The following is a 57,671-nucleotide window of genomic DNA, read 5'->3' on the forward strand; positions in this document are numbered from 1 at the left end:
GGGGCTTCGATGCGGTTTGCGTCCGACAAGACCCTGCCGACCAAAGCGGATCGCGCGCGGCTGTTGGGGCTGGCGACATCCATCCTTCTGGTGCGCGGCGGTGAACGCGTAGGTCTGACCGGCACCACCTTGCCGCCCCGGCGCGGCAATGCGCAGATCATCCGGCTGGCGCAGGCCTGGTCCGAGGATAATCAAGCGGATTACGCCCCGCCCGAACACCGCGCCATGATCCCTCATGCCCGCGCCGTGTTCATCTCGGATTTTCTGGGCCCTATGGATGAGGTTGAACTTGCCTTGACCAAAGCCGCCGACCGTGGCGTGCGCGGCGTGGTTCTGCAAGTGCTGGATCCGGGTGAGGAGTCGTTTCCCTATCGCGGGCGCACCATTTTCGAAAGCGTCGGAGGGTCTGTCCGACACGAAACGCTCAAGGCCGCCGAGCTGCGGGACCGTTATCTGGAACGCCTGGCGCATCGCAAGGACGCGCTGAGGCAACTGTGCCGAGCGACGGGCTGGCAACTGGGCCTGCACCACACGGGCGACAGCGCACAAGCGGCTCTGTTATGGCTTTATCGGGCCTTGGATGGGGGCACGCGATGACGGTTCTGGCGGGCATCGGCTTTACCGCGCCATGGGTGTTGCTGGGTCTTCTGACCCTGCCGATCCTGTGGCTGATCCTGCGCGCGGTTCCGCCGGCACCGATCCGCCGCTTGTTCCCGGCGGTCACGCTGCTGTTGGGCCTGAAAGATGACGAAAGCGTATCCGACCGCACCCCATGGTGGCTGCTGCTGCTGCGGATGCTGGCGGCGGCTGCGATCATCATCGGGCTGGCAGGGCCGGTTCTGAACCCGTCACGGGATGAAACCGGAACCGGGCCGCTGCTGCTGGTGCTGGACGCCAGTTGGGCCGGAGCCGCGCGCTGGCCGGCGACACTTGACCAAATCGACACGCAACTGTCGGAGGCCGGGCGCGCGGGCCGAACGGTTGCAATTTTGCGCCTGACAGAACCGGAAACACCGGTATTTCAGGCTGCGGAAGCGTGGCGCGGGCGTTTGCCTGGGCTGACCCCGAACCCCTGGCAGCCGAATGCGGATCAGGTTGCTCAGACCATTGCCGCGTTGAACGCCGTTGACGGCGGATTTGATACACATTGGTTCAGTGACAGGCTGGACTATGCAGACCACGCTGAACTGGTGTCCAGCCTTCAGGCGCGCGGAGATGTGACGGTCTATCAGGCGGCGTCCCGGCCCGTTGCGATTCGGCCTGCGGCCTATCAGGACGGGCTGATCCAATTGACCGTTCAGCGCGCGGGCTCCGGACCGGAAGACCGCGTGACGGTACTGGCGCAAGGCCGTGATCCGGCGGGTACGGCCCGGGTGCTGCATTCCGTTGAGCTGACCCTTGAAGCCGGCGAAACCACGGCGCAGGCCGATCTGGCGCTGCCGTCGGAATTGCGCGCCCGTATCACACGGTTTGAAATTCAGGGCCAAAGGTCCGCCGGGGCTGTGACTTTGACGGATGATAGTCTGCGCCGGCGCGAGGTTGCGCTGATTGCCGGAACCCGCAACCGTGAAGGGCTGGAGCTGTTGTCACCCCTGCATTACCTGACGCAGGTCCTGGTCCCGACCGCGGATTTTGTCGATGGCGGCCTGCTTGAGGTTCTGCCCGCCAACCCGGATGTGATCGTCCTGTCGGACGTGGCGCAGATGTCGGAGCCGGAAGAGGCCGCTTTGATCGAATGGGTCGAACAGGGCGGGCTTCTGCTGCGTTTTGCCGGTCCGCGCATGGCGGCCAGCGATCTGGGCAGGGACACCGAAGACACCCTGTTGCCGGCGCGGCTACGCAGCGGTGGACGATCCGTCGGCGGTGCGATGAGCTGGGGCGAAGCCAAGACGCTGGCGCCGTTCCCCGAAAGCTCTCCGTTTTTCGGCTTGGATATCCCAAAGGACGTGGTTGTATCGACCCAAGTCATGGCGCAACCAGACCCTAACTTGGCGGATCGCGTGATTGCTTCGCTGTCCGACGGAACTCCGTTGGTGACACGCAAGGCTTTGGGGCTTGGGCAGGTGGTGCTGTTTCACGTCACTGCGGATGCCGAATGGTCCACCCTGCCGTTGTCGGGCCTATTCGTCGAGATGCTGGATCGTTTGGCCGTGGCTTCGGCAGCCAAGTCGCGGCAAGAATCGCAACTGCAAGGCACCACGTGGGAGCCGGTTCAGATTATGGACGGGTTTGGCGCCCTGTCAGATGCCGGAACCCTGGCCGGTGTGGATGGCGTTCAGCTGATCTCGGGCCGGATCGGGCCAGATTTGCGTCCGGGTCTCTATGAAAGCGGCAAGCAGAAGCTGGCATTGAACGTGGTCTCGGAAGAAACCGAGCTGCGCCCGGTGACCTGGCCCGCCAATGTGCCGATCAAAGGGCAGGAGGTCAGCACGGAAACCCCGCTTGGTGGCCTGTTACTAAGCCTCGCACTGATCTTGCTGACGGTTGACGTGATTGCCTCGCTGGCCTTGTCGGGCAGGCTGGGTCTGGCGCGAACGGCGGCTGCCGCGATGGCCGCTTTTCTGCTGGTGCCGGACGTACAGGCGCAGACGCCCGAAGATACCGAATTTGCCCTTGCCGCAACGCACGAGCTTGTGCTGGCGCATGTGCTGACCGGTGAGGCGCAGGTGGACGATATTGCCGAGGCCGGATTGCGCGGCTTGGCGCAAACCCTGTTCTTTCGCACCTCTGTCGAACCGGCGGACCCAATCGGCGTTGATCTGGAACGAGACGAGCTGGCATTCTTTCCGCTTCTCTACTGGCCCATTACGCCGAACCAGCCGCAACCTTCGGCCGAGGCGTATATCAAACTGAACGCCTATTTGCGTTCGGGTGGGATGATCCTGTTTGATACGCGCGATGCGGATATTGCCGGTTTCGGCGCATCCAGTCCGAATGGCCGCAAGTTGCAGCAACTGGCCGGACCGCTGAATATCCCTGCATTAGAGCCGATTCCCCGCGATCACGTCCTGACCAGAACATTCTATTTGCTCCAGGATTTCCCGGGCCGCTATTCCGGCGCAGAAGTCTGGGTCGAAGCTGCACCCGGGGATGCAGAACAGATCGAAGGGATGCCTTTCCGAAACCTCAATGACAACGTGACACCGGTGGTTATCGGCGGCAATGACTGGGCCGGGGCCTGGGCCGTGGATCGCAACGGCCAGGCCCTTTTGCCTGTCGGTCGTGGGTATGCCGGGGAACGGCAACGCGAACTGGCCAATCGTTTTGGCGTCAATCTGGTGATGCACGTGCTGACCGGGAATTACAAATCCGATCAGGTCCACGTGCCCGCCCTTTTGGACAGGTTGGGACAATGACCGGAACCGTCATATTCGACCCTCTGATCCCGTGGCCGCTTTTGGCTGCTGTGGGGGCGATTGCCACTGTCGGAGTAGCTCTGGCCTTGTGGCGCGGTTTGTCGGGCTGGGCCCTGCGGGGATTGGCGGCCCTGGTTGTCGTCGCGGCACTGTCCGGTCCGGTCTATCAAGTCGAGGACCGCGCGCCGCTGACGGATATCGTTTTGATGATCGAGGATGAAAGCGCCAGCCAGACACTTTCGGACCGGGCCGAACAGACTGCGCAGGCCGCCGAAGATCTGGCCGCCGAGATCGAGGCGCGGGACAATACGGAACTGCGCCGCATTCGGGTCGGCGACGGTGACGGGGATGAGGGCACGCAGGTCATGGCCGCCCTGAATGAGGCCCTGGCCGAAGAACCGCGTGCGCGCATCGCAGGCATTCTGGTGATATCGGACGGGATCGTGCACGATGCCGATCAGGCCCCGGAATTGCCGGCGCCGATGCATCTGCTGCAAACCGGGCGTGCGGACGACTGGGATCGCCGGCTTATCGTCCGAAATGCGCCTGCTTTTGCCATCATCGGTGAATCGGTGACTTTGACCCTGCGCGTTGAAGACAGCGGAGCAGCCCCCGCGAGTGCCGCGACAGCGCCGTTGGAGATTTCCGTGGATGGTGGTGAGCCTCAGCAACTGAGTATTCCAATCGGTCGGGATGTCGAACTGCCTGTCACCCTGCCTCATGGCGGGCGCAACGTGATCCAGTTTTCCGTGCCCCTGGCCGAAGGCGAGTTGACCGACCGCAACAACACCGCGCTGATCCAGATGAACGGCGTTCGGGATCGCCTGCGCGTTCTGCTGGTCTCGGGTGAACCTCATCCGGGCGGGCGCACATGGCGCAACCTGCTGAAATCCGACAGCTCGGTCGATCTGGTGCATTTCACCATCCTGCGCCCGCCCGAGAAGCAAGACGGCGTGCCGGTGGACGAATTGTCTTTGATCGCCTTCCCGACCCGCGAGTTGTTTCTGGAAAAGATCAACGATTTCGATCTGATCATATTCGACCGCTACAAGCGGCGCGGCATCCTGCCTGCGATCTATCTGGACAACGTCACCAGTTATATCAATGACGGCGGCGCGGTTCTGATTGCGGCCGGTCCCGATTTCGCCGGAGCTGACAGCATATTCCGGTCGCCGCTGGCGCCGATCCTGCCGGCGCAACCTTCCGCGCGTGTCTTCGAGGAACGCTTTGTTCCGAAGGTCAGCGAGTTGGGTCAGCGCCACCCGGTGACTACAAACCTTGGCGATTCCGAGGATTGGGGGGCCTGGTTGCGCCAGATCGATGTGAACCATCGCTCGGGCGAGGTTCTGATGACGGGCATTGACGAACGCCCCCTGCTGGTTCTGGACCGAGTGGGAGAAGGGCGTGTTGCGATGCTGGCATCGGACCACGCCTGGCTGTGGAGCCGTGGCTTTGAAGGCGGCGGCCCGCAACTGGAGCTTTTGCGCAGGTTGGCCCATTGGATGATGAAGGAACCCGAACTCGAGGAGGAGGCGCTGTGGGCCGAAGCCAACGGCCAATCCATGCGCATCATTCGACAGACGCTTGGGGATGATGTGGGTCCGGTGACTGTGACGCGCCCGAACGGCGAAACGCTGGAAATCACCTTGCAAGAGGTCTCTCCGGGGCGGTTCGAAGCGCAATACTATGGGCCCGAAATTGGTCTTTACCGTTTGCAGGAAGGTGACCACATGGCCGTGATCGGGCTTGGTCCCGCCGCGCCGAAGGAGTTTGAACGCACCATCGCAACGGGGGATGTTCTTGAACCGGTTCTGGCCGGCATGCGGGGCGGCGTGATCCGGGTGGAAGATGGGTTGCCGTCGATCCGCAACGTGCGCGCCGGGCGCCCGGCGGCTGGTCGGGGCTGGATCGGTCTGACCCCGCGCGATGCCTACGAGACTCGTGATGTTACCCAGGCGGGTCTGCTGCCACCTTGGCTGGTATTGCTGTTGGCAGGAGGTTTCCTGTTGGGCGGTTGGCTGCGCGAGGGGCGGCGCTAATCGATCCTGATTGACGCCCTGTCGGATTGACCTTGCGCATCCACCACGACAAGTGAGGTGAAGCCGGTCCCCGGATTTGGGATTTCAAACTCTCGTCGCCGCTGCCCGGTCAGCACCGGCACGCCATCTGCCAGTACGGAAAACGGCCCGACGCCGCCACGCAGTTTGACCGTCAGAGGTGCTCCTGACGTCTCTAGCACGGCATTATCGGGCGGGAACAGCAGGTCCGGCGCGGAAGGATCATCCTTGAAAGCCGTCGTGCGGGGGCGAAATCGCTGCAACGGCTGAGGCAATTGGGCCGCGCCGACAAGCAAGGTCGAAGGCGGCGGTGGGCGCAGGGGCGTGAGGTCGGGTTTAAACAGGTTGAAAGCCTCGGCCAACAGGGGTGCGGCAAGGTCGCCCCCGAATGCACCGGGAACAGGCGTTCCATCGGCGCGGCCCAGCCAGACCCCTATGACGTGCTGCCCGTCAAAGCCGATGGCCCAGGCATCGCGGTGGCCATAAGACGTGCCGGTCTTGTAGGCCAGCGACCCTGTTGCACCGCCTGCCGGTGGCGCAAGCCCGGCCAGAATGTCCGAAACCTGCCATGCCGAGGTTTCCGACAGAACGCGCCGGGTGCGCTGGGCGTCTGCCAGAACGTCATGATGCAGGATCGGGCCTGTACCGCCAGCTGCCAGAGTGGTGTAAACCTGTACCAGATCGTGCAGGCTCAACCCCACGCCACCCAAAGAAATCGCCAATCCGGGTGTTGCGCCATTCAGACGTGGCTCTGACCCGGCCAACCGCAAAGCCGTCATCAACCGAGCGGGCCCCAGCTCATTCGTCAGGCGCACGACGGGGATGTTCAGCGACAGCTGTAGGGCGTCCCGCACCCGGACATCGCCACGGAAGGCGCCGTCGAAATTGCGCGGTGCGTATCGGCCAAACATCACGGGGCTGTCGCTGATCAGGGTCTCGGGATGGGCCAGCCCCTGATCGAAGGCCAGCCCGTAGACCAGAGGTTTCAGGGTCGATCCGGGTGACCGTACGGCCCGGGTCATATCCACGAACCCCTGACGGGCATCTTGGTACCCGGCAGATCCAACCGATGCCAGAACCTCGCCGCTGCGATGGTCGGCCACGATCAGAGCCCCGGAAACGCGTGGTCCGACGCGGGTGGCGGCCTGGGCCACCAAGGTTTCCAGCCGGGCCTGTAATCCGGCATCCAGCGTCAGATCGAAGGCCTGGATTGCGGGTGCTTGCAGCCTCACGCGGTCAGTCAGATGGGGTGCAAAGCGCGGAAACAGATTCATCCGATCCGGAAGGGTTTCGGTCATGGCCGCACGCGCTTGGGCATTGGTCAGGACGGTGTGGCGCACCAGCCTGTTCAGAACCCGGTCGCGGGCCTGTCGGGCAGCCTCTGGCTTGCGATCCGGGCGCCGGGCCTCGGGGGATTGCGGCAACGCAACCAACAGGGCGCTTTGTGCGGGGGTCAGCCGCGTGGCGTCCTTTCCAAACCACGCGCGGGCGCCGGCACGGAGCCCTTCCAGATTGCCACCATAGGGGGCATGGGTCAGATAAAGGTTCAGGATTTGCTGTTTGCTCAGACGCCGCTCCAACGCCAATGCGACTCTGATCTGGCGAAATTTCCCGCTCCAGCGCCCGGTTGGGCCATCTTCGATCAACCGCGCCACCTGCATGGTCAGGGTGGACCCGCCCGACACGTTACGCCCGTTCCACAGGCTTTGCCCGGCAGCCCGCAGCATCGCGATGAGGTCCACTCCGGCGTGGGTCCAGAACCGTTTATCCTCGTACCGGATCAGCATAGCGATGAAATCCGGGTCAACTGCGCCGGGCCGCAGCCTCCAGATGCCATCCTCGACTGGAAACGCCCGCAAAAGCTCGCCATTCCGGTCCCGCATCTCGACCGAAGTTTCAGCCAGAACGGAAGGCAGCGTTGTGGCATCGACCCAGCGGTCAACACCATCCCGTGCCAGTGCCGTCAGATAGAGTGCTCCGGCCAGCGCAAACAAGAGCTTCGTCCGCCTAGGCATGTCGACCGCCCAAACAAGGGTATGGCGCAAGGCCGGTCACTGGATCTCGACCTGTCCGGTAGATGTCCGCGCCCGGTTCCGCGGGCGGTACATGTCCTCGACCGAGGCCGCCGGATGATGGAAGACGCCAGGTTTCACGGCGCGCGCCACGTAGGCCAGCGTCACGGTTTCACGACCGGATAAATCAACGGCGGCCAGGAATCGGTCCGAGCGGAACTCGGTATGGGTGGCGTCGGACAGATCCAGCCAGTCCAGCGATCGGACATCGCCCGAGCGCAGCAGGCTTGGGTTATCAATCTCGATCCCGGCGGCCAGTGGATCGTTCACCATCAGCCGCGCGCCGCCGTTTTCGAACGGTGTTATTTGCAATACGGTGACGAACCGATCACCCACGGCAAAGCTGTCTGAATCGATCAGATCACCATCCATCGAGTAATACCGCCGTTCGATTGCATAGCCGGTGCCGCCTGCCTCGGGAGGAACCTCAGGGATGCCTGTGACCGTCAAGGTGATATCCGTCGCCTGATCGTCGGCGGCCGTGACGTTGATCTCGTCCGCCTGTCCGGATTGCAGAACTTTCACGAACGGACCGGGAACCGGCGCCCCGTTGACCATCAAGCCCGATCCCGTTGGGTCAGACACAAGCGCGTGCGCCGCCAGCAATGACCACGTGGCCTCCTGAGTGGACAGCGGCGTGCGGCCCGTGCTCACCCATTGGATCAAAGCATCGCGGTCAATCGCCTCGCTGCCCGCGTCCACTGCAAGGCTCAACAAGCCCGCTGCATCCCGAAGTTGGGTGCCGTAGTCAGCGCGCCAGACGTTCTGTTGCTGGTTCTGTTGCCGATCCAGCATCCGCGCGGCACGGTTGAACATCGCATCCGCGCGGGTCTGGTCGCCGTAAGAGGCCAGAGCTGCGCCCAATTGCGCCGCCGCCAGAGGGGTGTCGAAGGCATCCCCTTTGACATCCGCGTAATAGCGCAGATCGCCCATCGATGCCGCGCCTTCCCGCGCAAGAACCATCAGGGCATAGGCGATGTCCTGACCGCCTTCGTCGAAATCAGGCGCGTAATTGACCCTGTTCCGAAGATTGTCCATCGCCTGAGCAAACGCCCGGTCCGGCACGGGATGCCCCTGAATGCGGGCACGGGACAGGAAATCGGTCACATAGGCGTCCAGCCAGAAATCCCCGCTGTCTGCGCGCCACAGGCCAAAGGCGCCGTTTGCGGCCTGACGGGTCAGGATACTGCGGATCGAATCGGCGATGCGTTGATCCACAACCGGGCCATCCCCCAGCCCCGTGGCTTGCGCAACGGATGACAGGTACAGCAACGGCAGCGCTTTGCTGGTGATCTGTTCGGTGCAGCCATAGGGGTAATGGTTCAGCTGATCCAGCAGACCGGGCGTGTCGAATTTGGCCAACGCTCCGGCGGACAGGATGGCCTTGGCCGAACCCGGCTGGAACCCGTCAAACACATCCTGCGAAAACAGGAAGCTATCGCCTGCGCCCAAGGCAAAACGCCGCGTCTGTGCAATCACCGGATCATTGGCCCGCACCGGCATTCGCAGGGTTTGCGACAGGTCGCGCCCATCAGGTGTGGTGATCGATACGCTGATTTCAGGATCGCCGATGGCGCTGGCCGTGATCGGGATCTCGAAAACCGCCTTGCCACCGTCCTCCAGCACAAAGCCGGCCGGTGCCGCGCCCAGTTCCAAACCATCGGAGGCGGTCAGGCCAAGTGCCATTTCTCCGGATGTGCCATCCGCATGGACGATCTCAAGACGCATCCGGCTTTGATCGCCCGGGGCAAGGAAGCGCGGAAGGCTGGCAGTGACGACCACCGGGTCGCGGACGATCATTTCAGCTTCGGCCTGACCGACGGCTTTGCGCGACCACGCGACGGCCATCAGCCGGACGGTTCCGTTGAAGGCGGGAAGGGGAATGTCGATCTCAACCTCTCCATCCGCGCCGATCTCGACCGGGCCACTGAACACGGCCATCAGGTCTTGTGTCGGTGGCGGAGACTGGCGACGCATCCCGCTGTCATTGTCGCCGCCCGAGCGCACTGTGCCCATGGCTCCGTTCATGCCGTCGATTAGCCGCCCGTAGACATCCCGCAGATCAACACCCAGACGGCGCTGCCCGAAATAGTATCCTTGCGGGTCCGGGCTTTTGAACCCGGTGAGGTTCAGAATGCCCACGTCGACGGCGGCCAGCGTCAGCCAGACCGGTTCGTCGTCCACGGTATTTTCGACCCTGATACGGGCTTTTTGCGTCTGACGCGGTGCAGTGACCTCGGGCACATCGACAATTACGGAAAGTCTGCGGTCCCCTGGATCGATGCTGGCATGGGCCACGCCCATCGCCCGCGCGGGGTTCCGACCGGCTGCAACATCCATTGGGCGGATCACGGTTGCGGTGACATAAGCCCCGGCGCCCCAATCCTGGGTCACCTCAATAGGGATCAGAGTTTCCCCTTCGGGCACCTCCACGATCTGGCGATGGATCAGACGGTTCGAAAGGACTTCGATCTGAGCGACACCGGCCATGCGGGGCACGATCCGCAACTGCGCCGTATCCCCGATGCGATAACTGTCGCGATCCAACGACATTTCAAGCCGGTCCGGCGTGGTCGATGCATCGGCGGCCTGATACCAGTCCGCATAGAAATCGACGGCGGTTTCGGAATATGTTCCGTCAACTCGCTGCACCACCAGTTCATAGCGCCCCCATTCCACCGGTTGGGTCAGCATCAGAGGGTCAGAGGAGACGTCTACCTCGCCGGTGGCGACACGACTGCGGCGCGTTGTCGGTTCCCAGTTCCAGTCGCCGTGAAGCTGGTACCACTGATAGCGCGTTTCTATCTTGTTCAGCGTCCAGCGGAGACGCATAGGAATGGGCGTCAGCTCAGGAGACAGGCCAACGATCTCGAACGCAGCCTCGGTGCCTTCCGGGATGACTTCGTCGAACAGGGGTTTGACACCAATAACAGGGTGCGGCGGCAGGACGGGCGCGGTCAGGCGACGCTCGACCGGGCGGCCCGAGCCGTCGGCCAGCCGGGCGATGATTTCGGCCTCGATTGGCTTTCCTTCGGTCTCTAACACAGGGATTTTGACTGCTACGGTCGCGTGCCCCGTCGCGTCTGTGCGCATGTCTCCGAAATATGTGCTCCTGATCGAGGTTTCTGCATCATAGCGGCCAAAGCGATATCCGTCGTAGCCTGGGACCGTGTTCGCCGGGCGTGCGATGACCTGCCCGTCAATGCTCAGGTCCGACCCCGGCGCTCCAAACAGATAGCGCGCGTCGATCGCGAGCGGTGGACTGTCGCCGGGGCGCAAGGGTGCGTCGGGCAGGGTCAGTTCGAAATCGATACGCTCGGGCAGGAAATCCTCGACAAGAACGGTCTGACGCGCCAGCGCATCGCCCTTGGGATCGGATTTGATTTCAATCTTCCATGCGCCGCGCGGTACGTCTGCGGCCACGGGCAGGGCAAAGACATGGCCCCCGGCAACACCGCCATCCGAGACAGACCGGCGGTATTCCACCCCGTCCGGGCGATACAGGATCGCCGTCAGAGGCAGGCCCTCGATGGCCTGCGCCTTGCCATCGCGGGACAGGGCGGTGACATGGATTACTTCGCCGGCCCTATAGGCACCTCGGTCGGTGGTCAGAAAGACATCGACCGGCCCCGCCGGTGCGCGCCCTTCAACGCCGCGATCCGACAGGTCAAAGGCAGGATCGGTCAGCGAGAGAAAGCTGAAATCCCTATCATCGATTGCCGCCGTCACCAGAGCAGGCGCGCTGGCCCCTTTGCCGCGTGTCAGGCCCGGATCGAACCTAACATAGCCGGTTTCATCGGTCTGTGCCGATGCGATGACAGCATTCGCCCCTGAGACCAGCGAAACTTCGACACCCTCGCGCGGTGCCGCATCGCTTAGCCCGCGCACGGTCACGTGCAGCCCGTCAGTGCCCAAGGCGGTGCTGATCCCCAGATCAGAAAGCACAAACCATTGCGTTGCGCCGGGATCGTCATAGGGATCGGCCCCCGGAACCCGGGCGGTCAATGCATAGATACCCGCAGGTTGATCCGAGATCGCTTCAGCCATGGGAAGACGTGCCGTCATGGTTTGGTTCAACTGGTTTGAAACCTCGGCAGTACCCGTCCAGATGTCCTGGGCAATCTGGTCCGAGAATTCTTCCTCCTGCCATTCGCTGAGCGGGCGGCCGAAAAAGTCCTGTTGCACGGCCCGCAACAGGTTCCGGTCGCTGACCCGCCGCAGGGTCAGGTCAAGTTCGGTGACATTGACCGTTTCGACGGGCAAGGCCGCGTCGGCAGATTTCGGAAGGACATAGCTGCGCCCGGGAAACCGAACCGAAGGCGTCCGGTCGCGTACATAATGGGTCAGTTCGATGCTGCGATTCAGTGCTTCGCCCGAGGCGGCAGGCAAGCCTTCGCGCAATGTCAGGCGATAACGCTGGCCATGCGCGACCCCATCGACGCAAAGCTGGCTGTCCTCGGCCTGCACGACCAGCCCATCGGCGTCACGTTGAACGAAGGGATTATAGTCGACCCCGGCCTTGACCAGCGATTCCGAGAATTCGATACAGATCCTGGGTGTTGCCGCATCGCTTTCGACCGAGCTGTCGACCACGCGGAAACCGTATTTGCCGATCGCTTTGTCCAATGCGGACAGCACGTCTTCGCGCGGCTGCACTTGCTCGGCCAGCCGAAGAACGGGAATCATGTCGCGCCCGCGCTCAACCTCTTCCAGGGCTTCCGCAAGGGTCATCAGGGCAGCGATCTGGGTGCCGCGGGTTTCGGCGCGCAGATAGCCATTGATCGCCGCATTCAGCGCGCGGTTGCGCAGGTCGCGCCGCTCGTTCCAACCCGAAGGGTTCATGGCCAGCAGCAGGCGCGCATATTCCACCCAAAGATCCGCGCTGTCGCTGAGCGATACGGCGACACCGGTCCACTGCATCGCTTGTGCGACACTGCCCGCGTCGCGCGCCGCATCCAGTACGGCCCGCAGATCATACCCCCCTGCCGGGTGCAGGAATCCCAGATCACGGGCTTGTTTTCTTGCGTGCCCCAGATCGTCAGAACTCAGGACGCTCAGCGCTTGTGCGCGCGTTTTTCCCAAGGTTAGGGTCTGTTCGCTGCTTGGCACCTTTTGCGCGGACAATGCGCCTTGATACGCCTCTTGTCGGTTCACGCCACTTTTGGGAAAGCAGGCATCGGATCGAGTGTTGTAGGTGAACGCCGTACATTGCGCGTTGGCCGAGCAGGCCTGAATACAGGACTTCAGATCGGTGTCAAACAACGGATCCAGATCCGACCCGTAAAAATCCGTGTCCCGAGAGGTGACATAGCGGAACTCGGGCACCGCAATCTGCGCCAGAACGGCAGTGGGAAGGATCAGAAGGCAAATTGTGTAAGTTATTGAAATAAAAACAAAGCGGTGCATCGTGCTCTCCTCTTTGCGCTCAACCTTGCATGGCGCGCGCCTGTAGCGCAACGGCTTAAGTAGTTTTTCATTCTCTGTCGCGATGCTGAGATCCGAACGTCCCGGAATCGATCAAAATGAGTCTTGCAAACAAACTGGCACAGGAACGGCGTGCGCGTCTGGCAGCCGAACGAATGCTTGCCTTGAAACAGGCCGAACTTTCGGCCGCCAATCGCAAACTGGGCCAACACGCCATGGCGTTGACCAGGCGCATTGGTGAAACTCAGGCCGAAGTTGAAACTGTTCGCGGCGAAAACGAAAAGGTCAAATCCGATCTCACCGTCGCTCATGCCAAGATCGAGATTGCCGAACGCCGCCTCTGGCATTCGATCCAGACCATTCAAGACGGGTTTGCATTCTTTGACGGCGACAGCAGGCTCATCAGCGCAAACGCTGCATATCTCAGCGTGTTTGAAGGGCTGGATGAGGTGGTGCCAGGGATTTCCTACCAGCGCATTCTGCAATTGCTGACCACCGAAGGAATTGTCGATACCGGTGACGAAACTGCCGAGGAATGGCAGGCCAGAATGCAGGCACGCTGGAATCGGGCCAATCCACCTCCGATCGTCATGCAACTGTGGAACGGTCACTACATCCGCCTGATCGATCAGCGTGGCAGCGGCGGTGACGTGGTCAGCCTGGCGCTCAACATCACCGCCTCGGTCCGGCACGAAACAGAACTGAAGGCTGCCCGCGAACGGGCGGAAGCAGCCAACAGGGCCAAATCAGCCTTTCTCGCCAATATGAGCCATGAAATCCGCACGCCGATGAATGGTATCGTGGGTATGGCCGAACTGCTTGATGAATCTCCGCTGGACGAAGAACAGCGGCTCTATGTCAACACGATCCGCAATTCGGGTGAGGCATTGTTGGTCATCATCAACGACGTGCTTGATTACTCCAAGATCGAGGCAGACAAACTTGTTCTGCACCCTGAACCCTTCGATCTGGAGCGCTGCATTCTTGAAATCGCGATGCTGTTGCAGCCAAGCGTGCGTGACAAGGGGCTCACGTTGCTTGTGGATTACGACCTGTTCCTGCCCACCCTTTTCGTGGGCGATCCGGGCCGAATACGGCAGGTTCTGACCAATCTGGTCGGCAACGCAGTCAAATTCACCACGGAAGGGCATGTCCTGGTCCGTGTGACAGGCGTTCCGCATGCCCAGGCTCAGACATGCGACATCCATGTTGCCATCGAAGATACCGGCATCGGTATCGATGCGGACAAGATCAACCACGTTTTTGGTGAGTTCAATCAGGTCGAAGATGAACGCAATCGTCAATTTGAAGGTACCGGGTTGGGTCTTGCGATCACCAGGCGCCTGATCACCATGATGGGCGGTTCAGTCTGGGTCGAAAGCGAACCGGGTCGGGGATCCTGTTTCGGGTTCAGGGTGTCGCTGCCCACGGCAGAAGGCCCACAGCCCGAGCCTCCGAAACTGGCGGATTGCGTGAAACACGTCATGGTGGTCGAGGATCTGGCCGTAAACCGGGCCATTCTGGCGAAACAACTTGGCCGTTTGGGGGCCGAAGTGACGGTTTGCGCATCAGGGGCCGAGGCGCTGGCAGAAATGCATGACGCGATTGAACTTGTCCTGTGCGATCATGATCTGCCGGATATGGATGGCTTGGATCTTGCCGTCACCCTCAAAGACCGTGGGTGGGGCGACGCCTCGGTCATCGTGATGTCTGCAAATCCATCTCTGATCCACACGCACCCAGCCCGCGAACTGATCGACGGTGTGTTGCAGAAGCCGATCCCCAGGGCCGAGTTGTATTCCAGGCTCGTGGCTCTCAAGGACATCCCGCCGCCAGAACGTCGTTCGACGCAGCGAAAACCCGTCTCTGACGGCGAAGAAACCAAGGTCTTGGAATCAAGGCGCATGAAGGTACTTGCGGCCGAGGACAATCTTACCAACCAGCTGATCCTGAAAAAGATGGTCAAAGACCTGCATATAGATCTGCGATTTGCGTCCAATGGAATAGAAGCCGTCGAGATCTTTCAGGAATTTGACCCGGACTTGATCTTCATGGACATATCGATGCCAAAAATGGACGGCAAACAGGCCACTGCTGAAATCCGCAGGCTTGAGGTCGAAACAGGGCGTCATGTCCCGATCGTCGCCTTGACGGCTCATGCAATGGCCGGTGACGATCAGGGCATCCTGTCCGCGGGGTTGGATCACTACATGACGAAACCACTGCGCAAAAACCACATTCATCAAATGATCCTGCAAAACCAACCGGAGGGCGTAAGCGAAGTCATGGACAATCACCTCGCCCAGAAACATGCACCCATGTGTGACCGCAAACAGGATCCCACTTCATCTGGCTGAAAATATCCCGGGGAGCGCGAGGGGCTGGCCCCTCGCCCGGACCCACGGCCCAAAATCGTGGAAGGAAGTATCTATCAGGCTGTCAGGGTCTCAGGCCGAATAAGGTCGAACAAAGACAGGTTTATCCTTTTCCGACAGGTCAGCACGATACGCGTAACCGCCCGTATCGAAATCCAGCAGGGCATCGGGGTCGGTCAGGCGGTGCTGAATGACATATCGCGCCATTGCACCACGCGCCTTTTTGGCAAAGAAACTCACGATTTTCGGAGTGCCGTTTTTGTCTTCCATGAACACTGGCGAGATGACGCGCAATTTCAGCGCGTTCGGGTCCACGGCGCCGAAATACTCCTGACTGGCGCAGTTGATCAGAACGTCGCTGCCGATGATGTTGCCTTGTGCATTCAGAGCTTTGCTCAGCTGGTCGCGCCAAAACTCGTAAAGGTTTTTGCCGCGCCGTGTTTTCAGCTTGCTGCCCATCTCCAGCCTGTAGGGCTGTATCGCATCGAGTGGCCGCAAGACACCATAGAGACCTGATAGGATGCGCAGATGATCCTGTGCCCATGCCAGTTCGTCAGGATCGAGCGAAGCTGCTTCCAGACCCTGATAGGTGTCCCCCGCAAAGGCCAGCGCGGCAGGGCGCGTTGCATCAGCGTCTGGCATGTCGGAAAAAGCACGATAGCGATCGCGGTTCAGGCGCGCCAGATCATCGCTCAGACCCATCAGCTTTTTCAGATCGCCAAGGGTCAGATTGCGCGCGGTTTTGGACAGTCTGATCGCATCATCCTGAAAATCGGGCTGTGTGACTTCAACGTCCCGCTCTGTCCAGTCCAGCCGTTTGGCCGGGGAAATCACTACCAGCATACCTGCCCTCTTTCCTTACCTGTCCCGGCGTATCTAGCCCGCCTCACGCAGCACGTCCAGAAAGGCGGTGCCAAACCTTTCGTGACGCCGGTCGCCCAGCACCTGTTCAAGCCCGCGCAGGTCATCCGGGCGCATCTGTGCCACCTTTGCCAGTTGCGAGGCCGAGCAGGTCAGAGGCTTGTCTATCCCGTCGGGACCGCGGGACAATTGAGACTGTACTTCCAGCAAGCGGTCAAAGATGTCGCCCTGATCGCGACCGGCCAGCTTGCGGCGCGCCGGGTGCAACGCCTGGGCCTCGCCCGCGATCACTTCAAGGAAGGTGTCGCCATACCGTTCCAGCTTCTTGGCGCCGACGCCGCCAATCCGGGCCATCTCGTCCAGCGTCATGGGGCGCTTTTCCGCCATTTCGATCAGGGTGCGATCCGGAAAAATGACATAGGCCGGGACCCGGGCGGATTCTGCCAAAGCGCGTCTTTTGGCCTTGAGAGCCGACAGCAAGGGCGCATCTTCATCGGACACCATGGCTTTCACGGCGGGGCGACGGGTTGCCTTGCGCAGGGCGTCCTTGCGCAGATTGATCTTTGCCTCGCCCTTGAGAATAGGTTTGGCGGCCTCGGTCATGCGCAAGGCCCCGTGGCGTTCGGGGTCGGGGCGCACCAGATCGTGCCCCATCATCTGGCGGAATATCGCCTGCCATTGCGCGCGCGACCAGTCCTTGCCGATGCCCCAGGTGGACAGGCCATCATGACGACGGGCGCGGATCTTGTCGGTCTCGTTCCCCAGAAGGATGTCGATCAGATGACCGCTGCCAAACCATTCCTCGGTGCGAAGAATCGCGGACAAGGCCATTCGGACGGGTGTTGTTCCATCAAATACTTCGGGCGGTGTATCGCACAGGTCGCATTTGCCGCAGGGTGCGGCCTGTTCCCCGAAATAACCCAGCAGGGTCTGGCGGCGGCAGTGCAGCGCCTCGGCCAACCCCAGCAGCGCGTTCAACCGCGCATGATCCGCCATGCGGCGTTCGGGTGGCGCCAGCCCCTCGTCAATCTGGGATCGCCGCAAACGTATATCGTCGGGGCCGAACAGGGTCAGGGTCTCGGCCGGCCCGCCATCGCGGCCGGCGCGGCCGATCTCCTGGTAATAAGCCTCGATCGATTTCGGCAGGTCCGCATGGGCGACCCAGCGAATGTCGAGCTTGTCGATGCCCATGCCAAAAGCCACGGTGGCCACCACGATCAGCCCGTCCTCGCGCGCGAAACGGGTTTCGACGATGCGGCGGTCCTCGGCCTCCATCCCGCCGTGATAGTGGCAGGCGCTGTGGCCCTGTTCGCGCAGCGCCTGCGCCAGAACTTCGGTCTTGTTGCGGGTGCCGCAATAAATGATGCCCGACTGGCCTCGGCGGGCGTCCGCGAAATCCAGGATCTGCCTGCGCGGGCTGTCCTTGGCGGCAAAGGCCAGGTGGATATTCGGCCGGTCGAAGCCCCGCAGAAACTTGCGCGGGGGTGTGCCGTCGAACAGTTTCTCGACGATTTCGTCCTGGGTTTCCGCATCCGCCGTGGCGGTGAAGGCGGCCAAGGGCACGTTCAGCGCGCGCCGCAACTCTCCGATCCGTAAATAATCAGGGCGGAAATCATGGCCCCACTGGCTGACGCAATGGGCCTCGTCCACCGCGATCAGGCTGACATTGATCCGACGCAACACGCCCAGTGCCGACCCGGCGGCCAGCCGTTCGGGCGCCATGTAAAGCAGTTTCAGCCGCCCGGCTTCGAGCGCCGCCCACACGGCATCTGTTTCCTCGGGGGTGTTGCCCGAGGTCAGCGCGCCGGCTTCGACCCCGGCTTCTTGCAGCCCCCGCACCTGATCGCGCATCAGGGCGATCAGCGGCGAGATCACCACCGTGACCCCGTCGCGCAGCAGGGCAGGCAGTTGATAACACAGGGATTTGCCGCCGCCCGTGGGCATGATGGCCAGCACGTTCTGGCCGGCGGTTACGGCATCGACGATCTCTTCCTGCCCGGGGCGGAATTCATCAAATCCAAAGACATCTCGCAGCAGAGGCGCGGCGTCGAACATGTGCGTGGGTGCCCTGTTTCAAGATTTGACTGCTCTTGAAAGGACAATCACACAGTCGGAATCGGGGAACAAGAGGTCAGTAGAAATAGACCGCGTTGTTGATCAGGATGATCCGCAGCGCATAGACCCCGATCAGCACCACCAGCGGCGTCAGGTCCAGACCGCCCATGTTGGGCAGGATACGCCGGATCGGGCCATAAATAGGCTCTAAAAGGCGGTTCAGCCCGTACCAGATTTGCGCGACCAGTTGTTGGTGCAGGTTGAGCACCTGAAAGTTGATCAGCCAGCTCATGATCACATGGGCCAGGATGATGAACCAGACAATGTCCAGGATCAGCAGCAGGATTTGGATCAGCGACAGCATGGGTTCTCCGTATTCTAGTTGGCCGAGACCTAAGCACCATAGCGACAAAGAGCAAGTGTCTGGCACTCAACGCTTGCGATTTGAATTAAAGCCCAGTCATATAATCGCAACGATAAACAGGGGCAGAGATGGCAGAGATTTCCAAGCGCAGGCGCATCTGGGGCTGGTGGTTCTTTGACTGGGCCAGCCAGCCCTATCATACCCTTCTGGTCACCTTTGTCTTTGGCCCCTACTTCGCAGGCGTCGCCGCCGGGTATTTCACTACTGAAGGGCTGGATGCGCAGGCGGCTGCGGCGCGCGCGCAGACTGTTTGGGCGAACTGTCTGACGATCACTGGGTTGATCATCGCTTTTGGCGCGCCGCTGCTGGGGGCGATGGCGGATGTTTCGGGGCGGCGTATCCCGTGGATATTTGCCTTTTCGGTCATGTATGCGGTCGGGTCTGCGGCGCTTTGGTATACGATGCCCGATGGCTCGAACATGTGGCTGATGCTGTCGGCTTTTGGTTTCGGCTTCGTAGGTGCGGAATATGCGCTGATCTTCATCAACTCGCAGCTACCCGATCTGGGCGATGACAGCGAAGTGGGCGAGATCTCGGGCTCGGGCTTTGCCTTTGGCTATTTTGGAGGGCTGATTTCGCTGGCGATCATGCTGGCGCTGTTTGTGGAACAGCCAAACGGCAAAACCCTGATCGGCATGGTGCCCGCCTTTAGTCTGGATGCTGCCACCCGGGAAGGCACGCGTTTTGTCGGCCCATTTACGGCAATCTGGTTCATTCTGTTCATGGTGCCGTACTTCCTGTGGGTCCGCGATGATGCGGCGATAGACAGGAAAGGAAGCGTGGGAGAGGCGCTGCGCCTGTTGTCGAAATCAGTGTCTAACTTGCGCTATCGCGTCAGTCTGGCCAGTTACCTCGGTTCGTCCATGTTCTATCGCGACGCGCTGAACGGGCTGTACAGTTTTGGTGGTGTCTATGCGCGGCTGGTGTTGGAATGGGATCTGATCAAGATCGGAGTATTCGGGATCGTCAGCGTTCTCGCCTCGGCCGTTTTTGCGTGGATCGGGGGGAAGGCAGACAAGAAATACGGCCCGAAGCCGGTTATATTGGTGGCGATCTGGGTATTGATTTTTGTCTGCGTCACAGTGGTGTCGATGGACCGGACGCAGATCTACGGCATCGGCCTGCCTGACGGATCCAACCTGCCTGACCTCGTCTTCTTTGGCTGTGGTGTGCTGATCGGTGGCATGGGAGGCATTCTGCAATCGGCCAGCCGTTCGATGATGGTGCGCCACACCGACCCTGAAACCCCGGTCGAAAGCTTTGGTCTTTATGGTCTGTCGGGGCGCGCGACCGCTTTTGCGGCCCCGTTGTTGATCGGGATTGCAACAACCGCAACCGGCAGTGCGCGTCTGGGGGTGTCACCAATCATTCTGTTGTTTATTCTGGGTCTATTCCTGATGCGCTGGGTCAGACCTGAAGGGGATCAGAGCAGATGATTTTACTACGTTTTTTGGCACTATTGGTAATAACCGCGCTGGCGAATACGGCATCAGCGCAGCCCTTGGCAAAGCAATTGTTCGGGGCACAGAAGGTAAGCTCGCAACAAAAAGCAGCGGCGTTCGGCAGTTATTCGCGCGGATGTGCGGCCGGATCGGTTCAATTGCCCGAGACCGGGCCCACGTGGCAGGCAATGCGGCTGTCGCGCAATCGCAACTGGGGGCATCCCGAAGCGATCGATTACGTGCAGGACCTCAGCCGGTTCGCGGCGAAACAGCCGGGTTGGAACGGTCTCTATGTCGGGGATATCAGCCAGCCGCGGGGCGGGCCAATGACTTCGGGCCACCGCTCGCACCAGCTGGGGCTGGATATCGATATCTGGATGCTTCCGGGTGACAACATGCGCCTGTCGCGCAAGGCGCGCGAGAATATTTCGTCCATATCGCTGCGCCGCTCGAACGGTGCCTACGTCAACAGCAACTGGACCAAACAGCACCACGCGGTGCTGCGCGAAGCCGCCAAGGACAAGCGCGTGGCACGTATCTTCGTGTTCCCCGGGGCGAAGGTTCAGATGTGCAACGATGAAAAAGGCAACCGGGCCTACCTGCGCAAGATCAGGCCCTGGTGGGGGCATCACTACCACTTCCATGTGCGCCTGAAATGCCCAAGAGGATCAAAGGGATGCGTCAACCAGGATGCACCACCCAAGGGCGATGGCTGTGCCGAGGCGCAACAATGGGTGCGTAACATCCTGAACCCGCCGCCGCCAGACCCGAACGCGCCGGCGCCCAAGAAACGCCGGGAATATGTGCTGGCCGATTTGCCGAAACAATGCGCCTCAGTCTTGCAATCCAAGTAAGTGCGGCACTGTTTCTGGCCACGGCGGCCCCCGGAGTGGATGTAAAAACCGCCACACATCAAAGCAGTTTTGCATGGCGTGACAAGGCGGATTGGTTCGGTGGATTCTCCGCGCTGCACATTTCGGACAATGGGCAGCAGATGATGGCGCTGAGCGACCGGGCACGGTTGGTGACGGCGCGCATTGACCGTCTTGATGGCGAGATCACCGGCATTCGCATTCTGGGGCAATGGCCGGTTCTGTCCAGCAACGGGCATCTCATGTCCGGCGGCGTTGGCGATTCCGAGGGGATTGCGGCGGCTCCTGACGGTGGATTCTATATCTCATTCGAAGGGGTGCACCGCGTCGCCCATTACCCCGCACCGGGCACGAAGGCGCGTGTATTGCCACGCCCGCAGGCATTTCAGCATCTCGCCGACAACGGGTCCTTTGAAGGTCTGGCCATCGACAGGCGCGGGCGGCTGTATACGCTGCCGGAAACGAACCGCACCTCGGACGGAGATATTCCCGTCTATCGCTGGAATGGCCAAACCTGGTCGACCCCATTTGTTCTGCCCCAGCGTGGTTGGTTCAAACCGGTTGCCGCTGATTTCGGTCCTGATGGGCGGTTCTACGTGTTGGAGCGAAACCTCACGGCAATCGGATTTCGCTCGCGCCTGCGGCGATGGGATCTGACAGGCGACGTGCCAAACGCCGAGGAAACCCTGTTCGAAACCGGAACCGGCGCGCATGACAACCTCGAAGGCTTGTCGATCTGGCGGGATGATCGGGGACGTTTGCGGGCCACGATGATCTCGGATGACAACTTTCTGGCACTGCAACGGACCGAGTTGGTCGAGTATCTGCTGCCCGATTGACACGCGGCAGATGAAGGTCTAAACGCACAGCCTGCCTTGGGACGGTCCCTTGGCCAAGTCGCCGCTACCTTGTCAAAACGGGCATCAAAAAATGCAACGCAACTTTATTCCCGGCATTCTTGCCATGGCCGCCATCGTCGTGGCCTCGAACATCCTGGTCCAGTTCCTGATCTTTGATGGCCTGTTGACCTGGGGTGCCTTCACCTATCCGTTGGCCTTTCTGGTCACTGACATCATGAACCGCGTCTACGGTGTGGGCCCTGCCCGCAAGGTTGTTTTCGCGGGCTTCGTCACCGGGGTGATCTGCTCGCTGATCGGCAGCCAGATCATGCTTCAGGGCGACGGGTTCACCTATGCCGCCGTGCCGCTGCGCATCGCCGTCGCCTCGGGCACTGCGTTCCTGATCGCGCAGCTGACCGACGTCACCGTGTTCAACGCCATGCGCGGTGGTCAATGGTGGCGGGCGCCGCTGGTCTCGACCCTGGTTGGTTCAGCGCTGGATACCGCGATCTTCTTCACCATCGCCTTCTCGGCCTCGGTCACCTTCTTTGGTGCCGATGCAGATGCGGCCATCAATTGGGCGTGGGAGCCCGTGCCCTTCATGCTGTCGGGCCCCGAGGCGCCGCTGTGGGTGACGCTGGCCTTTGCCGACTGGTTGGTGAAACTGTCGCTGGCCCTGATCGCGCTGATCCCGTTCAAGGTGATCGTTGCACGACTGACCGCTGCACAGCCTGCGTAAAAAAGTGCTTTGAGAATGGCGCATCTTGTGTCACGCTTCTTTTCAACCGCAACAGATAGAAAAGGAGGTGATCCAGTGTCGAGAAAGAGATTGGAGAGAGGTGTCGGAACAACCGGGGGGACCGCCTGCTAGGGCAGCCCTTGGCCGAGCGCACGCTCCGGCTGGTCGATTGATCTAACCGACCCGACCTCCTGAACTTTCGAAGGGCCGTCCCTCCGGGGCGGCCCTTTCTGTTTTTACCCGCTCCAGCTATGGTCTTGCCCATGTTGCGCATCTCTGACGATATCACTCTGCAAGACTGGGAAATGACCGAAAGCTTCATGCGTTCATCCGGTCCAGGTGGGCAGAATGTGAACAAGGTCTCGACCGCGGTCGAGCTGAGGTTCGAGGCCGCGCGCTCACCCTCGCTGCCCGATCCGGTCAAGGCGCGGCTGAAACGGCTGGCCGGGCGCCGATGGACCAAGGATGGCGCGATCATCATTCAATGCGAAGAAACACGTTCCCAAGCCCGCAACAGGGAAATTGCGCGAACAAGGCTGGCCGAGCTGATCGGCAAGGCGCTGGTCAAACCCAAGCGGCGCATCGCGACGAAACCCACCTATGGTTCGGTCAAACGCAGGCTTGCGGCGAAAAAGGCGCGGGGCGACGTCAAGGCGCTGCGCGGCAAGGTGTCCGAAGATTGATCTGGCATCTCGTCCGGGCGTTGATAGTCTGGCCTGCAAAAGGTGCAGGAGAGTAACACCATGAGGCTGGAGGGAAAAACCGCAATCGTCACTGGTGGTGCATCCGGGTTTGGTGCGGGGATCGTTAGGAAGTTCCTGGCCGAGGGTGCGCGTGTCATGATCGCTGACATCAATGGCGATGCTGCGCATGAACTCGCAACCCAGCTTGGGTCCAAGGCGGTTGCCCAGCAGGTCGATGTAGGCGAGGGCGCTTCGGTTCAGAAGATGGCGGATGCGGCTTTCTCAACCTTCGGCCATCTGGACATCCTTGTGAACAACGCCGGTGTGACCCACTTGCCGGCGCCGCTGGAGGAGGTCAGCGAGGCGGATTTCGACCGTGTTTTCAACGTGAACATGAAATCCATCTATCTGACCGCCCGCGCATTGGTTCCACCTATGAAGGCGCGCGGGGCGGGTTCAGTACTGAACGTTGCTTCAACCGCGGGCCTGTCACCGCGCCCGAACCTGAACTGGTACAACGCTTCCAAGGGCTGGATGATCACCGCAACCAAAACGATGGCGGTCGAGCTCGCCCCGTCCGGCGTGCGGGTGAACGCGATCTGCCCGGTTGCCGGGGAAACGCCGCTATTGAAATCCTTCATGGGCGAGGATACGCCCGAAATCCGTGCCAAATTCCTGTCGACCATCCCGTTGGGCCGCTTTTCAACCCCTGAAGACATGGCCAATGCCGCCTGTTTCCTGTGTTCGGACGAGGCCAGCATGATCACCGGCGCCGCGCTCGAGGTGGACGGAGGCCGATGCATCTGATCCGTTCTTCATCTGGCCAAAAATATCCCCGCCGGAGGCAGCGCGCGCCAGCGCGCTTTCCCGCTCGACCACCGAGGCTTGCATGATCCCCGGACCCAGAAACCTGATCACGGATGTCCCCGGCCTGAAGGTCGGCAACGCACAGAACGCAACTTTGAAATCAGGCGTCACCGTCCTGACCGGCGCGCAACCACTCCGCGCCTCGGTGCACGTGATGGGTGGCGCACCCGGCACACGCGAGACAGATTTGCTGGCCGCCGACAAGACCGTTGACCAGGTGGATGCGATCGTGCTTTCGGGCGGGTCGGCCTTCGGGCTGGATGCCTGTTCGGGCGTCATGGATGCGCTGCATGCCCTGGGCCGCGGGTTCAAGGTGGGTTCCGCCGTGGTGCCGATCGTGCCCGGGGCAATCCTGTTCGACCTGCTGAATGGCGGCGACAAGGCGTGGCACGAGAATCCCTATCGCGCCTTGGGCCGCGCGGCGTTCGAATCCGCGTCGGACCGATTCGAACTCGGAACTGCAGGTGCAGGAACCGGGGCTTTGACCGCGATGCACAAAGGCGGGTTGGGTTCGGCCTCGGTTGTTTTGGACAGTGGTGTTACCGTTGGCGCATTGGTTGCGGTCAATCCGCTGGGCAGTGTCACCACGCCGGGTGACAGGCATTTCTGGGCAGCCCCCTTTGAAGTGGACGGCGAGTTCGGTGGGTTGGGGCCTGATCCCAATGCCGGACTTGGCCAACCAACGGTCAGTCGCAAGGCGCAGGTGATGCAGTCCGCGAACCCGGACAAGGCCAATACCACGATTGCCATCGTTGCGACGGATGTGGCCCTGACCAAACCGCAATGTCAGAGACTGGCCGTTGCCGCCCATGACGGTATTGCCCGCGCCATTGTACCCGCCCACACGCCGGGGGATGGTGATCTGGTATTCGGGGTCAGCACGGGCGCGCGGAGTGTCACCACCGACACCGAACCAGGTGTCATCGGGCATGCGGCCTCGCTGTGCCTGGCGCGAGCTATTGCGCGCGCCGTGTATCAGGCGACTCCGGCCGCGGGCGATCTGTTGCCTTGCTGGTCCGAGGTACATGACAAAAGTTAAGGACATCCTATTTGTCGCAGTGGCACATTAAGCGCGCGCGGCAATCTGCGCGTTGACTCTTTTTTGCGCCGACGGTCCATTCGGTGCAGCCAATTTCTATCGGAGCAAAAGCTATGAATCGCATCCTCGCTACCGCAATCGTCGGCCTTCTGGCCCTTCCTGCTTATGCTGAAGGTGACGCTGAGGCGGGCAAGAAAACCTTCAACAAATGCAAGTCCTGCCACATGATCGCCGACCCGGCAGGCGAAGTGATCGTCAAAGGTGGCAAGACCGGCCCCAACCTCTATGGAATCGCGGGCCGCACCGCTGGTACCGTTGAGGGTTTCAAATACGGAGACAGCATCGTTGCCGCCGGTGAGAAGGGTCTGGTCTGGGACGAAACTACTTTTGTCGAGTATGCTCAGGACCCCAAGGCATTTTTGAAAACCTATCTGGATGACACATCCGCCAAATCGAAAATGACCTTCAAGCTGAAAAAGGGCGCCGAAGACGTCTATGCCTATATCGCAAGCGTGTCGGGTGAATAACACCTGATACTGTGCACCACTGCACAAGGACCAAAGGCCGCAGCCCCTGCGGCCTTTGGTGCGATTGATAACAATGTGGAACAGCCGCACTTTAAAGTCAGACGGCGGATTGCCAAGCAACGCCGCAAAGCCAAGCCGATCCGGCAACAGCAATAATCAAAATCAGGGCTCGTCAGGCGGATTGGCAGCAGGAGAGGACAGATGGGTATCATGATCCCAGCTTGGGTCGATGGTGAGTTGACCCCTGTAGACAAGCTTGAAGTTCACGAGAAGGGGCTCAAGCACAAGGCTGTGTCGGTTTTTGTCGTACGGGGGACCGAGATCCTGTTACAGCGTCGCGCATTGGGCAAGTACCACACGCCCGGCCTTTGGGCGAACACCTGCTGCACGCATCCCGATTGGGACGAAAGCTCGTCCACCTGTGCCGTGCGCCGCCTGCGTGAAGAGCTTGGGATCACAGGTCTGTATCCCGAATACCGACACCGGCTGGAATATCACGCCGATGTCGGCAACAGCATGGTGGAAAACGAGGTTGTCGACGTCTTTCTGGCCCATGTCCGCGGCCAGCTGAAAATCGCGCCCAACCCGGATGAAGTCATGGATATCCGTTGGATCGACTATCACGATCTGTTGGCCGAGGTGAAACGCCACCCGGACCGGTTTACGCCCTGGTTGAAGATATATCTTCACAACCACGCGGACACGATTTTTGGCCCGGATCTGATCATTTCTGCCAAATCATGACCTCGGCTGGAAATCCGTGCCTTGCAAGGGCGGCGCAAGCCGCCTAAATCAACGCGTCATGGCCAAGCAGAAGACAGACCCGAATTACAAAGTGATCGCCGAAAACCGGCGCGCCCGCTTCGATTATGCCATCGAGGACGACATCGAATGCGGTATCGTTCTGCAAGGATCCGAGGTCAAATCCCTGCGCGCGGGTGGCTCCAACATCGCGGAAAGCTATGCCACCGTCGATGATGGCGAGCTGTGGCTGGTCAACAGCTATATCGCGCCATACGAGCAGGCCAAAGTGTTCAAGCACGAAGAACGCCGCCGTCGCAAGCTGCTGGTGTCCCGCAAACAGATGTCCGATTTGTGGAATGCAACCCAGCGCAAGGGCATGACGCTGGTGCCGCTGGTTTTGTATTTCAACCACAAGGGGTTGGCCAAGATCAAGATCGGCATCGCCAAGGGTAAGAAAACCCATGACAAGCGCGAAACCCAGGCCAAGCGGGATTGGTCACGGCAGAAACAGCGTTTGTTGAAAGACCACAGCTAGAACGCCATCGCAGCCTGTACCGCACGTTGCCAACGCTCATAAGCCGCATCGCGTTCGGCTTGTTCCTGCGTTGGTTCGAACCGGCGATCCAGCGCCCATGTTTCCGCAAACCCGGCCTGATCCGGATAAATTCCGGCTTTCATGCCTGCCAGCCATGCGGCGCCCAGGGCTGTCGTCTCTTGCATGACAGGGCGGTCCACAGGCGCGCCAAGACAGTTCGACAGGCCTTGCATGGTCCAGTCAGACGCGGCCATCCCGCCATCGACGCGCAGGATGACATCGGCATCGGCGCCCCAGTCGCCCTGCATGGCATGCCACAGGTCGCGGGTCTGGAAGGCGATGCTTTCCAGCGTGGCGCGGGCAATCTCGGCCCGGCCGGAATTGCGCGTCAGCCCGAACAGCGCTCCGCGACAGTCAGGTTTCCAATAAGGCGCCCCGAGGCCGGTGAAGGCGGGCACAAGCACCACATGCTGGTTCGGATCGGCCTGAGCCGCCAGTTCGCCGCTTTGTGGCGCCGCATCAATGATCTGCAACGCGTCGCGCAGCCATTGCACTGCGGCCCCCGCTATAAAGATCGAACCCTCCAGCGCATAAGTTCGTCGGCCGTCCAGTTGATACGCGATCGTCGTCAGCAGGCGGTTTTTCGACTGAACCGGCTGCGCGCCGGTGTTCAGCAGCGCAAAGCAACCCGTGCCATAGGTTGATTTCATCATACCGGGCTGGAAACAGGCCTGCCCGATCGTGGCGGCTTGCTGGTCGCCAGCAACGCCCAGAATGGGAACGTCGCCCCCGAGCAAAGTGGTGGTTCCGAAATCCGCGGCGCAATCCTTCACTTCGGGCAAAAGGTTCAGGGGCACATCCAGCAGGTCGCAAATCTCGGCGCTCCACGTGCCCGAGTGAATATCGAACAGCAGGGTACGGGCGGCGTTGGTGGCATCGGTTGCATGAACACGGCCTTCGGTCAGCCGCCAGATCAGGAAACTGTCGATCGTGCCGAACAGCAGGTCTCCGGCTTCTGCGCGTTCGCGGGCGCCCGAAACGGTATCCAGCAGCCATTTGACCTTGGTGCCCGAGAAATAAGGATCTAGCAGCAGACCGGTCTGAGCTGTGACGTCATCCTCGCACCCGGCCTGTTTGTAGCGCGCGCAGATATCGGCGGTGCGGCGGTCTTGCCAGACGATGGCATTGTGGATGGCCTTGCCGGTCTGTTTGTCCCAGACGACCGTCGTTTCGCGCTGGTTGGTGATGCCGATACCGGCAATCTGATCCGCTGAAACGCCGGTGGTTTCCATCACCTCACGGCACACGTGCAGAACGCTGGACCAGATATCCTCGGGGTCGTGTTCAACCCAGCCTTCCTGCGGGAAGTGCTGGGGAAATTCCTGCTGGGCAGTGCCGACAGGCCGCATCTGCGCGTCAAACAGAATGGCGCGCGAAGACGTAGTGCCTTGATCGATTGCCAGAATATGGGTCATGTCCGCTCTCCCCCGGTATCGTTTTGCCGGACTTTAGCGCAAACAATGGCGAAGGGGCCAGTGCAGAAATCAGGCCGGATTGACAGGGATATTGTCGATCAGGCGGACACCGTCGGCCCAGGCTGTGACGAACAGGCGGGCGGGTCGACTTGCGCTGGACAGGCTTTCCAGCGTCTCGGCACAGCGCAGGTCGACATACTCGACTTCGGTGAACCCGACCTTCAGCAGGGTTTTCTTGGCATCCTGCGCCAGTTTGGCAAAGCCTGCTCCCTTAGCCAGATCGTCGGCCACCTGTTGCATGACGCCGTTCATTTGTTCTGCGACCTTCAACCCTTGGGGGGAAAGAAGAAGATTGCGCGACGACATCGCCAGGCCCGAAGGTTCTCGGACGGTCGGGCAGCCGATCACCTCGATTGGGATGTTCAGATCGCGCGCCATCCGGCGGACAACCAGCAGCTGTTGATAGTCTTTTTCACCGAAATAGGCTCGATCTGCCTGTGTTTGCAGGAACAGCTTGGCGACCACCGTGGCCACGCCTTCGAAATGTCCGGGGCGGAAAGGTCCTTCCATCACGTCGGTCAGACCGGCAACCGATACCGTCGTCGAAAAACCTTCCGGATAGATTTCCTGCGGGTCCGGCACATAGATCGCATCCACGCCATACGGGGCCAGCTTTTGGGCGTCTTCATGTTCGGTGCGGGGGTAATTTGCCAAGTCTTCGGGATTGTTGAACTGCTTGGGGTTCACAAAAATCGTCACGATCACCCGGTCGCAGCCCTGTTTCGCAGCCTGCGCCAGTGACAAATGCCCCTCGTGCAGCGCACCCATGGTCGGAACCACGCCGATCACCTCACCGTTTCGGTGCCATGTGGTGGTTTTGGCACGCAGCTCGGTCAGAGAGCGCAGAATCGGTGCGGTCATGTCTTTTGTCCTTTGGCCGGAGCCTGATCGGCAAAGACATGTTCGTCCGCCGGGAAGGTCCGCGCGCGGACTTCGGCCGCGTATTCCGCAATGGCCACTTCGGCCAACGGACCAAGCTCGGCATAGCGTTTGACGAATTTGGGTTTGAAGGCGGTGAAAAAGCCCACCATGTCGTCCACGACCAAAATCTGCCCGTCACAGCCCGCAGATGCACCGATGCCGATGGTCGGGATCGCAATCTCTTCGGTGATCTGGTTGGCCAGACCTTGGGGCACTTTCTCCAGAACGACCGAGAACGCGCCAGCCTCGGTTACGGCGCGGGCGTCTGCCATGACGGCTTCAGCCTGCTCGTCCCGGCCCTGCACCTTGTAGCCGCCCAGCGTATTGATCGACTGCGGCGTCAGTCCGATATGAGCCATCACCGGAATGCCTCGTTTCACCAGAAAGCGGATGGTTTCAGCCATCTCCACACCGCCTTCCAGTTTGACCGCGCCGGCATTTGTGTGCGCCATCAGGCGTGCGGCGTTGCGAAAGGCCTGTGCCGGGCTCTCCTCATAGCTTCCGAAAGGCATGTCGATGACCATCATCGCACTTTCCAGACCGCGTGATACGGCCTGACCATGCAGGATCATCATCTCCATCGTGACCCCCAGCGTGGATTCCAGCCCGTGCAGCACCATGCCGACGCTGTCACCGACCAGCACGAAATCGCAATGGGCGTCCATCAGGCGCGCCATTGGCGTGGTATAGGCGGTCAAAGAGACCAGAGGTTCGCCGCCTTTTCGGGCGCGAATGTCCTCGGCGTTCGGGGCTTTCTTGCGGGCGGTGGCGCTCATGGATCGCTCCTGCAGTATTATGTTGCAGTGCGGCATAGCAGATCGGGAGGGGCCGAAGAAACCCCGGTTGCGCGAACATTCCCTTGATTGACCTGAGGTTTACAGGAAGACTGTCAGTAAAATGGCCCTGAAAACAAGAGCACAACCCGTTTCAGTAGGGAGAGTTCACATGACAAAATTCCTGTTCCGGACATTTGCATCGACCCTGGCCGTAGGGGCCAGCCTGCTTGCCACGCAGGTTTTGGCCAAGTCGGACATCACCATTGCGATGCAGCTTGAGCCTCCGCATCTGGACCCGACAAGCGCCGCGGCGCAAGCCATCGACTCGGTGGTTTACACCAATATCTTCGAAGGCCTGACACGTTTCATGGGCGACGGCTCGGTCGTGCCCGGATTGGCGGAAAGCTGGGAGATTTCCGAAGACGGGACGGTCTATACCTTTAACCTGCATGACGGGGTGACCTTCCATGATGGCACCACCATGGACGCCGAGGATGTCAAATTCAGCCTTGACCGCGCAACCGCGGAAGACAGCGCCAACGCGCAGAAGGCCCTGTTTGCCGGTATCGAAACCGTCGAGGTCGTCGACCCGCTGACCGTGAAGGTTACCCTGTCAGAACCGAACGGAAATTTCCTGTTCAACCTGGCCTGGGGGGATGCGGTCATCGTCGCGCCGGAAAGCATAGACAACATCAAGACCAACCCGGTTGGTACCGGTGCCTATACCTTTGGAAACTGGGTGCAGGGCGACAGTATCACGCTGAACCGAAACCCCGATTACTGGGGCGAACAGCCCGAATTAGAGACTGCGACGTTCAAGTTCATCTCGGACCCGACCGCCGCTTTTGCCGCCATGATGGCCGAGGATGTCGACGTGTTTGACAACTTCCCGGCGCCGGAAAACCTGCCCCAGTTCGAGGCCGACCCGCGCTTTCAGGTCCTTGTGGGGTCGACCGAAGGTGAGACGATCCTGTCTACCAACAACAAGCAACCTCCGTTTGATGATATCCTTGTTCGTCAGGCATTGGCCCATGCCATTGACCGGCAGGCGATCATCGACGGCGCAATGTTTGGCTATGGCACGCCGATCGGAACCCACTTTGCGCCGCACAATCCGGCTTACGTCGATCTGACCGCGCAATCCGCTTACGACCCCGAAAAAGCCAGAGAGTTGCTAGCAGAGGCCGGATTCGAAAATGGGTTCGAGACCACATTGCATTTGCCCCCGCCGTCTTATGCCCGTCGTGGGGGCGAAATCATAGCGGCGCAGCTGGCCGAGGTCGGCATCACGGCCGAGATCATCAATGTGGAATGGGCCCAATGGCTGGAATCCGTGTTCAAGGGCAAGGAATTCGGTCTGACCATCGTCAGCCATACCGAGCCTATGGATATCGGTATTTATGCGCGGCCTGATTATTACTTTCAGTATGACAGCACGGATTTTCAGGCGCTGATGGACACTCTGAACACCACCACCGACCCCGAAGAACGCACCCGTTTGCTGGGTGAGGCGCAGCGCCTGATCGCAAGCGACTATGTCAATGGCTACCTGTTCCAGTTGGCCAAACTGGGCGTTGCGAAAGTCGGCGTTCAGGGCCTTTGGGAGAACGCGCCCACCGCTGCAATCGATCTGACTCAGATCAGCTGGTCCGAGTAATGTTACAGCCCGGGCCGCGCCGGGCGGCCCGGGCCTTCCATTGTGTCAGGGTGTTCTCAAGTATGTTCTTGCTCCGTGCCATTCCCGTCTTGGTTTTAGGTTTTTTCCTGGTGTTCGGTTCTTCTGTCGCGGCCACGGCGCAGAATGTGTTGGGGGGCCGGCTGGATGCCCTGCCCGGAACGCCCGAGAATCCGTTGAACGTTGGGATTGGCATTCGCATCGACCAGATCACCGGTGTTGATCAAAAGGCTGAAAACTATGGCGCGGTTGTGGTCTTGCGGGTGGAATGGACCGATCCGGCGCTGGCGTTTGATCCCGAGGAACTGGGGAGGGATATCAGGGTCTTCAACCCGCCCGACCTTGCCAATCATGCGGCAAGTATCGGGTCCGTTCTGCCGGCTTTTGTCATTCACAATCAGCAGTCCAACAAGTGGATCCACGAATCCGCCGCATCCCTGCGTTACGACGGGCGGGTGCTGTATGTCGAAAAATCGTCTCTTACACTCCAGGCGCCTCATTTCGATTTCCGGAAATACCCGTTCGACACGCAGGAGTTTCATTTCGAGGTCGTTTCGGTCTTTCCCTCTGAATACGTCACTTACCATCCGTTGAACGAATTCTCGGGCCTCGGAGATCAGCTGGGCGAAGAAGAATGGATTCTGAACAATGCACGGTTGGAAACATCCAGGGTCTCGGGTCTATCCGGCAAAGAAAGCGATCAGGTCGCGCTTGTTTTTGAGGGCAATCGACATCTGACCTATTACGTCATTCGGGTTTTCCTGCCGATGCTTGTCTTGATCTCGGTCGGCTGGGCGCTGTTTTTTCTGGATGAATACCGCCGGAGGATCGAGATTGCGGGCGGCAACCTGCTGGTCTTCGTCGCGTTCAACTGGGCAATATCCGCAGATCTGCCCAAGCTGGGTTATCTGACTTTTCTGGATTTTGTCCTTCAGTGTATGTTCCTGATGACCGGGGCGCTGATCGTGTTCAACGTCGCGCTGCGACGATTGAAAGTGTCCGGCAAGGAGGGGGCGGCGCGCACTTTGGACAATTATGCGATCAAGTGGATCTATCCACTGGGCTATGCCGCGATCGTTGCCTATGCGGTTTCCGCTTTCCTTCTGGTGCCTTAGACGCTGGACCCGTGCCTGATGTGACCCTAACGTGGTGCCAATGCTCCGCTACGTCCTCAAACGACTGATTTCCTTGCTTGTCAGCCTGGCCGTCGCCTCGGTGGTCATCTTCGCCGTGATCGAGGTTGCCCCGGGTGATCCGGCGTCGTTCATGCTGGGCGTCAACGCGCAGGAGGACACGCTGGCCGCGTTGCGGGCCGAGCTGGGTTTGGATGCGTCCAGGATACAGCGGTACTTCAATTGGGTGGGCGGCATGCTGGAGGGCGATTTCGGCACCTCGTACACCTACCGCACGCCAGTGTCGCAGATGATCGCGGACCGGCTGTGGGTGTCGTTGCCCCTGGCGCTCTACGCGCTGACACTGTCCACGTTGATCGCCTTTCCCGCCGGAATCTATGCCGCTGCGCGTCGGGGCAAGCCGGGGGACCTTGCAGTGATGGGGGCGACGCAGCTTGGGATTGCTGTGCCCAATTTCTGGTTTGCAATGATGCTTGTGCTGATCTTCGCCATCAACCTGCGCTGGTTCAATGCGGGCGGGTTTGCCGGTTGGAACGGCGGGCTCTGGGCCGGCCTGCATTCCCTGACCCTGCCTGCCGTGGCTCTTGCCTTGCCACAGGCGGCGATTCTGGCGCGCGTCATGCGGTCGGCCTTGCTGGACATTCTGGGTGAGGATTTCATGCGTACGGCTCGGGCCAAGGGTCTGTCCCGTCGTCAGACCCTTTGGCGGCATGGGGTGCGAAATGCGCTGATTCCGGTGCTGACCATCATCGGCTTGCAGTTTTCCTTCCTGCTGGCGGGATCGATCATCATCGAACAGGTGTTCTATCTGCCGGGCCTCGGGCGGCTGGTGTTTCAGGCCATTTCTGCCCGAGACCTCATCGTCGTGGAATCGGTCGTGATGCTGCTGGTCTTTGCTGTGATAACGGTCAATTTCCTTGTCGATCTTGCTTATGCGGCCGTGGACCCACGACTGAGGAGCAGGACATGAACCGGAACCTGATCCTTGGGGCCTTGTTGTCGTCGCTGGTGGTTCTGGCCGCGTTGGTCTCGTTCATCTGGACCCCCTACGACCATGCCGCGCTGGACATTCCCAATAAATTGCAGCCACCAAACGGGCAGCATTGGTTTGGGACCGATCATTTCGGCCGCGACATGTTCTCGATGATCATGGTCGGTGCGCGTACGTCAATTGCGGTGGCGCTGGTGGCCGTCGGCATCGGCATGGCAATCGGCGTTCCTCTTGGACTGGCGGCGGCCGCGCGCAAAGGCTCATGGCTGGATGAGGTCATCATGCGTGGCAACGATCTGGTCTTCGCTTTCCCTTCGTTGGTGATCGCCATCCTGATCACGGCCGTCTATGGCGCCGGAGCGATCAACGCCATTGTTGCGATCGGCATTTTCAACATCCCCGTCTTTGCCCGTATCACCCGCGGGGCTGCTTTGTCGCTTTGGGAGAGAGAGTTCATCCTCGCCGCCCGTGTGTCGGGCAAAGGGGCCGCGCGGATATCGGCTGAACATATTCTGCCCAACGTGGCCAATCTGCTGATCGTGCAGGGGACCATCCAGTTCAGCCTTGGCATTCTGGCCGAAGCGGGCCTATCATATGTCGGTCTGGGCGCTCAACCTCCAACGCCCAGCTGGGGCCGGATGCTGGCAGACGCGCAGACGATGGTCAGTTTTGCCCCGCATTTGGCTCTGATTCCGGGTCTGTCGATCATCGTCACGGTGCTGGGTCTGAACCTGTTGGGTGACGGAATGCGGGACTGGCTGGATCCCCGGATCAGGGTGGCGCGGGCATGAGTTTGTTGCAGATTGAAAACCTGTCGCTGACGATCCACGGGATACCGATTCTGAAACAGGTCAGCTTGTCTATCGACCCCGGCCAGATCGTGGCGGTGACAGGTGAAAGCGGCTCGGGCAAATCGATGACCGCATTGGCGGTGATGCAACTGCTGCCGCGTGGGGCCAGCACGGAAGGTGCGATCTGGCTGGACGGTCAGGATCTGTTGACACGGTCAGAGCCCGATTTGTGCGCCTTGCGCGGCGCGTCCGTGGGGATGGTGTTTCAGGAACCGATGACAGCGCTCAATCCGGTGAAAACCATCGGTGATCAGGTGATGGAGACGATCCTGATCCACAAGGCGATGCCCCCGACCCAGGCCCGAACATGCGCCAAAGAGGTGCTGACCCGCGTCGGTTTGCCGCCTGATCGGTTCCCCCTTTCCCGCTATCCGCACGAACTGTCCGGCGGGCAACGGCAACGCGTGGTCATTGCCATGGCCATCGCTCTGCGCCCCAGGCTGCTGATCGCGGACGAGCCGACGACAGCGCTGGACGTCACGACACAGGCGCAGATTCTCGACCTGCTCAAGGGGCTGGTGCGCGAATACGACATGGGGCTGCTTATGATCACCCATGATCTGGCTGTTGTCTCTGACATGGCCGACCAGATCATCGTCATGCGCCACGGAGAAGTGGTTGAAAGCGGGGCCACACAGCACCTGCTGCATCACATGCAACACCCTTATACCCGAATGCTGTTCGAGGCGTCTGGTCATCAGGTCACTTTGGCGGAACCCGCGCACCCGCAAACGTTGCTGGAGGTAACCCAGGTTGTCCGGGACTACCGATTGCCCCGAAAAGGCCTGTTGGACGCGCCGCGCCATCACCGGGCGGTGGATGGTGTCAGCTTCTGCCTCAACCGAGGCGAGCGGTTGGGGCTGGTCGGGGAATCCGGATGCGGAAAATCGACCCTGACACGGGCAATTTTGGGCTTGGAGGAGGTTCAGTCCGGTCAAATCCAGCTGGGTGGTCAGCCGGTATTCACGGGTCACAAACCCAACCTTGCCGTGCGTCGGAGGATGCAGGTTGTGTTTCAGGACCCATATGGCAGCTTCAACCCCCGCCACCGCGTCGCGCGCCTGATCACCGAGCCTTTCCACCTGCTGGACACCCCGCCCACCGGATCAGATCGACAGGATCGGATCTCGGAAATACTGACGGCCGTCGGCCTCGGCCCCGACGACGCGGGCAAGTACATCCACGAATTCTCGGGCGGGCAACGGCAACGGATCGCCATTGCGCGCGCCCTGATCATCCGGCCCGATCTGATCCTGTTCGACGAGGCGGTTTCGGCGCTTGACGTTTCGGTCCGTGCTCAGATCCTCGATCTGCTCGCTGAACTGTGCGACGCCTATGACCTGACCTATCTGTTCATCAGCCATGACCTGAGCGTTGTCCGCACGATCACGGACCGTGTGCTTGTGATGCAGTCCGGGCGGATCGTCGAACAGGGTCAGACCAAGCAGGTGTTCGAAGATCCGCAACATCCCTATACGCAAACCCTGATTGCCGCTGCGCCCCGGTTGCCCGAGATAAGGCCACTGATGGCATAAAGTTCCCTGTTAGAGCCTGATTGGAGGCCCCAAAATGACCCAGAAGATTTGGTTTGATCCCACCTTGTGCCTGATCGGCGGGCGCTGGAGCCAGGCGGCTGCGGGCGGAAGTCTGCCCTTGATCAACCCTTCGGACGGGACCGAGGTCTGCCGGATCGCCCGAGGGTCCGAGGCGGATATCGACGCGGCGGTACAAGCCGCCCGTTCTGCGTTGAATGGTGATTGGGGGCGAAAGACGGCGTTGGAACGCGGCCGCATCCTGACCCGGCTGGGCCAGCTGGTGCTGGAACGGGTGGACGACCTGGCGCGGCTTGAGGCGATGGATGTCGGCAAACCGCTGACACAGGCCCGGGCAGACGCGGTCGCCCTGGCGCGCTATTGCGAGTTCTACGGCGGCGCGGCGGATAAGGTGATGGGTGAGACCATTCCCTATCTCGATGGCTACACCGTCTATACCCTGCGCGAACCACATGGGGTGACGGGCCATATCGTGCCCTGGAACTATCCGATGCAGATTATCGGGCGTTCCGTCGGGGCGGCGTTGGCCATGGGCAACGCCTGTGTTCTGAAACCGGCGGAAGAGGCCTGTTTGACCGCGTTGGCCTTTGCCCATCTTGCGCAACAAGCCGGGCTGCCGGCCGGTGCTTTGAATGTCGTGCCCGGTCTGGGGGCCGAGGCGGGTGCGGCGCTGTCCGGACATTCGGGTGTAAACCACATCTCGTTCACCGGTTCTGTTGCCACAGGGGCCCTTGTGCAGCAGGCGGCGGGACGCAACGTGGTGCCCGTGACGCTGGAACTGGGCGGGAAATCCCCGCAATTGGTTTTTGACGACGCCGATCTGGATGCGGCGCTGCCGTTTCTGGTGAATGCGGGTATCCAAAATGCGGGCCAGACCTGTTCGGCCTCGTCCCGGATCCTGGTGCAGCGGGGCGTTTATGAGCAGGTCAGATCGCGCATGTCCAAGGCCTATGAAGAACTGACCGTCGGCCCGGCGATGCAGGATCTGCGGGTTGGGCCGTTGATCTCGGACCGGCAGAGACAGATTGTCAGGTGCTTTCTGAAAACCGCCACTGACCTGACGATCGCTGCGCAGGGACAGATTGTCGAAGACGCGCCAGAGACCGGAGCCTATGTCCGGCCCACTTTGTTCGCAGACGTGCCGCCAGATCATCAGTTGGCACAGGACGAAATTTTCGGCCCCGTCCAGGTTCTGATCCCGTTCGACACCGAAGAACAGGCTCTGACCATAGCGAATAGTACAGAGTACGGCCTGGTCGCCAGCGTCTGGACGAGGGATGGCGCGCGGCAGATGCGGTTGGCGAAAGCGCTGCACTCGGGTCAGGTTTTCATCAACAATTACGGTGCAGGCGGTGGTGTTGAACTGCCGTTTGGCGGGGTGGGAAAATCCGGCCATGGCCGCGAAAAAGGGTTCGAAGCTTTGTACGGCTTTTCACAGTTGAAGACAGTTGCCGCGTTTCACGGATAACATTTCCCCAGGCAATTCAGATCAGCTTTGCTTCCAATGTATGATTGCCCCAAATCTGTGATGTCCGCGTGGCAGAATGCCCACTGAACCAACCTCCGACGACCTCGTCGGCAACGTTGGCACTGGCGGGGAACTTTTGTCTTCCGCCATCTGCCAGGATCACCAGGTCAAACCAGACCCGAACAGAATACGGCACATTGATCCGGCCTGAATTCAGGTTGTACTTGTGCCAGTGTACCGGGCAGCTCAAGAAAACGACCTTGTTGAAATGTGCCCCCATCTCGGCGGCTTTCATGACGACATTGCAGCCGTGGCTGTGGGCAACCACATCGCAGCCGTGATAAGCCTCAAGATCTATCCAGTTTTTCAAGTGTTTGGCAGCAATATGTCGGCCGCGGTCGGACCACCGGCCCTCCCATTCATAGTAGTTCTGCCCTGAAAAGATGTCGTTGCGATGCGGCCTGATGTAATTGTGCAGATCTCCGACATGGGGATAGTACCATGTAGGGTCGGGATTGACTTCGAAGTGAGTGCCATGAACCAGAAGCAACCCCGGCGCACCGGCTTTCTGTTGCGCGGGCGCCGGTGGAACCTTCGAACCCGGCGGGTCTGAAATCAGAGCGGACGACAGCACAGTAAGCAAATCTTGCGAGAGCGGCTCCAACTGCGCCCAACGTGCCATAAACACACCAAGCCAAAGACGTGGCGGAAAAGATTCCGGCGAATACAGTTTGAGGCACGAACTCAGTGCGGCAAGAGCAACAATTGAATCAGGGGCCGCCAGCCCAAGCTTCAAAGCAGCGTCAATATGTTCGACGCTCGGCTGTTCTTCTGCTGCTCTGATCGCCTCGAACAAACGTTGGTAATACCCCTCAGGCTCTGGCGAAGTAAGCAGGTCAACGGGCCTTGGATCGCCGGGGCCATCAAAGAAACGCATATATTCGTGGGCGGATATTTGGCGGTCGTCAATTGGCCGGAATCCGAGCATGACAAGCTGTTTGGACAGAACGGCATCGTCGGTTTCTTCCCAATCGCGGCCCAACAGTAAAAGGTCGCTGTCATCGCCTTCGGCTTGCAGAAACTGCGCGCGGGATATCAGGTATGCGGCGTAGGAAAAAAGTGAAAGCTCATCCCGGGATCCCCCGGTATCGTAGAAGTTCCTTGGTTCAAAAATCATTGTATCTCAACCTTAATGCTCAATGGGAATGCCTTCCAAAATAGCATCAGGTGAGTTGCCGATAAATGATGAATGCGCCGCCGTGGTTCAGACGATCACCTCGATCGCCTTTTGCGCTCCGACGCCGAACACCCGCTTGTAGCGTTCGATCTGGTCTTTCGGACCCATCGCCTTTTCCGGGTTGTCCGACAGTTTCACCGTCGGGCGGCCATTGGCGGATACCGCTTTGCAGACCAATGAGAACGGCGCCAGCGCGTCATTGGGAACAAGCCCGCGAAAATCGTTGGTCAGCAAGGTTCCCCAACCGAAGGAAATATTGGCGCGGCCCGCGAACTGGGCGTGCAATTCCTGAATTTTCTCGACATCCAGACCGTCAGAGAAGATGATCCGTTTCCCTGTCGGGTCTTCGCCGCGTGCGTTCCACCAGTCTATTGCGACCTCGGCCGCTGCTGCCGGGTCTCCGCTGTCGATGCGAATGCCGGTCCATCCCGCCAACCAGTCAGGAGCATTGTCCAGAAACCCCTTGGTGCCATAGGTGTCGGGCAGGATGATGCGCAGGTTGCCGTCATGCTCGTCATGCCAGTCGCTGAGCACGTCATAAGGCGCCTGCGCCAACGCTTCATCCGTATCGGCCAGCGCGGAATAGACCATGGGCAGTTCATGCGCATTGGTGCCGATGGCCTCGACTTCGCGTCGCATGGCGATCAGGCAGTTCGAAGTTCCGGTAAAGGATGCGCCCAGCCCTTCGATCATCGCCTGCACGCACCAATCCTGCCACAGGAAGGAATGCCGCCGTCTGGTGCCGAAATCCGCGATCCCAAGCCCGTTTATCGAGCTCAACTTTTCGATCTTTTCCCAAACCCGGGTCATCGCGCGGGCGTAAAGCACCTGCAATTCGAACCGGCGCATATCGTTCAGCACCGCGCGCGAGCGCAGCTCCATCAACACCGCCAGCGCGGGAATTTCCCACAACATGACCTCGTGCCACTTGCCTTCAAAGGTCAGTTCAAATTGGTCACCTTTGCGTTCAAGGTGATAGGGCGGCAGGCGCAAATTCTCGAACCACTCCATGAAGTCCGAGCGGAACATCTGCCGTTTTCCGTAGAACATGTTGCCGCGCAGCCAGGTGCTTTCCCCACGGCTGAGGCTGAGAGAGCGGATGTGATCCAGCTGTTCCCGCAGCTCTCCCTCATCGATCAAACGCGCCAGAGGTACGTGATTCGACCGGTTGATCAACGAAAACACGACATCTGTTTGAGGCTTGTTTCGAAACACTGACTGGCACATCAGCAGTTTGTAGAAATCAGTATCGATCAAAGACCGTACAATCGGGTCAATCTTCCATTTGTGATTGTAGACGCGGGTCGCGATGTCGACCATGGGGAACTCCTGCGATTTCCGTAGTTAGATCAATCGACTCTGGAAATAGCAAGAGTCACTGATTTGGTGACAATGCCAGTTTGACGTCACAATACCGGCATATTGTGCATTGTTTTTACCGGTTAGTGAGAAGAGGGGATGGAAAGTCGAAACTGAGTTTGTGAATGGGTATCGAGTACGATTTTGATATTGTTAACGTAGCGCTGGAAGATCTGGACCCCGAAAAGCTGGGGTCTGCCTCTGATACGGAACGCCAGGTATGTGCGGTGTTCCGCGATATCAGAGCCGCGGACGCGTTGCGTGGAACATCGCCGAAAATCCGCAAGATTTTCATGGATGCCGGATTCAGCCTCGAGTCGCGCAACAGCGGCATCGTGCCAGGTGTTTTTCCGGCCGAGGATCATGCGGATCGGGTGCGAATTCTGCGGTCGCTGTTTGACAACATCAGGACGCGTGGAATTCAGGGTGAATATTGCGGCGATTTCAACCTTTGGGATTTCTTGCACTACGTGCGAACCGCGCAACCCATGGCTGGGATCGTACGCAGCCGACCGATGCGCGTTCCGCCACCTCCGTCAAACCAAACCAACCCGGAACGTCGCACGATACCAGGGCGCATTGGGTTCGCGCTGGGTCTGGCGGTTGTTCTGTTCGTGATGATTAAGCTTCTGGCCGCTGCAGGCGCCACACCTTAGGTCAATACGACGCCGGCATCCCGCATCGCCTGTTCGGCGGCTGCCAGCGAACCGTCCATATCAATCGCACGGCACGCGCCCATGCGGACCGTGACATCGAAACCCAACCTGGCGGCATCTACTGCGGAATAACGCACGCAGTAATCGGTGGCCAATCCCACAAGGGTCAAACGGTCGATGCCGCGTGTATCCAAATAGCCTTTCAGGCCTGTCGGTGTCTGGTGGTCATTCTCGAAGAATGCGGAATAGCTGTCGATGGCACTGCGGAACCCCTTGCGAAGGATCAGATCGCCATCCGTGCGCAATTCGGGATGAAACCCGGCGCCGCGCGTGCCCTGCACGCAGTGGTCGGGCCACAGAACCTGTGGGCCATAGGGCATGTCGACCAGGTCGAACGGGTTTTTGCCATCGTGGGAACTGGCAAACGAAGAATGCCCCGCTGGATGCCAGTCCTGAGTCAGGATCACGGCATCGAATTCATCCATCATGGCGTTTATCGGTGCGACGATCTCGTCCCCTTCTGCCACGGCCAGTGCCCCACCTGGGCAGAAGTCGTTCTGGACATCGATCACGAGCAGAGCATGGGTCATGGCGGCCTCCTTTTACCGCTCTATCGGTAGGCGGCGGCGCGCGGGGCGTCAATGCAATCCCTTGCGACTCTGGGTCTGCAAAGGTAGATCGCGCGTATGTACACAATCGCTGCCCTCTATCACTTTACACGTTTCGCGGACCCGGCCGCGTTGCGCGACCCCTTGCTGGACCTGTGCCGCGCGCAGTCTGTCACAGGTACGCTGCTGCTTGCCCAGGAAGGGATCAACGGCACGATCGCCGGCCCGCGGGCCGGAATTGACGCCGTGCTGTCACATGTCCGATCCTTGCCCGGTTGCGCTGAACTGGAGTGGAAAGAAGCGACCTCGGACCACCCGCCTTTCGGCAAGATGAAGGTGCGGCTGAAGAAAGAGATCGTGACTATGGGCCAGCCCGATGTGAACCCGCGCGCCCGTGTCGGCAACTATGTCGACCCGCAGGAGTGGAATGACCTGATCCGCTCTAACGATGTGGTTTTGATCGACACGCGAAACGATTACGAAGTGGCAATCGGGACGTTTGAAGGGGCAATAGACCCTGAAACGGCCAGTTTCCGCGATTTCCCGGAATGGTGGGAACAGAACAAGGACCGCTTTCACAACAAGCGGGTCGCCATGTTCTGCACGGGCGGTATCCGTTGCGAGAAATCCACCAACTACTTGTTGGGGCAGGGGGTCGAAGATGTCTATCACCTCAAAGGCGGTATCCTGCGGTATCTGGAGGAAATCCCCGCCGAAGACAGTTCCTGGCAGGGTGAATGCTTTGTGTTCGACAATCGCGTTTCAGTTGGCCACGGTCTTGTTGAAGGGCCGCACAAGCTTTGTCATGGCTGCCGTCGTCCAATCCTGCCCGAGGATATGAAGCGCCCGGAATACGAGCATGGCGTTTCATGCCATCAATGCATCGATGAGACGTCCGATGCTGACAAAATGCGCTTTCGCGAGCGGCAGAAGCAGATCCTGCTGGCGCGGGAACGGGGTGAGGCGCATCTGCGGCAGGATTGAATTCGGGTTGCGGGCGATGCCTTTAGGTCGGATGATTGCCCGAAGACCGGATTGAAGGGGCGTTCATGCACCGCAAACCCACGACATTGGACGAATGGAAATCGACCCTGATTGCGGCACTGGGGCTGGTCCTTGCTAGCTTCCTGGCCTGGTATGGCCTGTCCCGCCTGAGCGAGGCGGCTGCGGGCGATACGATTGGCACAGTCGCCTCGATCGGGCTGTTGATCTGGCTGGTGTCACAGTCCTGGTATTACATGACACAGGTGAAATCGCCCCGCAGGCTTCTGTTTCTGATGGGTGTTTCGTTCATACAGGTTGTTCCATTCCTGTTCGCCGCAGTTTACGGGGCCTTTGGGTATAACGACCACTGTGTCATCGGTGCGCAGGGTCCGGGGGATATCCTGTATTTTTCCTATGTCACCTTTACCACAGTCGGATATGGCGACATGTCACCGACCGGTCTGTGCCGTGGGCTCGCCGTGTCCGAGGCCGTAACGGGCTATATCCTGCTGGGTATGTTTGTTGCCGCAGCAGTTTCGCTTTATGCCCGCAACCACAATCCGGATAGACCCTAATTCGGGACTATTTGTTGTGATCGATCCAGCGCGACATCATTTTCTTGTCGCGGAAACACTCGGATGGGATCGGGCGGCGCTTGCTGCGTGAAATCCGCTCGGCAAACGCGACTTGTTTCCCCGTCGGGTAATTGTCGAACTGCGAGGTCCCGCGTGGTTTGTGGGCTGAAATCCAGTCAGACAAAAGCCGCCGGTCACGCTGTGCCTCAACCGGAATCTCAAGGGCTGACTTCTCGGCAATCGCACGCGCATACCGCATCTGCCGATCGGTGACCGGAAGCAGGTGATAGTCGTTGTTCGGCCCGTTCAGGGCTGTGGGGCGTGTTTGCTGGGTCATCGGTTTGTCCTCTGACTATGTAGAACATAAATAGAACATTAACCAAAAATTTCAAGGTTTGCGGGGTTTGACAGGCGTGAAACCGCCCCTTTGATGATTTTATTGACTGGTCAATCAATAACCGATAGGCCGATTTTCGACTGACCATTTGTCCCGTCCTGACGGGTGCGAAAGAAAAGGACACGGTATGAAGTTTCAGCCCCGGGCCAGCCATTTCATTGATGGCGAATATGTCGAAGATACAAACGGCGCGGCCATCGAAGTGATCTATCCCGCTACAGGCGAAGTGATTGCACGGTTGCATTCAGCGACGCCGGCGATCGTGGAAAAGGCTCTAAACAGCGCAAAAAACGCTCAGGCAGCATGGGCGGCCCTGTCCGGGACGGAACGTGGCCGCATCCTGCGCCGCGCCTCTGATATCATGCGCGAACGCAATTACGACCTGTCCGTTCTGGAAACCCATGATACCGGCAAGCCGATTCAGGAAACCACAGTTGCCGATGCCACCTCGGGGGCCGATGCGCTGGAGTATTTTGGTGGATTGGCAGCCTCTCTGACTGGCGAGCATATTCCGCTGGGCGGGGGGGATTTCGTCTATACCATCCGCGAGGCGCTGGGCGTGTGCGTCGGGATCGGCGCCTGGAATTACCCCACGCAGATCGCCTGCTGGAAAGGTGCACCTGCACTGGCTTGCGGCAACACGATGGTATTCAAACCTTCGGAAACCACGCCCCTTTCGGCATTGAAAGTGGCCGAAATTCTTGTCGAGGCCGGTGCACCCAAGGGTGTCTACAACGTGATCCAGGGATACGGTGATGTCGGTGCTTCGCTGGTCTCTGATCCGCGCGTGGCCAAGGTCTCTTTGACAGGTTCTGTGCCGACGGGCCGCAAGGTCTATGCTGCTGCTGCGGATGGCATGAAGCATGTGACCATGGAACTTGGCGGCAAATCCCCGATGATCGTCTTTGAGGATGCCGACATCGAAAACGCTGTTTCAGGTGCGATCCTGGGCAATTTCTACTCTTCGGGCCAGGTTTGTTCCAACGGCACCCGCGTCTTCGTTCAGAAAGGTATCAAAGAGGCATTCCTGAAACGTCTGTCGGAACGTTTGGCGCACGCGAAAATCGGCGATCCAATGGACGAGGACGTCAGCTTTGGCCCGATGGTCAGCGAGAACCAGATGAACATCGCCCTGGGCTATATCGAAAAGGGCAAAGCCGAAGGCGCAAGACTGGTTTATGGCGGTGAACGGATCGAAAGAGACGGCTATTTTGTGCAACCCACGGTTTTTGCTGACGTCACGGACAACATGACCATCGCGCGCGAGGAAATCTTTGGCCCCGTCATGTCGGTGCTGGATTTCGAGACCGAGGAAGAGGTGATGGCCCGCGCCAATGACACCGAGTTCGGTCTGGCCGCAGGTGTCTTCACGAACGATCTGACCCGGGCGCATCGAATCGTGGCCGGATTCGAAGCTGGCACTTGCTATATCAACACCTACAACCTTGCCCCGGTTGAAGCGCCGTTTGGTGGATCGAAGATGTCCGGTGTCGGGCGCGAGAACTCGAAACTGGCGATCAATCACTTCTCGGAAATGAAAACCGTCTATGTCTCGATGAATGATGTTGAGGCTCCGTACTGAATCAAGGACGGTTGTCCGCTGTTTTTGACGTCTCTGTTCCCGGTGTCTGACGCCGGGAGCAGGGGAAACGCCAGCCAGTGGTGTGCAATACTGCACTGGCAATACCTATGCCTGTCAGCGTGCCGGAAAAGGCGGGCTTGCAGAATTTGTGTCCAAAGACGTTGCCATCCCAAGCCGGTTGGCCCGGCCTGATGAGGAGACACGTCCGCGATTTCTCTGGCCACTGAACTCATTGAAGGCTTGAAGGCGCGGAACTTTTACCGCCGTATTTCGGATGTGGCGTCTCGTTTTCACGCATCTGCCGCAAATTCCACGGCACCGGTTGCTTTACGGGCGGTCAGCCGTCGTGACCTTTTTGGTTGAGGAACGTGGCCTGAAATTCGGCGGCCTGTTTTTCTGTGTCATGTCTGGAACACAACATCCTTGAAAGAAGTTGGAGCCATGTTTGCATCCCCGCCTGATCGGGCGTTCTGATTGGACCCGCTTTGAAGCAACGGCGCCGGGCTCCCAACGCTGCCAGCGGTTGAAACGCATCGCAGGGTATACCGGGACCGGCGTTCACTTTGCCGGGTGCGGCCGGAACAGTCGTGATATACGTCATTTTACTCCAACTGCGTTCAACATCTCGTCGATCCGCTGGCGGGCCGACTGGCTGTCCTTCAACAGGTTTTCCGCATCCGCCAGCGGTTTTTCCGCCAACCGTTCCGGCAGGTCAGACAAGGCTTGGGTCGTTTGGTTCAATGCCGCGTATTTCCCGCCCGCAGGTTCCAGCCTTTTATCCGATACTCCGGCCAGCCAGAAGTACCGGTTTGCCGCTTCGTTTTGTTCGATATCTCGGAGCATTTCGCCGGCGGCTGCAAAATCTTCTGTTGAAGCCATCGCCTGCGCGCGCAAGGCGATCGCCTCTGCGGAATTGTCATCAGCCAGCTCCAGCAGGGCTTGATGAGGGCGCCCGGACAGCAAAGCGGCCCGAGCCCGCAACCGAGCCCGATCCGAGCGCCGAGACTGATCTTCCGGTTTGTTCGCCAGCGCGAATGTCTGCTGAGCAAAGCCCAGATCAGCAAGGCGGCTTGCCAATGCAATTACAGTATCGGTTGTCAGCACTGCCGTCATGTCCGACTGCATTACCTCCATCGTCTGGCGTAGAAAGGTTGCGTCGTCCGATCTCTCGGCAAGCAATTGCAGATGCCGATTGATCGCGCCGTCACTATCGGGTCCGGGTGGCTGCGCTTCGATCACGTCAAATGCGCGGTCGAATTCCTGGCTCAGGCTCAGAGCGATCGCATAGGTGCGGTTCATCATCGCGCCCAGCTCCGATCGTTTGAACTCGACCGCATAAGATGCCGCCAGATCAAGCTCCTGAGAAGAAACAGCTTTGCGTTCAGACCAACGTTTTTCCACCAGGCGCGCCAAAGCCAGCGGAGATTCAGCGGCGGCGTCGGTAGAGGTTATAACCTCGGTCAACAACTCTTCTTCACGGTCACTGTCCCCTTCCGCCTTGGCAACGCTGGCTTTGGCCTGAGCGACACGGGATGTCGTTTCCGGTTCAATCCGGTCAACCGAACGAAGGATTCTGCGGGCAGCCTCCAGTTGTTGTGCGCTCACCAGTATTTCTGATAACCGCGGCCCCAGCTGGCGGCGAAGATGATCCGGCAGTCTTGAATACGCGTTTTCGATTGCTTCCACGTTTGCGTCAGGTGCCAGTTCCCCATCGGACAACACAGCCCAAAGCGCGGCATCGCTGTCACATCGTTGCAGGTCGTTGAATGGATTCCTGGGCAGCAGCGGCCGGTTTTCTACAACCCGCGCAATTGCCGCAACGGGTTCGAAGCCCTTTGGCGGCGTCTCCAACAGCCTCAAGACACTCAACGCTTCGGCTCCGAAACCGAAAGAGGCGTAGAGCCTGGCCAGGTTCATGGCCTTTTCGCCGTCAAGTTTGTCAAACTCTTTGTACAGCCCAGAGCGGAGAGCTGATACCTGATCCGGAAAAGGCGTGTCCCCTGACCAGGACGCAAAATTCAGCTCAGCAGTCGAGATGCAGGCCGGTCTGTGGTCAATTGGTTGCAGTTCTGCGTTCAAAACATTCTGCAAATCGTCCAGAACCGTGGTCAGACGTACGTTCGAACGCAATTGGGAAGGCACAACGCTTGTACCCGACGGGGCGGTAGTGCGAGGCCCGACCGGAGCAAGCTTCAAGTCCAGCAGCTTGCGATCGGTCCCTTGCAGAAGACGAGTGGACAGTTGGTCTTTTATCCTCTGCTCAGTCATGGTGAGGAGCGGAAGATGCAACCCTGTCTCAACCGGCGGCGGTTTGCCTTCGGCCGTTTTTCCGATCAAGGGTGGAGGTACATTCTCAAGAAGTGGCGGCAACAATTCCCCCGGCGCGATGTCCAGTACGATCATCGAGTTTCTGTACAGAAACGCCGACGCCACGCAGTCGCACCCGAACTCCAGCTCCAAAGCGCTGCCGGGGTTTTCCTGCGACAATGAGGCCAGGCGGTTCGTGGTCAAACGCCCAAAAACCGAGCTGGTTTTGAATGTGACATCGTCCAGGGCAATGGTAAGGCTGGCGCCGTTCTTCCGTTGCGCCAGCACCCAGCGGGTGTCCGGTGGCACGTCGAAAACCAGACGTGTGAATCCGTCATGCTCACCGGATCGCACCACCACGTCCTGTGCAGTCACGGCAGATGCAGCCATGACCAACACCGCAATCAGAAACCCGATGCGCTTCATGCCGCAGCCTGCTTGAGCTCTTTCAATGCGTCTTCCAGCTCGGAAAAGCCCGGGCGGTTATGGGTTGGGGTGTTCTGGCGTCCGACTTCAATGCACATGGCGGCATTGTGGTTGTGCAGGTTGGCCACCAGTACTTCTTTGATCAGCTGATAAAAGTGGTTGTCTTCTTCAACCACGGCTTTCAGTTTGCCTGCGAAGGGGCCGACCAGACCATAGGCCAGAAAAACGCCCAGGAACGTGCCTACCAGGGCACCCCCAATCAGCTTCCCCAGCACTTCGGGCGGCTGATCGATTGATCCCATCGTCTTGATCACGCCCAGAACCGCAGCAACGATCCCCAGCGCGGGCAGGCCGTCTGCTACTGTTTGAAGCGCATGGCTTGAGTGCATGGCGTGATGAAAATTCGCCTCCATGCGCTTCTCCAAAACCTCTTCAACCTGATGCGGATCGTCATAATTCATCGCCGCCGACCGCATGGTGTCACAAATCAGGTCGACGGCCTCCTTGTCTGATTGGATCTTGGGGTATGCGGAAAACAAGCTGGAGTTTTCGGGGTCTTCTATATGCTGCTCGACCTCAACAGGGTTGGCGCGGGCAATGCGGATCAACGAAAACAGAAGGCACAGAAGGTCACGATAGTCTTCGGGCTTCCATTTCGGGCCCTTGAAAACCTTGGCCATGTCTTTGATCGTATGTTTCACGCCGCCCATGTCATTGCTGATCAGAAAGGCTCCTACGGCGGCGCCACCGATCATCATCATTTCGAAGGGAAGAGATTTCATGATGATGGTCATCTTGCCACCTGCCGCGAGATAGCCGCCGAAGACCATTACGAAGATGACAACAATTCCAACAATTCCAATCATTTGAGATCTCCAGATGAGTTCTGTGCGATACCGGGCAACACGGGCGACTACTCCTGTGGGGCCGAGGCGTTGCGTCCGGCCATGACAACGCTGATCGTATAGGCCGCTTCGGGGCTCAGGCCCGCCAGTACGCCAGCCGCTGCGTCTGCCGGCATGCGGGACAGGAACCCTGCGGCAAAGGTCGGGTCCATAGTTTCAAACAACGCGGCTGCGTCCTTGGGTTTCATGTTCTGGTAAACATCCGTCAGGCGCGCCAGATCGTTCTCTGCCGCCTTGTCCGCAACCGCCAACGTGGCACGCAGGGCATCTTCTGCTTCCTTCAGGGCCGTCAGACGCGTTTCAACGGCCTGGGTTGCGATCTCCAGTGCTTTTTCCTGATCGCGCAATTCAGCCTCTCGCTGTTTGACGCGTTCCTCCCGGCGCAAAAGTTCTGCTAGCACAACCTGAACATCGCGTGTTTCGGACGCGGCGGGCTTGTTTTCCACGGCTTCGGGTGTCGCCGGTTTGGCGAGCGCGGGTCCTGCCTCCAAGCCAACGCGAATGGCTGCCGAGCCGATCATCAGCAATGAGATGACAGCAAGCACACCGCCGCGCGGACGTGTATCGTGTTTGGCGTTGCGCGCAAGGCTCATGCCTGCGCCCCGTTCTGTTTGCGGTCATGGCGGAAGAACATCAGGCCCTCTGGCGCCTTGGGTTGCTCTTCACGCGCACCAGTTTCGGCCGGTTCCGCTGCTTTCTCGTGCTTGGTGCCCTGTTCCTCTCCAGGCTGGGGCTCGTCTTGGACAGGCTTTGCCGTTTCCGGGGCGGCAGTTTCTTCTTCGGGGATGACATCATGCAGAGATGCCATCATCAGCTCCAGGTGCTGAGCCACGGTCTCAGCCCTTTGCGTCAGCGCCTTCAGCTGATCCCCCGATTGATCCGAGGCATTTCGCGCGCTGTCCAGGGATTTCTTCAGCTCTTCCGCCTGGGTCGACAACACGGCCACCGCGCCACCGACGCCTTTTTCAAGATCGGTGAACCGCCTGAGGCGGCGCGACAGCACAAAACAATAAAGACCCGCGCCCAACGCACCGGCGACCAGCAAAATATCCGCAATCAGCTCCAATTCCGCCTCCTAATTCAGTACAAATTCCATCACCAGCACATCGCGAACGCGCCCTTCGCCAACAACAATTCCAATGCGTCGCAGCAGGTGACCTCGGATGCGCGTCAATGCCAGCGAATCCTCAAGGTCCTTCAATTCAACAGCTCGCAGATATCCGTTCAGGACATCCATGATTCGTGGCTGCATTTTTTTCACATCAGCTATGTACGGCGCGTTAACTTCGAGCTGAGCGTGGAACTTCAAATGTCGCGAATTGCCGGAATTCACCGATACAACAACCGGCGGCAGATCAATGAAACCGACATCCGCCAGCGCTTTGGCAGGTTCCTCTTTCGCCTCGTCCTTGCCGGCCTCAACCGCGGCCTTGCCACCCAGCGGAATCAATCCGGATGACGTCAGGAAATACCCGCCCGCAGCGCCGGCGATGGCAAGAAGCATCCCGATCAGTATTCCCTTTTTCCCTTTTTTCCCGGTGGGTTCCGCCAGTTCGTCGGTTGCGTCGGTCATGACGTCCTCATTCATCCGTTCCGACCCCGTCATAACCGCGCAGGGACTAACCGATTGTTAAGAGCAATCGTCCAAACAGAGGGTGCGTCGGGCAGAATGCCGGCGAGTCGGAGGTGAGCGTGCAGCAGATCGGAACTGTCTGGGCTAATTTGGACAGGCGTAAACAAATCATCGTCGCCGGTGCGGTTGCGCTGGTGTTTCTGGGAATCCTTGGCATGTCGCGCCTCGTGACGGCTCCGTCCATGACGCTGCTTTATGCGGGTCTGGAAAGCGGTGCCGCCGGGGAAATAGTACGCGCGCTGGACCAGCGCGGCGTCACATATGAAATCCGGGGCGGATCGATCTACGTATCCGGCGCGCAGCGCGACGAGCTGCGAATGACCCTGGCCAGCGAAGGCCTGCCCGCAAACGGCAACAAAGGGTACGAACTGCTTGATTCGCTAAGCGGTTTTGGCACCACCTCTCAGATGTTCGATGCTGCCTATTGGCGCGCGAAAGAGGGTGAACTGGCGCGGACGATTGTCGGAAGCCCGCATATAAGTCAGGCGCGCGTCCATATTGCCAACGGGACGGCAAACCCGTTTCAGCGCAGCGTGCCGCCAACGGCTTCGGTTTACCTCGTGCCATCCGGGACCGAAATTACCGGGGATCAGGCCAAGGCCATCCGGTTCCTTGTTGCCTCGGCCGTCAGCGGCCTGACGCCCGAGAACGTTACGGTGGTTGATTCGCACGGGGCCGTGATTGGCGGGCAGGATACCGCAGCGCCTGCGGACACTGCGGACGACAAGTCGCGCCAGTTGCGGGAACGTGTTCTGCGTCTGGTCGAGGCGCGTGTCGGTACAGGCAATGCCGTGGTCGAGGTCAGTGTGGACACCGAAACCAAGACGGAATCCATTCGCGAACGGCGCTTTGACCCCAAAGGCCGCGTGGCGATCAGCACGGATGTCGAAGAACGTTCGGACAGCGCCCGAAACCAGTCATCGGATGTCACCGTGGCGTCGAACCTGCCGGATGGCGATGCGGCGGGCGGGGACGAATCGAACTCGACGGCCACCCAGACTCGTGAGCGGGTGAACTACGAAGTCTCCGAGACTGAGTTGGAAGTTCATAAGGCCCCCGGCGCGATCAAGCGTCTGACGGTTGCAGTTCTGGTCAATGGGAAAAGATCAGTGGACGCCTCTGGTGCCGAAGTCTTCACGCCCTTGCCCCAGGAAGAGCTTACCGCTCTGGAAGAGCTCGTGGCGTCGGCAGTCGGGTACGATGCGGCGCGCGGGGACGTTATCACACTGAAATCCATGGATCTGCCGTCGGTCGAACCACAGGGCACCCTGGTATCGTCGTCGCTCTGGCAGAACATCCATCTGGACGTCATGTCCTTGATACAGATGGCTGTGCTGGCTTTGGTTTCGCTCGTGCTGGCCCTGTTCGTGATCCGCCCGATCCTGACGAATGCAACACCGACACCGGCGCTGCTGGCGGCGGCAGGAGGGGCGGATTCGGATACCCTGGCACTGACAGGTGAAATCGCTCCGGAGGAACCGGCAGAGCTCTCGACCCTGCCGGCAGAGCGTGGTGTTCCGGCTCTCGGCTCGAACGCCACGGAGGATCCTGTCGACCGGCTGCGCGCCATGATCGGTGAAAAGCAGGAAGAAACTGTCGAGATCCTGCGCAGTTGGCTTGAAGAAGGTGAGGAGCGGGTGTGATGTCGATTGCCCATCTTCTTGAGGATTTCACCACCCAGACCGGTACGGGGCCTGTTCTGATCTTGAATGAGGACACGCTGGAAGAACAACGACTCGCTGCCTTCGAAGACGGGTATGGGGCTGGTTGGGAAGATGCCTCGCGGGCGCAGGAGCAAAGCCGCGGCCAGATTTCGGCTGAATTGGCAAGGTCGCTTGAGGATATGTCTTTCACCTATCACGAAGCCATCGCCCGCATGACCCTGTCGTTGGAGCCCATGTTCACCAGCCTGGTTCAGACCGTACTGCCTGAGATGGCCGAGCGCGGCCTTGCAGCCCGCATCGTGGAGCAACTCTGTGAAATGGCGCGTTCGCGGATAGAGCAGCCGATGCAGATTTTGGTGCCGCCGGGTTGTGCCGAGAGTGTCGCAGCGCTGTTGCCGCAAGATCTGCATTCCACTCTTCAGGTGATCGAACACTCTGAACTGGAGCCGGGTCAGGCCCGCCTTCAGGTCGGCACGAGCCGACGTGAGGTTGATTGCACCGCTTTGCTCGCCGCCATCGAACAGACCTTTGACGCTTATGTCTTTGAGACAAGAGAGGCTTTGTCCAATGAATGACACCCAGATCCCGAAATCTGAAAAACCCAACCCCTTCGACTCGGTCCCGATTGAAGTGACCGTTTCCGTTGGTCGTGCGCGCCCATTGATCAAGGACCTGTTGAACATGGGAGAGAATGCCGTGCTGACTCTGGACAAACGGATCGAAGACCCGGTTGACCTCTATGTTGGGGATCAGTTGGTGGCGCGCGGGCTGTTGGAAGAAATGGAAGGCGATCAGGCAGGGCAGCTTGCAGTGCGCTTGACCGAGATTGCGGATTTGCACAACGGAATCGGTTGATGCGCTATGTAATCTGCCTGGCTTTGGTGGCCGTGTTGACGCCCTCACTGGCCGCTGCCCAGGATTTGACCTTGTCCTTGGGCGAGGGCGGGTCGATTTCCGCCCGGACGATCCAGCTGATTCTGCTGATCACAGTACTGAGCATCGCTCCGGGGCTGGCGATCATGATCACCTGCTTTCCCTTCCTGATCACCGTTCTGTCGATCCTGCGGCAAGGGATCGGCCTGCAACAATCTCCGCCCAATATGCTGTTGGTCAGCCTGGCGTTGTTCCTGACCTATTTCATCATGGACCCGGTGTTTTCAGAAGCTTGGGCGACAGGGATACGACCGATGATGGAAGAGACGATGGAAGTGGAACCAGCGTTGGAGCGCGCGTTGGAGCCGTTCCGGGCCTTCATGGCGGCCCGACTGGATGCGGACACGTTCTATGCCATGGCGGCTTTGCGCCCCGATGGTGAGGCTATGGAGTTGTCCGCACAAGCGCCGTTGTCGGTCTTGATGCCGTCCTTCATGCTGTCTGAAATCGCACGGGCGTTTCAGATCGGGTTTCTGATTTTCCTGCCGTTTCTGATCATCGATCTTGTCGTGGCTGCTGTATTGATGTCGATGGGCATGATGATGGTGCCACCGGCCATCGTATCCTTGCCATTCAAGCTAGCGTTTTTCGTGATTGCCGACGGGTGGGCTCTGATTGCGGGCGCATTGGTGCGCAGTTACATGCCGTGAGCTCGACACGTAGCCGCGGCGCGCCGAAAAAACAGGTGGTCAGACGCCTCTGTCCCACTGTTGTCAAAGGCGTAACTCAATGCGTGGCCGCAAGTGAAACGGATCAACCCGTCTTTTTCAGGTCTTTGATCAACTGGTCCAGGTTGCCTTTGCGGGCATCCAGCATCGCGCCGATTTCGGTGCGTTCGGTCAGCAACAAATTAACGCCTTCGATGAACATGTTGTAGAATTTTTCACGCCCCGACTTGTCCGAAACAAGGAACGTCACATCAAACGGCGCCGAGCCGCGCAGCTTGACCATTGTGCGCACTTCATATCCGGCCTTGATCTTGCGTGCATTGCGCACGTTGACCTCACCGCCAATGAACTCGCGGAAGCGGCGACCATATTTGCGGGAGATATAGCCCTGAAAAGCCTTGGTGAATTGCCTTAGCTGGGATGGGGTGGCCGTACGGGCATCGGCACCGAGGGCATAACGCGCCATGATCGGGACGTCGGCATATTGCACAAAGATCTTCTCGAAATCACGCAGCATCGCATTCTCTGACTTGCCCGATGCGATAACCCTGTTGATGTCGTTGACCACACTGTTGACCAGTGCCTTGGCTGATGCCTCGGTCTGGGCAAATGCGGATTTGGGCAGGACCGCCAAGGCCAGACCAGCTGCGACAAAGCTACGGCGGTTCAACTCGTTATTCAGCATAGGGGTCCTCGTATGGGTCTAAATAGGGGTCCCTGACCGGGTCTGTACCGGTTTCGGCATAGGGGTCGGAATACAAATCCAGATAGGCGTCTTCGTCATCTCTCGCCAGTTCGAAGCGGCGGTTTTGCAGATAGATCAGGCGGGCCTGCGCATAACTGTCTGCGCTTTCATACAGAATCGAGTCCACGGTATCCGAGAACCGTCCACGATCACCCATGCGGCGAACGACTTCGGCATAAACGCCCAGATTGTCGGCGGGCCGGACCGGGGCAAAATTGATCGGATTCGAGAACAGGTTGATCACGACCCCGATGGCATCCCTTTGGGTCGACGGGCCATAGAAAGGCAGTTCAACATAAGCCCCTTCGCCGACCCCCCAGACATGCAGGGTCTCACCGAAATCAGTATCGACGGGAGGCAGGTTCAGCTCATCTGCGGGCGCGGACAAGCCAAAGCCGCCCACGGTCATGTTGATTACAAAGCGCAGCAGCGCATTTCCCATCTGTTTCGGGTTGCCCTGAAGAAGGTAGTCGACCGCTTGTCCGGGCAGCGAGATGTTTTCGGCGAATGTGCTGAAACTGGTGACCATGGGATCAGGAACGATCTTCACGTACCCTTTCGACGCAGGTCGGAACAGAAACCGGTCAACGCCCAGATTGAACTTGTGAATTCCCCGGTTCGCGTTTTCGTAAGGGTCAAACACGTCGCTGCGTGAGGCGCCCTCGGGCGGTGTCGTTGCACAGGCGGACAGAATGGCCATGAGTGACAGGACAACCAGGTGTTTCAGGCAAAATCTGCTCGACACGATCTTTGCTTCTCCCAAATGCCCGACATCCGTTCTGTCGGGCCAACAATCACAATTCACCAATACTAACACGCCGGTAAGGCACAAGTTCTTGTCACATAGTCGTTTCAGGTCTCAAATGAAACACCTAGCGTGTAACCTGTTCGTCAGGTCCGGGTAAAGCAATTGAGCATCTGCAAGTCATAATAAGTAAAGATATGCTCAGATCGCATGCAAGCCGGAATTTGCCGCATTCCGTCTTTCCACGGATGTGCTTCCCGGTTAGCGTCCGGCAGAGTCAATCAGGGAAGGACCCTCTCAATGAGCATCGCTGCAAAATTGGAAAGCCTCGGTGTCACGCTGGGCGACGCACCCGCGCCAGCGGCAAATTATGTGCCGTATGTACGTGTGGGCAATATCGTGTACGTGTCCGGCCAGATATCGAAATCAGACGAGCTGATCACCGGCAAGCTGGGCGATGACATGGATGTCGCGGCCGGAGCCGCAGCGGCGCGGGTTTGCGCGATCAATCTGCTGGCACAGGTCAAGGCGGCCTGTGGCGGAGATATCGACAAACTGGTGCGTGTCATCAAGCTGACCGGTTTCGTGAACTCGACCGCAGATTTCACTGCGCAGCCGCAAGTGATCAACGGTGCATCCGACTTCCTGGTCGAAGCGCTGGGCGACGCCGGTCGCCACTCGCGCTCTGCCGTAAGTGCCGCGTCGCTGCCTTTGGGCGTGGCGGTCGAGATCGAAGGCATTTTCGAGATCGAATGATACCGCCCCTGCCAGCTGCGTTTTTGCAGGCCCCGATTGCTCATCGGGCGCTGCATGACGTCTCGAACAACCGCCCGGAAAACAGCCGGGCGGCCATTCGTGCCGCCATTGATGCCGGGTACGGGATCGAGATCGACCTTCAGCTGACATCTGATGATCGTGCCGTCGTGTTCCATGATTACGACATGGGGCGTCTGACCGGCCAGCCCGGGCCGATCCGGCAGGTGTCGGCGGCGGCGGCGTCCGAATTGACCCTTTTGTATGGTGATGACGGCATTCCAACGCTTGATGAGGTGCTGGATATGGTCGCAGGCCAGGTGCCGCTGCTTATCGAGCTGAAGGATCAGGACGGCGTTATGGGTATGAATATCGGTGCCCTCGAGCACGACACCGTGCGCGCATTGCAGGGCTATGACGGCCCGGTGGCCCTGATGTCCTTCAATCCAAACTCGGTTGCGGAACTGGCGCGGCTGGCCCCGCACCTGCCGCGCGGCATCACGACTTGCGCCTATGAGCCCAGTGTCGAGCTTCTGCCGCATGACGTCTGCGACACCCTGCGCGACATTCCTGATTTTGAACGTGTCGGGGCCGGTTTCATCAGCCACGAGGCGGAAGATCTTTCCCGCCCGCGTGTGGCCGAACTGAAGGCGCAAGGCGTGCCGATCCTGTGCTGGACCGTCCGAACGCCCGAACAAGAGGCAGAGGCCCGCATGGTTGCCGACAATGTGACCTTCGAAGGGTATCTGGCTGCGCATTCAGCTTGAACCTTGCCGCTTCGGTCACAGATAAAGGGCTGGTGCGGAGGAAACATGGATCAGGCCCAAATCGAAGTTCAGGTCATTGGGTCTCTGTCGCGGATTTCAGCGGCCGAGTGGGATGCCTGCGCCTGCCCCGAGGCCGCCGATGGTGGACGGCCCCTTGATCCCTTCACCACGCATCGTTTTTTGCTGGCGCTTGAAGAAAGCGGCTCGGTCGGGCGCGGTACGGGTTGGCAACCGCAATACCTGACCGCCTTTCTTGACGGGATCCTGATCGCAGCGGCCCCGATGTATGCCAAATCGCACAGCCAGGGCGAGTACATCTTTGACCACAGCTGGGCCCATGCCTATGAAAGCGCGGGCGGGCGGTATTATCCCAAGCTGCAAATTGCGGTGCCGTTCACACCCGCCACCGGGCGGCGGTTTCTGGTGCGCCCGGGTTATGACAGGATCGGAATGTCGGCTTTGGTGCAGGGTGCCGTTCAACTGGCGGCCGACAATCAGGTTTCTTCGGTTCACGCGACCTTCTGTACAGAAGCCGAGGCATTGGCGGGTGAGCAGATGGGGCTAATGCTTCGCAGCTCGCAACAGTTTCACTGGCTGAATGATGGCTACGCCGAATTCGATGACTTCCTTGCGGCCTTGTCCTCACGCAAGCGCAAGAACATCCGCAAGGAACGGGCGCAGGCCAATGGCTTTGGCGGTGAAATCCGCACATTGACGGGCGATGACCTGCGCCCGGAACACTGGGATGCGTTTTGGCGGTTCTATCAGGACACCGGGGCGCGAAAATGGGGCTCACCCTATCTGACGCGCCAGTTTTTTGACATCGCACAAGAGACGATGGCGAATGACATGGCCCTGTTTTTGGCTGAACGGGATGGTCATGCCATTGCGGGTGCGCTGAACTTCATAGGCC

At 59.6% G+C, this 57,671-nt stretch carries 50 protein-coding genes (2 of these 50 running past the window's edge); 31 read left to right on the plus strand and 19 right to left on the minus strand.

What is annotated here, in order from left to right:
- The 3 genes in view from GOW04_RS17150 to GOW04_RS17160 are tightly spaced (each overlapping or abutting the next) and all read left to right on the plus strand, a layout consistent with a single transcriptional unit that may run on beyond the window.
- A protein-coding gene (locus GOW04_RS17150) for a DUF58 domain-containing protein (RefSeq protein ID WP_171172113.1) crosses the window boundary here: on the plus strand, window positions 1–597 show its 3' portion. It extends 279 nt beyond the left edge of the window; only the last 597 of its 876 coding nucleotides appear in the window; the start codon falls outside the window, past its left edge; its stop codon occupies window positions 595–597.
- Complete coding sequence (locus tag GOW04_RS17155) at window positions 594–3,356, plus strand: DUF4159 domain-containing protein (protein ID WP_171233477.1); 2,763 nt, start codon at window positions 594–596, stop codon at window positions 3,354–3,356. Before GOW04_RS17150 ends, GOW04_RS17155 begins: the two co-directional genes overlap by 4 nt.
- On the plus strand, window positions 3,353–5,395 hold the full coding sequence (locus GOW04_RS17160) for a hypothetical protein (RefSeq protein ID WP_171233394.1): 2,043 nt from the start codon (window positions 3,353–3,355) through the stop codon (window positions 5,393–5,395). The genes GOW04_RS17155 and GOW04_RS17160 overlap by 4 nt, the downstream gene beginning before the upstream one ends.
- Here GOW04_RS17160 and pbpC read toward each other — a convergent pair.
- Together pbpC and GOW04_RS17170 are read right to left on the minus strand one after the other, a co-directional pair.
- Window positions 5,392–7,428, minus strand: coding sequence for a penicillin-binding protein 1C (pbpC, locus tag GOW04_RS17165; protein ID WP_171233395.1), 2,037 nt, complete (start codon window positions 7,426–7,428; stop codon window positions 5,392–5,394). The genes GOW04_RS17160 and pbpC overlap by 4 nt on opposite strands.
- Before the next feature lie 36 nt (window positions 7,429–7,464).
- Window positions 7,465–12,891: an alpha-2-macroglobulin family protein gene (locus tag GOW04_RS17170; RefSeq protein ID WP_171233396.1), complete on the minus strand. Its 5,427-nt coding sequence runs from the start codon at window positions 12,889–12,891 to the stop codon at window positions 7,465–7,467.
- A 116-nt stretch (window positions 12,892–13,007) separates the two neighbouring features.
- Between GOW04_RS17170 and GOW04_RS17175 the strand changes: the two genes are divergently transcribed.
- The gene (locus GOW04_RS17175; RefSeq protein WP_171233397.1) at window positions 13,008–15,266 is read left to right on the plus strand and encodes a response regulator; all 2,259 of its coding nucleotides are present in this window, start codon (window positions 13,008–13,010) and stop codon (window positions 15,264–15,266) included.
- A 90-nt stretch (window positions 15,267–15,356) separates the two neighbouring features.
- On the opposite strand, the gene yaaA is transcribed toward GOW04_RS17175, so the two are convergent.
- The 3 genes from yaaA to GOW04_RS17190 form a co-directional block, all read right to left on the minus strand.
- Complete coding sequence (gene yaaA, locus GOW04_RS17180) at window positions 15,357–16,127, minus strand: peroxide stress protein YaaA (protein WP_171233398.1); 771 nt, start codon at window positions 16,125–16,127, stop codon at window positions 15,357–15,359.
- Between the two features lie 33 nt (window positions 16,128–16,160).
- Window positions 16,161–18,200 carry a DNA helicase RecQ gene (recQ, locus tag GOW04_RS17185; RefSeq protein ID WP_171233399.1) on the minus strand — a complete coding sequence of 680 codons (2,040 nt, stop codon included), beginning with the start codon at window positions 18,198–18,200 and terminating at the stop codon, window positions 16,161–16,163.
- Window positions 18,201–18,276: 76 nt separating this feature from the next.
- Window positions 18,277–18,564: a YggT family protein gene (locus tag GOW04_RS17190; RefSeq protein WP_005980077.1), complete on the minus strand. Its 288-nt coding sequence runs from the start codon at window positions 18,562–18,564 to the stop codon at window positions 18,277–18,279.
- Window positions 18,565–18,692: 128 nt separating this feature from the next.
- Here GOW04_RS17190 and GOW04_RS17195 point away from each other — a divergent pair, with 128 nt between their 5' ends.
- The 10 genes from GOW04_RS17195 to smpB all read left to right on the plus strand — a co-directional run bounded on the left by GOW04_RS17195 (window position 18,693) and on the right by smpB (window position 26,911).
- Entirely contained in the window at window positions 18,693–20,060 is a 1,368-nt protein-coding gene (locus tag GOW04_RS17195) for an MFS transporter (RefSeq protein WP_171233400.1), read from the plus strand.
- On the plus strand, window positions 20,057–20,920 hold the full coding sequence (gene mepA / locus GOW04_RS17200; RefSeq protein ID WP_171233401.1) for a penicillin-insensitive murein endopeptidase: 864 nt from the start codon (window positions 20,057–20,059) through the stop codon (window positions 20,918–20,920). The genes GOW04_RS17195 and mepA overlap by 4 nt, the downstream gene beginning before the upstream one ends.
- On the plus strand, window positions 20,893–21,777 hold the full coding sequence (locus GOW04_RS17205; protein WP_171233402.1) for an esterase-like activity of phytase family protein: 885 nt from the start codon (window positions 20,893–20,895) through the stop codon (window positions 21,775–21,777). Before mepA ends, GOW04_RS17205 begins: the two co-directional genes overlap by 28 nt.
- A gap of 91 nt (window positions 21,778–21,868) precedes the next feature.
- Window positions 21,869–22,516 (plus strand): queuosine precursor transporter, encoded by a 648-nt coding sequence (locus tag GOW04_RS17210; RefSeq protein ID WP_152459453.1) that lies wholly within the window; start codon window positions 21,869–21,871, stop codon window positions 22,514–22,516.
- 263 nt (window positions 22,517–22,779) lie between these two features.
- Window positions 22,780–23,199, plus strand: a complete 420-nt coding sequence (arfB, locus tag GOW04_RS17215; RefSeq protein ID WP_171229972.1) for an alternative ribosome rescue aminoacyl-tRNA hydrolase ArfB — start codon at window positions 22,780–22,782, stop codon at window positions 23,197–23,199.
- Between the two features lie 60 nt (window positions 23,200–23,259).
- Entirely contained in the window at window positions 23,260–24,006 is a 747-nt protein-coding gene (locus GOW04_RS17220) for an SDR family oxidoreductase (RefSeq protein WP_171233403.1), read from the plus strand.
- An 82-nt stretch (window positions 24,007–24,088) separates the two neighbouring features.
- Entirely contained in the window at window positions 24,089–25,105 is a 1,017-nt protein-coding gene (locus GOW04_RS17225) for a P1 family peptidase (RefSeq protein ID WP_171233404.1), read from the plus strand.
- A 113-nt stretch (window positions 25,106–25,218) separates the two neighbouring features.
- Window positions 25,219–25,632 (plus strand): cytochrome c family protein, encoded by a 414-nt coding sequence (locus GOW04_RS17230; RefSeq protein ID WP_171172089.1) that lies wholly within the window; start codon window positions 25,219–25,221, stop codon window positions 25,630–25,632.
- 201 nt (window positions 25,633–25,833) lie between these two features.
- A complete protein-coding gene (idi, locus tag GOW04_RS17235) occupies window positions 25,834–26,376 on the plus strand; it encodes an isopentenyl-diphosphate Delta-isomerase (RefSeq protein ID WP_171233405.1) in 543 nt (180 codons plus the stop codon).
- Between the two features lie 58 nt (window positions 26,377–26,434).
- Complete coding sequence (gene smpB, locus GOW04_RS17240; RefSeq protein WP_152459447.1) at window positions 26,435–26,911, plus strand: SsrA-binding protein SmpB; 477 nt, start codon at window positions 26,435–26,437, stop codon at window positions 26,909–26,911.
- Here the strand turns inward: smpB and glpK are convergent.
- From glpK to panB, 3 genes are all read right to left on the minus strand, one after another.
- On the minus strand, window positions 26,908–28,386 hold the full coding sequence (gene glpK / locus GOW04_RS17245; RefSeq protein WP_171233406.1) for a glycerol kinase GlpK: 1,479 nt from the start codon (window positions 28,384–28,386) through the stop codon (window positions 26,908–26,910). The genes smpB and glpK overlap by 4 nt on opposite strands.
- Window positions 28,387–28,455: 69 nt before the next feature.
- Window positions 28,456–29,307: a pantoate--beta-alanine ligase gene (gene panC / locus GOW04_RS17250; RefSeq protein WP_171233407.1), complete on the minus strand. Its 852-nt coding sequence runs from the start codon at window positions 29,305–29,307 to the stop codon at window positions 28,456–28,458.
- Complete coding sequence (gene panB / locus GOW04_RS17255; RefSeq protein ID WP_171233408.1) at window positions 29,304–30,143, minus strand: 3-methyl-2-oxobutanoate hydroxymethyltransferase; 840 nt, start codon at window positions 30,141–30,143, stop codon at window positions 29,304–29,306. The genes panC and panB overlap by 4 nt, the downstream gene beginning before the upstream one ends.
- Before the next feature lie 169 nt (window positions 30,144–30,312).
- On the opposite strand from panB, the gene GOW04_RS17260 reads away from it, so the two are divergent.
- From GOW04_RS17260 to GOW04_RS17285, 6 genes are all read left to right on the plus strand, one after another.
- Window positions 30,313–31,800, plus strand: a complete 1,488-nt coding sequence (locus tag GOW04_RS17260) for an ABC transporter substrate-binding protein (RefSeq protein ID WP_171233409.1) — start codon at window positions 30,313–30,315, stop codon at window positions 31,798–31,800.
- Between the two features lie 110 nt (window positions 31,801–31,910).
- Entirely contained in the window at window positions 31,911–32,933 is a 1,023-nt protein-coding gene (locus GOW04_RS17265) for a hypothetical protein (protein WP_371814416.1), read from the plus strand.
- A gap of 40 nt (window positions 32,934–32,973) precedes the next feature.
- Window positions 32,974–33,921, plus strand: coding sequence for an ABC transporter permease (locus GOW04_RS17270; protein ID WP_171233411.1), 948 nt, complete (start codon window positions 32,974–32,976; stop codon window positions 33,919–33,921).
- The gene (locus GOW04_RS17275) at window positions 33,918–34,733 is read left to right on the plus strand and encodes an ABC transporter permease (RefSeq protein WP_171206687.1); all 816 of its coding nucleotides are present in this window, start codon (window positions 33,918–33,920) and stop codon (window positions 34,731–34,733) included. The genes GOW04_RS17270 and GOW04_RS17275 overlap by 4 nt, the downstream gene beginning before the upstream one ends.
- Window positions 34,730–36,328, plus strand: coding sequence for an ABC transporter ATP-binding protein (locus GOW04_RS17280; RefSeq protein WP_171233412.1), 1,599 nt, complete (start codon window positions 34,730–34,732; stop codon window positions 36,326–36,328). The genes GOW04_RS17275 and GOW04_RS17280 overlap by 4 nt, the downstream gene beginning before the upstream one ends.
- Before the next feature lie 34 nt (window positions 36,329–36,362).
- Complete coding sequence (locus GOW04_RS17285) at window positions 36,363–37,814, plus strand: aldehyde dehydrogenase family protein (protein ID WP_171233413.1); 1,452 nt, start codon at window positions 36,363–36,365, stop codon at window positions 37,812–37,814.
- 16 nt (window positions 37,815–37,830) lie between these two features.
- Here the strand turns inward: GOW04_RS17285 and GOW04_RS17290 are convergent, their stop codons facing one another.
- Complete coding sequence (locus tag GOW04_RS17290; RefSeq protein ID WP_171172071.1) at window positions 37,831–38,991, minus strand: hypothetical protein; 1,161 nt, start codon at window positions 38,989–38,991, stop codon at window positions 37,831–37,833.
- Window positions 38,992–39,078: 87 nt separating this feature from the next.
- Window positions 39,079–40,371 carry a nicotinate phosphoribosyltransferase gene (gene pncB / locus GOW04_RS17295; RefSeq protein WP_171233414.1) on the minus strand — a complete coding sequence of 431 codons (1,293 nt, stop codon included), beginning with the start codon at window positions 40,369–40,371 and terminating at the stop codon, window positions 39,079–39,081.
- Between the two features lie 164 nt (window positions 40,372–40,535).
- On the opposite strand from pncB, the gene GOW04_RS17300 reads away from it, so the two are divergent.
- Window positions 40,536–41,066 (plus strand): hypothetical protein, encoded by a 531-nt coding sequence (locus GOW04_RS17300; RefSeq protein ID WP_152459436.1) that lies wholly within the window; start codon window positions 40,536–40,538, stop codon window positions 41,064–41,066.
- Here GOW04_RS17300 and pncA read toward each other — a convergent pair.
- The gene (pncA, locus tag GOW04_RS17305) at window positions 41,063–41,656 is read right to left on the minus strand and encodes a bifunctional nicotinamidase/pyrazinamidase (protein WP_171233415.1); all 594 of its coding nucleotides are present in this window, start codon (window positions 41,654–41,656) and stop codon (window positions 41,063–41,065) included. The genes GOW04_RS17300 and pncA overlap by 4 nt on opposite strands.
- A 96-nt stretch (window positions 41,657–41,752) precedes the next feature.
- Between pncA and GOW04_RS17310 the strand changes: the two genes are divergently transcribed.
- Together GOW04_RS17310 and GOW04_RS17315 are read left to right on the plus strand one after the other, a co-directional pair.
- Complete coding sequence (locus GOW04_RS17310) at window positions 41,753–42,658, plus strand: rhodanese-related sulfurtransferase (protein ID WP_171233416.1); 906 nt, start codon at window positions 41,753–41,755, stop codon at window positions 42,656–42,658.
- Between the two features lie 65 nt (window positions 42,659–42,723).
- Window positions 42,724–43,233, plus strand: a complete 510-nt coding sequence (locus tag GOW04_RS17315; RefSeq protein WP_152459433.1) for a potassium channel family protein — start codon at window positions 42,724–42,726, stop codon at window positions 43,231–43,233.
- 7 nt (window positions 43,234–43,240) lie between these two features.
- Here GOW04_RS17315 and GOW04_RS17320 read toward each other — a convergent pair whose 3' ends face one another.
- Window positions 43,241–43,570, minus strand: a complete 330-nt coding sequence (locus GOW04_RS17320) for a hypothetical protein (RefSeq protein ID WP_152459432.1) — start codon at window positions 43,568–43,570, stop codon at window positions 43,241–43,243.
- A gap of 187 nt (window positions 43,571–43,757) precedes the next feature.
- Here GOW04_RS17320 and betB point away from each other — a divergent pair, with 187 nt between their 5' ends.
- A complete protein-coding gene (betB, locus tag GOW04_RS17325; RefSeq protein WP_171233417.1) occupies window positions 43,758–45,212 on the plus strand; it encodes a betaine-aldehyde dehydrogenase in 1,455 nt (484 codons plus the stop codon).
- Window positions 45,213–45,809: 597 nt separating this feature from the next.
- Here betB and GOW04_RS17330 read toward each other — a convergent pair.
- From GOW04_RS17330 to fliL, 5 genes are read right to left on the minus strand one after another with little or no spacing between them, the layout of a single operon-like run.
- Window positions 45,810–47,945, minus strand: a complete 2,136-nt coding sequence (locus tag GOW04_RS17330) for a lipopolysaccharide assembly protein LapB (protein ID WP_171233418.1) — start codon at window positions 47,943–47,945, stop codon at window positions 45,810–45,812.
- Window positions 47,942–48,811, minus strand: a complete 870-nt coding sequence (gene motA, locus GOW04_RS17335) for a flagellar motor stator protein MotA (protein WP_152459429.1) — start codon at window positions 48,809–48,811, stop codon at window positions 47,942–47,944. The genes GOW04_RS17330 and motA overlap by 4 nt, the downstream gene beginning before the upstream one ends.
- A gap of 47 nt (window positions 48,812–48,858) precedes the next feature.
- Window positions 48,859–49,443: a MotE family protein gene (locus GOW04_RS17340; protein WP_171172053.1), complete on the minus strand. Its 585-nt coding sequence runs from the start codon at window positions 49,441–49,443 to the stop codon at window positions 48,859–48,861.
- Window positions 49,440–49,916, minus strand: a complete 477-nt coding sequence (locus GOW04_RS17345) for a hypothetical protein (RefSeq protein ID WP_171233419.1) — start codon at window positions 49,914–49,916, stop codon at window positions 49,440–49,442. The genes GOW04_RS17340 and GOW04_RS17345 overlap by 4 nt, the downstream gene beginning before the upstream one ends.
- Before the next feature lie 9 nt (window positions 49,917–49,925).
- Window positions 49,926–50,423 carry a flagellar basal body-associated protein FliL gene (gene fliL, locus GOW04_RS17350; RefSeq protein ID WP_171233420.1) on the minus strand — a complete coding sequence of 166 codons (498 nt, stop codon included), beginning with the start codon at window positions 50,421–50,423 and terminating at the stop codon, window positions 49,926–49,928.
- A 119-nt stretch (window positions 50,424–50,542) separates the two neighbouring features.
- Between fliL and fliF the strand changes: the two genes are divergently transcribed.
- The 4 genes from fliF to fliP are packed head-to-tail and all read left to right on the plus strand — an operon-like array spanning window position 50,543 to window position 53,730.
- Window positions 50,543–52,126 carry a flagellar basal-body MS-ring/collar protein FliF gene (gene fliF, locus GOW04_RS17355; RefSeq protein ID WP_171233421.1) on the plus strand — a complete coding sequence of 528 codons (1,584 nt, stop codon included), beginning with the start codon at window positions 50,543–50,545 and terminating at the stop codon, window positions 52,124–52,126.
- On the plus strand, window positions 52,126–52,722 hold the full coding sequence (locus tag GOW04_RS17360; RefSeq protein WP_171233422.1) for an ABC transporter ATP-binding protein: 597 nt from the start codon (window positions 52,126–52,128) through the stop codon (window positions 52,720–52,722). Before fliF ends, GOW04_RS17360 begins: the two co-directional genes overlap by 1 nt.
- Window positions 52,715–53,002 (plus strand): FliM/FliN family flagellar motor C-terminal domain-containing protein, encoded by a 288-nt coding sequence (locus GOW04_RS17365; RefSeq protein ID WP_152459423.1) that lies wholly within the window; start codon window positions 52,715–52,717, stop codon window positions 53,000–53,002. Before GOW04_RS17360 ends, GOW04_RS17365 begins: the two co-directional genes overlap by 8 nt.
- The gene (gene fliP / locus GOW04_RS17370; RefSeq protein ID WP_171233423.1) at window positions 53,002–53,730 is read left to right on the plus strand and encodes a flagellar type III secretion system pore protein FliP; all 729 of its coding nucleotides are present in this window, start codon (window positions 53,002–53,004) and stop codon (window positions 53,728–53,730) included. The genes GOW04_RS17365 and fliP overlap by 1 nt, the downstream gene beginning before the upstream one ends.
- A gap of 103 nt (window positions 53,731–53,833) precedes the next feature.
- On the opposite strand, the gene GOW04_RS17375 is transcribed toward fliP, so the two are convergent.
- Complete coding sequence (locus GOW04_RS17375) at window positions 53,834–54,433, minus strand: phospholipid-binding protein MlaC (RefSeq protein WP_152459421.1); 600 nt, start codon at window positions 54,431–54,433, stop codon at window positions 53,834–53,836.
- Complete coding sequence (locus GOW04_RS17380; RefSeq protein ID WP_152459934.1) at window positions 54,423–55,193, minus strand: VacJ family lipoprotein; 771 nt, start codon at window positions 55,191–55,193, stop codon at window positions 54,423–54,425. The genes GOW04_RS17375 and GOW04_RS17380 overlap by 11 nt, the downstream gene beginning before the upstream one ends.
- 345 nt (window positions 55,194–55,538) lie before the next feature.
- Here GOW04_RS17380 and GOW04_RS17385 point away from each other — a divergent pair, with 345 nt between their 5' ends.
- The 3 genes in view from GOW04_RS17385 to GOW04_RS17395 are tightly spaced (at most 45 nt apart) and all read left to right on the plus strand, a layout consistent with a single transcriptional unit that may run on beyond the window.
- Window positions 55,539–55,994 carry a RidA family protein gene (locus GOW04_RS17385; protein ID WP_171233424.1) on the plus strand — a complete coding sequence of 152 codons (456 nt, stop codon included), beginning with the start codon at window positions 55,539–55,541 and terminating at the stop codon, window positions 55,992–55,994.
- A complete protein-coding gene (locus GOW04_RS17390) occupies window positions 55,991–56,758 on the plus strand; it encodes a glycerophosphodiester phosphodiesterase family protein (RefSeq protein WP_171233425.1) in 768 nt (255 codons plus the stop codon). The genes GOW04_RS17385 and GOW04_RS17390 overlap by 4 nt, the downstream gene beginning before the upstream one ends.
- 45 nt (window positions 56,759–56,803) lie before the next feature.
- Window positions 56,804–57,671: the 5' portion of a GNAT family N-acetyltransferase gene (locus tag GOW04_RS17395; RefSeq protein WP_171233426.1), read on the plus strand. 320 nt of this gene lie beyond the right edge of the window; the window shows 868 of its 1,188 coding nt (coding positions 1–868); the start codon lies at window positions 56,804–56,806; its stop codon lies off the right edge, out of view.

The organism is Ruegeria sp. HKCCA4812, assembly GCF_013034245.1.
In the GTDB taxonomy this organism is placed as follows: Bacteria; Pseudomonadota; Alphaproteobacteria; order Rhodobacterales; family Rhodobacteraceae; genus Ruegeria.

Excerpts from the sequence above, each read along its gene's own strand:
- GOW04_RS17155 (WP_171233477.1), top strand. The coding sequence starts at position 594 with ATGACGGTTCTGGCGGGCATCGGCTTTACCGCGCCATGGGTGTTGCTG.
- GOW04_RS17160 (WP_171233394.1), top strand. The coding sequence starts at position 3,353 with ATGACCGGAACCGTCATATTCGACCCTCTGATCCCGTGGCCGCTTTTG.
- pbpC (WP_171233395.1), bottom strand. The coding sequence starts at position 7,428 with ATGCCTAGGCGGACGAAGCTCTTGTTTGCGCTGGCCGGAGCACTCTAT.
- GOW04_RS17170 (WP_171233396.1), bottom strand. The coding sequence starts at position 12,891 with ATGCACCGCTTTGTTTTTATTTCAATAACTTACACAATTTGCCTTCTG.
- GOW04_RS17175 (WP_171233397.1), top strand. The coding sequence starts at position 13,008 with ATGAGTCTTGCAAACAAACTGGCACAGGAACGGCGTGCGCGTCTGGCA.
- yaaA (WP_171233398.1), bottom strand. The coding sequence starts at position 16,127 with ATGCTGGTAGTGATTTCCCCGGCCAAACGGCTGGACTGGACAGAGCGG.
- recQ (WP_171233399.1), bottom strand. The coding sequence starts at position 18,200 with ATGTTCGACGCCGCGCCTCTGCTGCGAGATGTCTTTGGATTTGATGAA.
- GOW04_RS17190 (WP_005980077.1), bottom strand. The coding sequence starts at position 18,564 with ATGCTGTCGCTGATCCAAATCCTGCTGCTGATCCTGGACATTGTCTGG.
- GOW04_RS17195 (WP_171233400.1), top strand. The coding sequence starts at position 18,693 with ATGGCAGAGATTTCCAAGCGCAGGCGCATCTGGGGCTGGTGGTTCTTT.
- mepA (WP_171233401.1), top strand. The coding sequence starts at position 20,057 with ATGATTTTACTACGTTTTTTGGCACTATTGGTAATAACCGCGCTGGCG.
- GOW04_RS17205 (WP_171233402.1), top strand. The coding sequence starts at position 20,893 with ATGCGCCTCAGTCTTGCAATCCAAGTAAGTGCGGCACTGTTTCTGGCC.
- GOW04_RS17210 (WP_152459453.1), top strand. The coding sequence starts at position 21,869 with ATGCAACGCAACTTTATTCCCGGCATTCTTGCCATGGCCGCCATCGTC.
- arfB (WP_171229972.1), top strand. The coding sequence starts at position 22,780 with ATGTTGCGCATCTCTGACGATATCACTCTGCAAGACTGGGAAATGACC.
- GOW04_RS17220 (WP_171233403.1), top strand. The coding sequence starts at position 23,260 with ATGAGGCTGGAGGGAAAAACCGCAATCGTCACTGGTGGTGCATCCGGG.
- GOW04_RS17225 (WP_171233404.1), top strand. The coding sequence starts at position 24,089 with ATGATCCCCGGACCCAGAAACCTGATCACGGATGTCCCCGGCCTGAAG.
- GOW04_RS17230 (WP_171172089.1), top strand. The coding sequence starts at position 25,219 with ATGAATCGCATCCTCGCTACCGCAATCGTCGGCCTTCTGGCCCTTCCT.
- idi (WP_171233405.1), top strand. The coding sequence starts at position 25,834 with ATGGGTATCATGATCCCAGCTTGGGTCGATGGTGAGTTGACCCCTGTA.
- smpB (WP_152459447.1), top strand. The coding sequence starts at position 26,435 with ATGGCCAAGCAGAAGACAGACCCGAATTACAAAGTGATCGCCGAAAAC.
- glpK (WP_171233406.1), bottom strand. The coding sequence starts at position 28,386 with ATGACCCATATTCTGGCAATCGATCAAGGCACTACGTCTTCGCGCGCC.
- panC (WP_171233407.1), bottom strand. The coding sequence starts at position 29,307 with ATGACCGCACCGATTCTGCGCTCTCTGACCGAGCTGCGTGCCAAAACC.
- panB (WP_171233408.1), bottom strand. The coding sequence starts at position 30,143 with ATGAGCGCCACCGCCCGCAAGAAAGCCCCGAACGCCGAGGACATTCGC.
- GOW04_RS17260 (WP_171233409.1), top strand. The coding sequence starts at position 30,313 with ATGACAAAATTCCTGTTCCGGACATTTGCATCGACCCTGGCCGTAGGG.
- GOW04_RS17270 (WP_171233411.1), top strand. The coding sequence starts at position 32,974 with ATGCTCCGCTACGTCCTCAAACGACTGATTTCCTTGCTTGTCAGCCTG.
- GOW04_RS17275 (WP_171206687.1), top strand. The coding sequence starts at position 33,918 with ATGAACCGGAACCTGATCCTTGGGGCCTTGTTGTCGTCGCTGGTGGTT.
- GOW04_RS17280 (WP_171233412.1), top strand. The coding sequence starts at position 34,730 with ATGAGTTTGTTGCAGATTGAAAACCTGTCGCTGACGATCCACGGGATA.
- GOW04_RS17285 (WP_171233413.1), top strand. The coding sequence starts at position 36,363 with ATGACCCAGAAGATTTGGTTTGATCCCACCTTGTGCCTGATCGGCGGG.
- GOW04_RS17290 (WP_171172071.1), bottom strand. The coding sequence starts at position 38,991 with ATGATTTTTGAACCAAGGAACTTCTACGATACCGGGGGATCCCGGGAT.
- pncB (WP_171233414.1), bottom strand. The coding sequence starts at position 40,371 with ATGGTCGACATCGCGACCCGCGTCTACAATCACAAATGGAAGATTGAC.
- GOW04_RS17300 (WP_152459436.1), top strand. The coding sequence starts at position 40,536 with ATGGGTATCGAGTACGATTTTGATATTGTTAACGTAGCGCTGGAAGAT.
- pncA (WP_171233415.1), bottom strand. The coding sequence starts at position 41,656 with ATGACCCATGCTCTGCTCGTGATCGATGTCCAGAACGACTTCTGCCCA.
- GOW04_RS17310 (WP_171233416.1), top strand. The coding sequence starts at position 41,753 with ATGTACACAATCGCTGCCCTCTATCACTTTACACGTTTCGCGGACCCG.
- GOW04_RS17315 (WP_152459433.1), top strand. The coding sequence starts at position 42,724 with ATGCACCGCAAACCCACGACATTGGACGAATGGAAATCGACCCTGATT.
- GOW04_RS17320 (WP_152459432.1), bottom strand. The coding sequence starts at position 43,570 with ATGACCCAGCAAACACGCCCCACAGCCCTGAACGGGCCGAACAACGAC.
- betB (WP_171233417.1), top strand. The coding sequence starts at position 43,758 with ATGAAGTTTCAGCCCCGGGCCAGCCATTTCATTGATGGCGAATATGTC.
- GOW04_RS17330 (WP_171233418.1), bottom strand. The coding sequence starts at position 47,945 with ATGAAGCGCATCGGGTTTCTGATTGCGGTGTTGGTCATGGCTGCATCT.
- motA (WP_152459429.1), bottom strand. The coding sequence starts at position 48,811 with ATGATTGGAATTGTTGGAATTGTTGTCATCTTCGTAATGGTCTTCGGC.
- GOW04_RS17340 (WP_171172053.1), bottom strand. The coding sequence starts at position 49,443 with ATGAGCCTTGCGCGCAACGCCAAACACGATACACGTCCGCGCGGCGGT.
- fliL (WP_171233420.1), bottom strand. The coding sequence starts at position 50,423 with ATGACCGACGCAACCGACGAACTGGCGGAACCCACCGGGAAAAAAGGG.
- GOW04_RS17360 (WP_171233422.1), top strand. The coding sequence starts at position 52,126 with ATGTCGATTGCCCATCTTCTTGAGGATTTCACCACCCAGACCGGTACG.
- GOW04_RS17365 (WP_152459423.1), top strand. The coding sequence starts at position 52,715 with ATGAATGACACCCAGATCCCGAAATCTGAAAAACCCAACCCCTTCGAC.
- fliP (WP_171233423.1), top strand. The coding sequence starts at position 53,002 with ATGCGCTATGTAATCTGCCTGGCTTTGGTGGCCGTGTTGACGCCCTCA.
- GOW04_RS17375 (WP_152459421.1), bottom strand. The coding sequence starts at position 54,433 with ATGCTGAATAACGAGTTGAACCGCCGTAGCTTTGTCGCAGCTGGTCTG.
- GOW04_RS17380 (WP_152459934.1), bottom strand. The coding sequence starts at position 55,193 with ATGGCCATTCTGTCCGCCTGTGCAACGACACCGCCCGAGGGCGCCTCA.
- GOW04_RS17385 (WP_171233424.1), top strand. The coding sequence starts at position 55,539 with ATGAGCATCGCTGCAAAATTGGAAAGCCTCGGTGTCACGCTGGGCGAC.
- GOW04_RS17390 (WP_171233425.1), top strand. The coding sequence starts at position 55,991 with ATGATACCGCCCCTGCCAGCTGCGTTTTTGCAGGCCCCGATTGCTCAT.